The organism is Micromonospora sp. NPDC047738, assembly GCF_040642675.1.
In the GTDB taxonomy this organism is placed as follows: Bacteria; Actinomycetota; Actinomycetes; order Mycobacteriales; family Micromonosporaceae; genus Micromonospora.
This window is the reverse complement of sequence record NZ_JBEYSO010000034.1, coordinates 1-56,011: the sequence shown is the minus strand read 5'-3', so window position 1 is coordinate 56,011 and position 56,011 is coordinate 1. Positions and strand designations below refer to the sequence as shown.

The window sequence follows — 56,011 nt, the reverse complement described above, 5'->3', positions numbered from 1 at the left end:
CCGAGCTGCAGCTGATCGATCTGGACGGGTCGCCGGGCGCGGACCGGGACCGGCGCGCTGAGCAGCTCATGATCGAGGCGGAGACCCGGCCGTTCCCGATCGACGAGGTCCCGCTGCTGCGGGCCGTGCTGGGCCGCTTCGACGAGCAGGACTCCGTGCTGGTGCTCTGCACCCACCACAGCGCCGCGGACGTCTGGTCGCTCCAGGTGATCCTGCGGGACTTGGCGGAATGCTACGCGGCTCGTGCGGCCGGGGACGAGCCCCAGTTGCCCGAGGTGACCCAGTACCGCGACTACATCGCCGCACAGCAGGAGGAGGCCGCTGGGCCGACGGTGGCTGCCGCACGGGCCTACTGGCGTGAAACGCTGCGCGGCGCCCGGATCCTGGTCGCGCCTGCGCGCCGCGACGAGCAGGTGGCCCCGGCGACGAGCTATCACCGCTTCGCCACCGACGCGCGCCTAAGCACAGAAGTGTCTCGGCTGGCCAGGGAGACGCGCAGTTCCCCGTTCATGGTGCTGCTCGCCGCGTTCGCCGTCTTTGTGAACCGGCGCACCCAGGCGACCGACATCGTGGTGCCCACGTTCGCGCCGGGCCGCCAGCACCGCTTCCAGTCCACGGTCGGGTCGTTCTTCAACTTCCTCCCGCTCCGGGTGGATCTGCGCGACTGCCGGACCTTCCGCGATGCCGTCGCCCGCACCAGGACGGCCTGCGTCGGCGCCTTCAAGCATGAGCTGCCGCTGCTGCACGTGCTCGCCGAGGCGCCCGAGCTGATGGCATCGGTCGGCCCCGACGCGGTGCCGTGCCTGTTCCAGGCCGTCCAGCCGCCCTACCTGATGCAGGGCAAGCGGATCGGCGACCTCGAGTACACGGCGATCTGGCGGCGGGTCATCCCGCAGCCAGTCGGCTCCGAGACCCCGGACGGCATGATCTGGTCGATGCACCTGAGCAACACCGAAGTGGTTGGCGGGCTCAGCTTCAGCCGCCACCTGTTCGATCGCGCCGAGATCGAAGAGCAGGTGGCCGGGTATCTCAGCGTGATCGGCGAGATGGTGGCCGACCCGGATTCGACGATCTGAGAGGTTGACACCATGACCGTCACCGCGAACGACGTGCAGGGCATGGCCCTGCCATCCGAGCCCGACGTCACCCCGGCCGTGCTGATCGAGCGGGCCAGGGCCATGGCGCCCGCCCTGGTGGCCCGTCAGCGTGAGACGGAGGAGCGAACCTACTACGCCGAGGACACCCACCGGGCGTTCCGGGACGCCGGCTTCTACCGCATCACGGTGCCCAAGCGCTACGGCGGCTACGAGTTCGGCTTCGACACCTTCCTGCAGATCGTGATGATCCTGACCCGGGCCTGCGCGTCGACCGGTTGGATGTACTGCCTGGGCGCGGCGCATTCGCTGTTCGCCGGCAGCATGTTCGGGGAGAAGGCGCAGGCCGAGATCTTCAAGGGCGGCGACTTCATCGCACCGCTCGTCAACGCCCCGCACGGGACAGCCAGGCGCGCCGCGGATGGCGGCTGGATCCTGAACGGCGTCTGGAAGTACTGCTCCGGCGCGCCGTACGCGACCCACCTGATCGGCAACACGATGATCGTCGAGGATGACGGGAAACCGCCACGCCCGCTGTTGTTCATCGTGCCCCGTGATCAGTGGGAGATGCTCGACGACTGGGGCTGGCAGCTGGGCCTCAAGGGCAGCGGGTCGCACAGCATCCGGATCTCCGACGGGCACATCCCCAGCCACTTCGGCCTGGAGGTGGACTTCACCGAGATCTCGGTGACCGGCGGCACCCCCGGGCGGGACCTGCACGAGCACCCGCAGTACGGCGGTGCGCCGGCCAGCTCGATGGCCTTGGAGGGCGCACACATCGCGGTCGGCATGTGCCAGGGCGCGCTTGACGCCTACACGGAGTTGATGTTCTCCCGCACCACGATCCTCCCGCCGTTCCCGCCCAGAGTGGACGACCCCGACTTCCAGCTCTGGTACGGGCAGGCCAGCAGCATGATCGACGCCGCCGAGACACTCGTGCTCGCCACGGCGCGGCGGTGGCACGAGCTGTCCGAGCAACCGCTCGGAGCGTTCACCGCCGAGGAGGACCTGCGGATCGCGTTGACCTGCCGAGAGGCGACTTCGCTGGCCTGGCGGGCCGTCGACGAGATCATCCAGCCGACGGCCGGCAGCACAGCCGTGCGTGAGGGGGAACGCCTCGAACGGGTCTGGCGGGACCTCTCCACCGGACGCACGCACGTCAGTTCCGCCGTGCTGCTCACCACCGTGGCCAACCGCGGGTTCGCCCAGCTACGGCTGCAGAGCGAGCGCCGGTGACGCCCCGTCACCGGCAAGGGGTATATCGAGAGCCGCCGCGATGATCGGGAGATCTTCCCCTCCGAGGCATGGGCGCGGATGAGCTACGGCTGGATGGGGCGCAGCCCCGATTACAACGCCTCGTTCCTTGGCACACTCGGGGCCAACGCGGACCTCTACGCGCCGTACAGCGCCAACGCCGAGCGTTGGTATCGCGAGTCGCAGGAAAAGGTCGTCAAGCAGGCGGACGGCCGGACCGCCGCCTACACCAACGACGAGATCGACAACCTCGAACCGCTGTAGCCCGCCCACAGCACCCGAGAGCCCCGGACCCCACGCCAGGTGGTCCGGGGCTCTTTCGTGCGCCTACCTGCCCAGAGACGGCCCGGACGTCCGGGCTGCGGCCCGGACGCTCGCGGCGCTGTTCGAGCTGGCGCATCGCGGGGCCTTGCCCGACGGCAGCCTGCGCGCGGATGCTGGGTCAGCCGTCCACGCGATAACGCGCGAAGATCGTGCCCTTCGAGAAGGTGTGCTGGTCGAGCAGGGTCAGGTTGCGGCGGACGCCGTCGGGGAGGGCGCGCGTGCCACCGCCGACGAGCACCGGGCAGATGACCAGGCAGATTTCGTCGACCAGGCCGGCCCGGTGGGCCTGGGCGGCCAGGTTGGCGCCGCCGATCGCCAGGTCGCGCGTGGCCGACTCCTTGAGCGCGCGAACCGCCTCCGGGTCGAACGTGCGCTCGATGCGGGTGCGGGCGCTGCGCGGCTCCTCCAGCGTGGACGAATACACGATCTTGTCGGCGGAGCGCCAGATCTCGCTGTAGTCGAGGATGAAGTCGGGGTGGCCGGGCTCCTCGTGCGCCGTCTCCCAGTAGGACATCACGTCGTAGAGCCGGCGGCCGTACAGGTGGGTGCCGATGCCCCGGTCCAGGTCGTTGAGGAAGCGGTGCACCTCTTCGACCGGCTCGCTCCAGCCGAACTTGACGTTCTCGTCGTTCACGAACCCGTCGAGGGACACGATGTCCGTGTTGATCAGCTTGGCCATCTCTCCGCCCAAGTATCTGGTTGCATTTTGCAACCGCTATCAGCGTCCCTGATCAGCTTAGCGATCCTGAGTCGGATGGGGTTTCCGGGATCGTTTCCCACCGCGGTGGAGATGCATGGACGTGGAGATGGAATCCCGCGCCCAGTGCGGCTCCTCGTGGCCGGTGGCCAGCGGTGGGTGTGCTGATCGTGTTCACGCCCTGGTGTCGGTGGGCTGCGCGGGGCAGCTTCCGGTCCGTTGGTGCGTGTCCCTCCGGACGCTTGCCCGCCTGACCGTGAGGTCTGGTGGGGGAGGTTGCCCCGCGTCGCCTGGGCGCGGGGCGTGTTGGCTTGCGCCGGGTGGGGCCGGTCTTCGACCGGTCCCTCCGACTGGTCTTGGAGGTGCTGGGGGTGACAACGGCTGCGGCTTCGAGCCCGTCGACGACCGAGCGGATCACCATCGCGCCGCTGGTCTTCTCGGTGACGGTCTTGCCCTGGTGGGTGAGGCCGCGGGCGGCGATACGCCGCCAGGCGCCGTGGTCGCGGTCGCCCTGCCAGCGGCAGGACTGGTTGGGGCAGATGGCCCACTTCCATCCCGGTGTGGTGGGCCGGTCGGGGGCTTTACGGTGCTGTAGCGGGGTCAAACATTGCGGGCAGTGCTTGGAGGTGTTCCGGGCGGGGACGGTGACCACGGCGATACCGTGCTCGGCGGCGAGGTGCCGCATCCGGTCGCTGATCTTTCCGCGGACCTGCTGGGACAGGCGCGTGTTCAGGCTGTGCCCCATGCCCCGCGCTTCCATCGACCGCAGGTCTTCCAGATAGATCACCGTCGCCCGGGCGGCGATCGCCTGGTCGACGGTCCAGCGGGCGGCAGCCCACGCAAGCGCATCGTTCAAGTTCGAACGGCGGGCGGACACGTGGCGGATCTCGTCCCGGATCACCGCATGCTTGCCGACAAGGTGATGCCGCTCGTCACCGCCGATGAGCCGCTGGTACTGGTCGGCCTTGGCATGCAGCCCCTCACTGTGACGGCGCAGCCGGTGCTGCTTGGCCAGGACCCCAGCGGCCCGGAACTGTCCACCCGCCCCCAACGCCGTGATCCGCCCGTCCTTTCCCAGTCGTAGGGCACCGGCGCTGAGGAGGGTGTTGAGGCCCCAATCCACACCGACCGCCACCGTGTGGCCGGTGCGCGCGGCTTTCGGCACGGCATGGGTGTATGCCATGTCGGCACGCACCTTGCCGTCGGTGAGGCGGAGGGTGGGCAGGTGCAGCACCGCCAAGGCGGGAACCGTGGACGGCAACCGGATCGGACACGCCACCCACGTCCAGTCCCGATACGTCCGCGGATCCGGACGTGACGGCAGTTGCAAGCGCAGCAGCGCCCTGCCCGGGTCGGTGTCGCTACGCTCGATGATGGCCTGCTGCCGATCACACGCGGCCAACAGCAACATCCGCGGAATCCTCGGAACCCCTTCGAGTTCGAACACATCCACCGGCAGCCGACCGTTGACCTTGACGAACGTGACGACCTGCCGGATACGGCCCTTGATAACGCTGGACGGCAGATACTCGCCGCCGGGGATCGAGGCCCGCACCTGATCCCACTCGCCGGGAGTGCGCTTGCGCGGATCAGCCGGCCACGCCGCCAGGACCCCGCCGGTCACCTCGGCACGCCACGCCGCCGAACGCAGAACACGCCCCGCCTGCTCCTGCACCATCCGCACGACCCGATCATTGACCCTCACACCCCCAAGCGGAGCGACCATCCACCCCAGACGCCGCAACGCCATCCACGCCTGCGACGGCAACCTCCGCCCACCCGCATCCACCCCGCCAGCCAACACCCCCACATCCACGCTATTCCAACGCTCACCGACCAGCGCGGCCACCATGCCCGCCACCAGATCAGCACACCAACCGACCCGCTGCGCCAACACCGCCCGAGACAGCACCTCACCGGTTGCCTCATCCACACCGGTACGCAGCACAGCACGGGCACACGCAGTCCGGGCCATCTCGCCTTCGCCCAGCCGCAGCTTCCCGCTCACCGGCTCAACGACCCACCATCGATCGCGCAGAACCGACCCTCACGGCCGACCCACGCCACCGGAATCCTCCCCGAACCAGCCCAACCACCAAACGTCACGGGTGAACACCGACAGACGCGCCGTAGTCTGTGAGAGTCGAAGAAGGTCCACACGACCAATCTATGATCACTGACGATTCATAATCAAATTGGTCAGCCTAGTGGCTCAGCATGAAACGTTGGCCTGGTAGTCGGAACGGCAGCCAGCAGGGCGAAGGCGGCCGCGGTCAGCGTGTACGCCCGGGGTGTCATGTCAGGCGACGTCCTGGATGCCGTAGCGCAGGTAGACCACGCCGTTCTTGAAGACGCGGTGGTCGAGCAGGTCGAGATCGGCCGGCACGTCGCCGGGGAAGAAGCGGTGCCCGCCGCCGGCGACCGCCGGGCCGACGATCAGCTGGTACTCGTCGACCAGCCCGGCCCGGATCGCGTGCGCCGCCAGGGTGGGGCCGTCCACGGTCAGGTCGCGGTCGGACTCCGCCTTGAGCCGGCGCACCGCCTCCGGGTCGAACGTGCGCTCCAGCCGCGTCCGTCCAGTGGTGACACCGTCCAGCGTGGTGGAGTAGACGACCTTGTCGGCGGCCTGCCACACCCGCGCGTAATCGAGGATGTACGGCGGCTGGTCCGGCAACGTGTGCGCGGTCTCCCAGTAGACCATCGTCTCGTACATCCGCCGCCCGTACAGGTAGGTCCCGACGCCCTCGGAGATCGAGTTGATGAACTCGTGCGACTCCGCCTCGGGCGCGCCCCAGCCGAAGTTGCCGTCGCGGTCGCTCACGTACCCGTCCACCGACGTGATCATCGAGTAGATCAGCTTGCCCATCGCGCACCTCCGCCGCGAGACCCACCCGGTTGCGAAATGCAACCGGTCGGGTCACTGTAGAGCAGCGCTCAGCCGGTCGCGCAGGACATGCCGCCCAGCGTGAGTCGGCCGGCGCGGTGTTGGCGCCGCCGCAGGTGGCCTGAAAAGCCGAACTCAGAGACACTGCTGGCCGGCACCCGTCTTGGGGTGCCGGCCAGCGGCGTGTTCACGTTCTTTCGGTTGTCAGCTGTGGTGCTCGGCTGTGGTGCTCGGCTGTGGTGTCAGCTGTTCCAGTGCTGGGCGACGAGGTCGGCGGCCTGCTGTTCCCACTGGGCGTAGGCGTCCGGGTAGGCCGACACCTGCACGGTCTGGGCGGCCTTGGTCAGCGGCATGTCCTGCCAGCCGTCGATCTGCTTCAGACCCTTCTCGAACGCCAGGGTGGCGTACTCGGGGTTGGTGATCTGCTCCGGCGTGCCCCAACCACTGGAGGGGCGCTGCTGGAACAGGCCCAGCGAGTCATGGTCATTGGCGTCGCCGAGGTGGCCCAGGTTCTCCAGCTTCGACTCCTGCAGACTCGTGGCGATCGAGATCACCGCAGCCCGTTCCGGCAGGCCGGCCTTCTTCGTCGCGGCGATGATCGCCTTCGCGTTCGCGGTCTGCTCGTCGTTCAGGGTGATCTTCGACTGGGCGCCCTGCACACCATGCGGGATCAGCTTGCCCATGTCCGGCTTGTCGGCCTGCACCGCCGCCACCGGCTTCCCAACAGCGGTGGCCGGGGCATCGGCGTGAGCAGCGATCGGACCGGCGAACACACCACCGGTGAAAGCCAGACCAGCAACACCAAGAACACTCTTACGCAGCATCGAGTTCATGACCAAAGCTCCATTCGGGGGATTGGCGCACACACCGATGGGGGTCGGCTACATGTGCGCAAGCACCGTCAGGCGCTCAAACAAGAGGGGGAAAAGTCTGTCGACCAGCGGCTCGCGGGGCGAGGGGGGTTCGCCTCCTGCGCGGCGCCGGGACCATGCACAACGACCGGCGGCCCGCCAACATTCCGGGCCCGACCACCCCACCACACGCGGGGGCGGCTTCCTCGATCGCGAGTCATCTGCAACGACCGGCGGACCACCAACATTCCGACCCGGGCCCACCCGAGCGACCCCGGCTCGCGGGGCGCCTTCCTCGGCCGTGCACCCGTGTTCAACGACCCCCGGCCGCCAGAGATTCCAGGCAGACGATGCCGGCCGTCACCCGCAAACCGGACATCGCCGAGCACAACGCCCGGGCGGGCGGCCGGCAACCCCCGTAGATCCATTCCAGGTGCCGCACCAGGCGGTATCCAGCACCCGCCACACCACCACATACCGCACGCGGAGTCGATCACCGCTTCGGCGCAGCAAACGAGGCAGCACTTTCGGGGAAAGTGGGCCGCTCAGAGCGCCGCAAGGCCCCCACTTTCCGCGACAGCGCGCCCTGAGGCGGCAAAGGGGCGGACCGAGGACACGCCAGCCAGGACCAGCCAAAGGGGAGCTTGCCCGGACAATCCGGGCGACGAGCGGGCACGACGTACACCGGACGCGAACCACGCAGGCCACAAATCCGGACGGCGCCGGACCACGACGCGAGGTTCGCGCAGTGATCAACCCTGACCGCCCGGAGCCGGGCACGGCGGGCCGCACCCGAACCGCGACCAAGGACAGCGCAGACGAAACCGGCCGGCCCAGAAGGGCCGACCGGTTCGCGAGGTGCGGGAGGTCACCAGACCTGCTGGACGATGTCCGCCGCCTGCTCCTCCCACTGCGCGTACGCGTACGGGAAGGCGGACACCTGCACGGTCTGCGCGGCGGCGGTCAGCGGCAGGTCCTGCCAGTCGCCGACGTTCTTCAGCGCACCGAAGAATGCCTTGGACGCGTAGTCGGGGTCGGTGATCTGTTCGGGCGTACCCCAACCGGACGACGGGCGCTGCTGGAACAGGCCCTCCGAGTCGTGGTCGTTGTACGTGCCGAGGTGGCCGAGGTTGTACAGCTTCGACTCCTGGAGGGAGGTCGCGACGCCGATTACGGCGCCCCGCTCCCCCACGCCGGTCTCCTTGGCCGCCTTGACGATGGCCTTGGCGTTGGAGACCTGCTCGTCGTTGAGCGGGATGCGCGACTGGGCGCCCTCGACGCCGTGCGGGATGAGTTCATCCCGGCTGGGCCGGTCGGCCTTGGTGGGAACCTTGTCGCTGGCGGTGGTGAGACCGGACTCGACCGTGGCGGTCTTGTTGCCGGTGGCCAGGTCGATGGCGGCGACGGCGCCGGCGTGCGGGCCGGTGGTGACCGGCGCGGCGAAGGCGCTGGGGCCGATGGCCAGCCCGCCCAGGACGGCCACACCGGCGATGCTCAGCGCGGCCTTGCGGCGCGGGTTCTTGGCGATGTCGGGAAGCGATCGGGCGACGAGCTCGGCCTTGTCCTGCGCGGTCTTCGCGAGGGCGGGCAGCCGGCGGGCAACGAGCTCGTCCTGCGCGGTCTTCGCGAGGCCGGGGAGGCGGCGGGCGACGAGTTCGGCCTTGTCTTGCGCGGTTTTGGCGATGGCGGGGAGCCATCGAGTGAAGTGCTGCTTCACGATGGTTGCCCTTTCGATCGTTACGACGCGCTCCGGGGTGAGCGAGCCTCGGGGGAAGTACTGACCGGTACGGGTTTACGTTCCGGCCGTACGGGGGACACAACCAGGTTGACGTGTCCGTCATTCCGGATATGCCGGAGTGGTCCCTGGCTGCGGTCCAGGTCACATGGGGTGCGGGACGGGCCGACCGAGTCGTACCGGAACGGGACGAAGACCCCAAGGGCCGACAGCGCTCAGGCTGCCGTCGGGTTACCGAACCGGACGAGGACGTGCCAGAGCTGCTTGAGGTGCTGGAGGGTGACCTCGATCGGCCCCCGGTCGCCCCAACGGTCCGGTTCCCGCAGCACCGAGGCGGCGGCCCGGCCGATCAGGGCGGCGTCAACAGGCTCCCCCGGGCGGGCGAACTCGGCGTGCACCCGCGCGGCCAGCGGCGGGATCGCCGGACCCCGGAATTCGGCGTCGATGCCGTCAACTGGCAGCTCGAAGCCGGCGTGCCAGCGCAGCGGAAAGCCGTGCCGCCGAGCGATGCCGGCGAGGATCCGCTCCACCTCGGTGCCCCGGAACGACGGGTCGACCACCAGGGCCTCGACGTCGCGGGCCAGACTCAGCTCCCCGTGGATCTGGGCCTCGATGTAGTCGTCCAGGGCACGCCCGGCCACGCCGGACTGCCGCGCCCGGCGGCGCAGCAGCGCACGCAGCAGGGTGCTGGTGTCCATGCCGGCCACGCCGAGGCAGACGCCGGTACCGGCAGTGGCCGACAGCAGCGCGGCGAGCACCGGCTCGAAGATGTCGAGCGTGCCGAAGTCCGTTGGCTGCGTGTGGCTGTCACCGAAGCTGAAGGTGGCTCTGGCCAGGGCCTCCGGGCGCAGCCGCAGGTGGCAGGAGCCGAACCGGGGGCAGGCGCCGTCGGCGTGGTCCAGCAGGTTCAGGCCGCCGTACTTCGGGCGTTCCGCGGGGAGCACACCGGGCCGCTGGTACGCCCCGCCGAAGAGCGTCTCCTCCCAGCGGTCCCGGTCCCCGCCGGGGAACGCGGTGAGACCGCCGTTGGAGATGCCGGTTTCGAACTGGCTGCGGTAAACGCCCTCCTGGTCGAGCGCCTCGGCCACCGCGCGGCCGTCGGGCAGCAGCCGGTCCGGGTGGAAGTTCAGCGTCAACCGCCCGCGTGCGGCCACCGCCGCGATGACGTCCTCGGTCCGGTACGGCGGGTCCGCGCTGGCGAGTTGTCGGGCGATGGCGCCCAGCGCCGCAGGTCGGTCCCGCAGCGCCACCTCGCGGACGTACCGCAGGGCGGCGGTCTGCGCCGGGGTGAGCACGGGTGTGGTGGCGGGATCGGGCACGGCCGCGATTATGGCGACTGGAAACGCCGACCGCAGGCGGATTTGGTCCGTCAGGCGTCGGTGCCGAACCCGTCCCGGGTGCTGCGTTCCTCCGAGTCGAGCAGTTCCTGGAAGACGGTGAGGTGCAGGCCGGCGGGTCCGTCGAGGCGGGCGTTGAGCGACTGCCACGGGGTGACCGTCGGCGGGGCGACCTCCGTGGCGCCGGCGGCGACCAGGCGCTCGGTCACCGCGCGGCTGTCGTCCACTTCGAACGCCACCCGTAGCCGGGGCGCGACCTGCCTACCGACCTCCACCTCGTCGATCATCCGCTTCTGCGCGGGGTTGGCCAGTTCCAGGGTGGCCCGGCCGGCTTCCAGGATCACCACCCGGGCACCGTCACCGCCCGAGTACGCCGCCTGCTCGGGCAGGCCCAAGGCGTCCCGGAAGAACGCGACCGCGGCGTCGTAGTCGTCGGCCTCGACGACGAGGCGCAACTGGCGGACGGTCGGTGGTCGGTCGTTTCCCGCTGCGGTCACGGCAGCCGATCATAGTCGTCACGTCCGGACGCGCTCCGCCCAGCGCCGACAGGGCCAACCGCTAGACCATGCCGTCGAATTCGGCGTCGACCCGCGGCCTCGGTCGACCGGTGGCGGGTCCGACGGGGTCCGGACGAGGCCCTCCGTTGGCGGGGCTTCTTCAAAGTTGCTCAAACGCGCCGGACTCGCTACAGGCCGTAACCTTTGGTCGCCATTGGCGTTAGCACGCTCGGCGAGATGCCGGTGTCGAACAGCGTGCCGACGTCGCCGCATCTCACACCCACCGAGCCCCCCGCGGCTCGACCCGCCGCCGTCTCCCCCGTTCGGCCATCGCCAGCCCCGCACCGACAGCGCCACCTCGCTGGGCTCCGGCGGCAGCTCGGTGACCTGGCTGGCGGGGACGCCGGCGCGCCGCTGGTCGGCGGCCTCCGGCCGAGGTGGACGCCGACGCCCAGCACTCGGTTTCGTTCGGCAACCGACGTGGTTGACCGGACCCGGGGACGACGACAGTCCGCGTCGGGGGCCGCCGCTTCGACCGCGGCGAACCCCTCTCCCGCCGGACGCCCGCCGCAACCGGACCATCACGGCGCGGGCGCCGAAATGGCTCGCGATGCGACAACCGGCCTCGCCGCATGGCGCCTGATTACGCGCAGTGCAGCCGCCCGACGCTTGATGGTTGCTATCGACAACTCACCGCAGTTGCCGGGTTTTCAGGAAGGACATCGAAGTCGGACTATTCGATATAGCAAAGGTTGTGACAAGTTTGCGACAGCGCTCAGCCTCGCACTCCAAGCATCTTCAGCAACCATTAAGGACACTTCAACGACCTGTTGCCGGATGAAGAATAGGAACCGTGAATCATCATTTTCACGGCCAGGCGGCCATGTCGTTGCGCTGCGTCACCCTTGCAGTCCACCTCGATCGTCACTCACTGTAGTCGCGTCATCGCCGTAGATGTTGCACGCCCCAGCAGGCCCCCGCTAGCATCATCTCGGCACGGACAGTGGTGAACGCCAATTGCTCACGCCCATCTGATACGAGCGGACAGGGCGGCCTGCGATGGGGACGAGTCAGCCGTCTCCGCCATTCAGAATGGGAGCGCATTGCACCGAGAGCCACTGTCTAGCCGTTTTGGCAAGGGGGAGGCTTTGAAGGATCCGAGCGTGAGGGCTGCCGAACGAGTCATTGAATACATGCAAGAGAATCTTGCAGATCAATTGACTGTTGACGACATGGCGAAGACGGCCCTGTTCAGCAAGTTCCACTTTACCCGTATCTTCCAACGAGCCACCGGAGTCTCACCGGGGCGGTTCCTCTCCGCCCTGCGACTGCAGCAGGCCAAACGCCTGTTGAGGTCCACCTCGCTCAGCGTCGCGGACGTCAGCCTGCGAGTCGGCTACTCCAGCGTCGGGACGTTCAGCTCGCGGTTCACCCGCAGCGTCGGATTGTCACCCACCACATTCCGGCGCCTGGGGGGATTCACCACCCACGTCCCCATCGCCGACGGGCACGCGGTCGCCGACCGGCCGGGAGGGACGGTACGCGGGCGAATCACCGGAGCTCCGGGGATGCCCGCGAACCGGGTCTTCGTGGGGATGTTCCCGCAGCGAATTCCCGAGGGCCGGCCCGTGCAGTGCCGCATTCTCGACACCCCGGGACAGTTCACTCTCGACCCGGTACCCGCCGGGGCGTGGCACCTGCTGGCCCACTCGGTCGGACCGGATGAGGAGAAGGTGCCGGCGGCGGACGCCACCTGGGTCGGCAGCATCGGGCCCCTGCTGATCACCCGGCACAGATCCCTGGAGGTGGACCTCTCGCTCCAGCCCATGCGGATCGTCGACCCGCCCGTACTGCTCGCGTTGCTGGACGCCCGGCAATCGGCGCTGCGGCGGGAGCGGGCGCGACGGCGGACGATCGGCGCGCGCCACGGCTAACTGCGGCCGTGACACGGCCCCCGCACCGATGTCGGTGCGGGGGCGTCGGTCGCCGCCTCAGCGGACCGGATGGACGTGCATTGGCAGGCCACCCCGGACCCGCAATGACAGCATCGGCTCGGGTACGGCCCGGTAACCGGGCACCTTGGTCAGCCGCAGTTCGCGGGAGATCAGGGCCAGCACGAAGACCGCCTCGAGCATGCCCAGGTGGTTGCCCACGCAGAACCGGGGGCCGGCGCCGAACGGGAGGTAGGCATAGCGCGGTCGGTCGGGCCGGTGCGCCGGGTCGAACCGGCCCGGGTCGAACCGCTCGGGTTGCGCCCAGAAGGCCGGGTGCCGGTGCAACGTGTAGGGGCAGATCAGCACGTCCGCACCGGCCCGTACGTCGTAGCCGGCCACCGTGTCCGGGCCCTGCGCCTTGCGGGACAGCATCCACACCGGCGGGAAGAGGCGCATCACCTCCTCCACCACCATGGTGGTGTAGCGCAACCGGTGCAGGTCCTCGTATGTCGGCAGGCGGTCGCCCAGGACCTCGACCGCCTCGGCGTGCAGCCCCTCCCGCACCTCGGGGTGCTCGTCGACCAGGTGCAGCGACCAGCCCAGTGTGCTGGCCGTCGTCTCGTGCCCGGCCAGCAGCAACGTGATCAGTTCGTCCCGCATCCGCTGCCGGCCGACCCGGGGGTCGCGCTCCTCCCGGGTGGACTGGATGAGCCGGGACAGGGCGTCGTCGCCGGCGACGCTCTCCCCGTCCCGGGCGATCCGGTCGGCCACCAGCCGGTCCACCACCCGTTGCAGGTTGCGCCGCGCCCGCCGGAACCGCACCTGCTTGGGCAGCGGCACCCACATCGGTACGGCGCTCATCGTGGCCAACTCGAACATCGCCTGGTCCTGCATCGCCTCGAACGACCGGCCGACCGAGTGGTAGGCGCTCAGGTCGGTGTCGAGCAGGGTACGACCGAGCACGCCGAGCGTCAGGTCGGTCAGTCCTTCGATCACGTCCACCGGCTGTGCGGGCGCGGTGGCCCGTAGCCGGTCCACGAACCGGGCCCCCTCCTCGGCGACCACCCCGGCCTGCTGCGCGATCCGCTTGGCCTGGAAGACCGGCTGGATCGCCCGCCGCTGCTTGCGCCACAGCTCGCCCTCGCTGGTCAGCAGCCCGTCGCCGAGCGCCCGTCGGGCGTGCACCAGGCCGATGCCCTTGTGGTAGTTCCGGCTGTTGTCGGCCAGCACGTGCTTGGCGTGGTCCGGATGGTTGAAGAAGTAGAACGGCTTCGGCTCGGGGGCGAGTCGCACGGCGTCGCCGAACGTACGGGCCGCCGAGGTCATCAGCCCCAGCCGGTCGAAGCCGAACTTCCACAGTGTCGGCAGCAGGGCGACGCCGGAGGGGCCCGGCGGCACGGCCCGGCTCCTGGTGACGGTCACCGCCCCACCTCGCTGTGTTCCGCGCCGACCTGACGGAACCGGCCGCGGAGGAAGAGCACCGGTTCCTCCTCCCGCTGCCGTTCCACCGACAGCAGCCGACCGATGAAGATGGTGTGGTCGCCGCCGTCGTACGCCTGCCACAGCGTGCACTCGAAACGGGCCAGGGCGCCCTCGATCAGCGGCGCCCCGGTCGCCCGGCCGGGCACCCAGTCGACAGCGTCGAACTGGGCCCGGCCGAGCGGCCGCCACTTGTCGGCGAAGTGGCGGGCGACCTTCTCCTGGTCGGCGGCCAGCACCGACACCCCGAACGTGCCGGCGGCCTGCAGGGCCTCGTGCATGACCGCCCGCCGCTCCACGCAGACCAGCACCAGGGGCGGGTCCAGGGAGACCGACGTGAACGAGTTGGCGGTCATGCCGTGCGGAGCCGGGCCGCCCACGGTCACCACGGTGACCCCGGTGGCGAAGGTGCCGAAGGCTCCCCGTAGCTGTTTGGTATCGGTGACCTGCCCGGACGGTTGGTGGTCGACGCTCACGTTGGTCCCCTCCTCGCGGTCCCTGTCGGGTCAGGCCCGGGCCAGGGCCCGGTACGGTTCCAGCGCCCGGATCAGCGGCTCGGGCACCCGGGTGGGCACGGTGCGGGTGTTCGGCCCGCGCATGCACGCCACCCGTTGCCGTCCCCGGGCGATCAGGGTCTCGCCGCCGCCCGGGTCCAGGCGTACGTAGTCGAAGCTGAACTCGACCTGCGTCTGCGCCAGGTCCACCAGCCGCATCCGAATCGACAGTTCGTCGAACGCGGTGATCTCGGCGAAGAACTCGCAGTCGACCTTCAGGGTGAACAGCTTGAGGTCGCCCTGCAGATCGGCCAGCACCTCGGGGGCGTTGCGCTTGAGGAACATCTCCCGGCACCGTCCCTGCCAGCGCAGGTAGTTCACGTAGTAGACGTTGCCGACGATGTTGGTCTCCTCGAATCCCACGACGTGCGGGTACTCGAAGTAGTCGCTCACCGCTGCTCCCCCTTGCCGGTCAGGATCGCGAAGACCACCGGCTCGGCGCGGTCGCGCAGCCGGGTCAACAGGGTCGCCACCGCCACGGTGCCGGCGGTGAGCACCACCCAGCCGTCCCGCTTCGGCGGGGTCAGGGTCAACGGGGCGCCCGGCAGGCCCGCCTTCTGCAGGCACTCGACGGCGGTCCAGACCCGGCTCGCGGCGGCGTCGACGCTCTCGCCGGCCTCCCGGGCGATCAGCTCCACCAGGTCGTCGTACGAGCCGAGCAGATCCCGCCAGTCCTGCCGGTCCCGCGGCTGGACCTCCTCCACGTCGCAGGCCAGCGGCCCGGCTCCGGCCACCGCGAGCGTCACGCCGGCGCCGTGCGCGGCGGAGACGGCCCGGTCACCGTCGATCTCGGGTGCCCCGTCCGGCCGGTACCGCACCTGGACCGGGGCGCCGACTGCCCGGCCGACGGCCACTGCGGTGCGGGCCCGCCGCCCGGCCACCCCGTCGGCCTCCGTCGGACCGTCCGGCTCCACCGCGACCGCCACCGCGGCGCCGACCAGGTCGCCGAGGGTGCGTTCCAGGTAGGAGCCGAGCAGCGGCGCCACCCAGGGACCAGCCCCGCCCTTCTTGCGTACGGCGTGCAGGCGCAGGCCGGCCCAGCGTTCGACCACCTCGCCGCTGTCGTCGCGGACGGCGATGTCGTAGACGTAGGTGTCGCCGTCCCGGCTGCGCTCGGTGGCGCAGTAGCGCAGTTCCCGGTTCGCGGCGAGCTTGGGACCGCCGGGGTGGATCCGTTCGATGCCCGCCGGGAGCAGCGTCCCGTCGGGCACGCAGACCTGGTTGCCGTGCATCAGCGCGTCCCGCATGCCGGGGTCGCCGAGCAGCAGGTCGCCGGGGAGGAACCCGGCGAACCAGTCGGTGCCGCCGACCACGGCCACGTCCACGTCGACGTGCCGGGCCGCCGCCCGGTGGTAGCGGCGCAGCCGCTGGAACCGGCCGCCCTGGAACAGTGTGTCGCCGTAGAGGTCACGCTGGGGGTCGAGCGGCACCTCCGGCAGCCCCGCACCGACCTGGTCGGGCGGCCCGTCGGGCGTCGGGTCGGTGGAGAAGACCAGCCGGGCTCGGAAGTGCTCGGCGGCGAAGCCGGTCTCCGCGCTGCGGATGGCCACCTCCACGGTGTCGTCGTCGGTGGCCACCGCGGCGATCCGGATCGTGGTGGCACCGTCCGGCGGCACGACGATCGGCCGGCTGAACTCGGCCTGCTCGATGCGGGGCACGGTGCGGCGGCCGGTGAGGGCGGTGGCCACCTGGGCCATCGCCTCCATCCCGAACACCGCCGGGAAGAGCAGGTTGCCGTCCAGCAGGTGGTCGGCGAGGTAGAGGTCGGATCCGGCGCTGAGCGTGGTCTCGCAGACCAGCTCCACCCCGTGGTAGTTGACCAGGGGCTTGTCGACGAACCGGAGCAGCGGCAGCTCGGGCCGGTCGTACCGGACCGTGTCGATGCCCTGGGTCCGCCCGCTGACCACCACCACCGGCGGCACGTCCGGGTCGGCGACCAGGCGCCGCATCAGCGCCACGCCCTGCTCGGGTGAGATCGGGGTGACGCCCTCGCGGGCCAGGCTCTCCACCACGGACAGCCGCTCCCCCATGCCCACGCCCGACCAGACCGACCACTCCAGGCAGAGGGCGCGGCACCGCGGGTGCCGGCGGCCGAAGTCGGTGGTCAGGCCGGCCAGCCACTCGTTGGCGGTGGCGTAGTGCGCCTCGCCGCGCAGGCCGGCGCGGCCGATGATGCTGCCGAAGGTGACCAGCAGGCGCAGCCGGTGCGGGTCGACCGCGTCGAGCACGGCCCGCAGCCCGCCGACCTTCGGCGCGAAGGTACGCCGTACCGCCGCCATGTCGACGCCGGTCAGCGCGGCCGGCTCGTTGCGGCCGGCGCCGTGCAGCACCGCGGTGACCGGTCCGAGCGCCCCGGTCACCTCGGCCACGGCCCGGCGGACCTGCTCGGCGTCGGTGACGTCGGCGCGGGCGTAGTGGACGGTGACCCCGCTGTCGGCCATCCGGCGCAGGTTGGTCGCCAACTCGTCGTCCTCGGCCGGGTCCGACCGGCCCAGCACGGCCAGCCGCGCCCCGGCGTCGGCGGCCAGCGCGAGCGCGCACTCCGCCGTGATGCCCTTGCCTCCGCCGGTGACCAGCAGCACGTCGTCGGCGCCCAGCGGCTGTTCGGTCCGCCCGGCCCGCACCGGCAGGGCACGCAGGACGGGCACCCGGCGTACGCCGGTCTCGTCGTAGAGGACCTCGGCGTAGTCCGCCGTCGCGGCGACCTCGTCGAGCACCCGGTCGACCATCTCGCCGGCCTGCGGAGCGTCCACGACCGTCACCCGCAGCTGGGGCGCCTCCAGCCGCAGCGTCCGGGCCAACCCGGCCGCTCCGGCCCCGTGCTGCAGCAGGACGAACCGGGTGTCCGGGCCGGCCGCCAGCGCGGCGCGGGCGCCGAGCAGCGCCAGCTCCAGCTGCTCCTCGGCACAGTCGGGCGGCAGGCAGACCAGTACGCCCGAGCCGACCCCACGCTGCTGCAACGCCTGGCGCAGCCGCGCCGCGAGCGGGTGGTCGTCGGGGGCGAACACCTGCCAGCGCCCGTCGCTCTCCTCGGCGCGCACCGCCGGCAGCGCCGCCACGTCCAGGTCGACGCGGAACGCCCTCGCCCAGGGCGCCGCGCCGGTCACCACCGGCGCGGCTCCGGTCTCGCCGGGCCGGGCGGTCGCCGCCAGCTCCTCCAGCGCCTCGGCCAGCTCGCGGACCGTGGCGGTGGCGAAGTTGGTCGGCGTGGCCGAGGCGGCGATCCCGCGCTGCTGGGCCGCCTGGTTGACCACCTGCCCCACGGTGATGGAGCTGAGGTGCAGGTCGTCGAGGAGCCGGCTGTCGTCGTGCACCATCTCGACCGGCAGCTCGGCCCGCTCGGCGGCGAGCCGGCGGAGCAGGTCCAGGCTGGACTCGCCCTCGCGGGCCGGCTCGACCACCCCGGTCGGCCGCGCCTCGGCGGGCCGGGCGGCCTGCCGGACGGTCACCTCGGGGGCCTGTTCGCAGGGGCTGCCGAAGAAGGTGAACGTCTGCCCCACCGCCAGCGGCCGCACCAGCCGGCCGTGGAACAGCCCGCTGTGCACGTCCGGCGCGCCCACGACGTACGCGGCCGCGACCACCCGCAGCAGCCCGCCGAGGGACTCGTCGTCGGTGTCCAGGGCCACCGCGGGAATCTCGGTCGTCGCGGCCGCCAGACCGGTGAGCACGTGCCCGGGCCCGACCTCCACGAACAGGTCGATGTCCTTGGCCGCCACCGTCACCGCCTGCTGGAACAGCACGGCGTCGGTGATCTGGCGGTGCAGCAGCGCCGGGATGTCGGTGTCGGGGCCGAGCACCTCACCGGTCACGGTGGAGACCACCGGGCGGCCGACCGGACCGAAGTCCTCGGCGGCGAGCCGCTCGGCGAAGGCCGCGGCGGCGGGGGCCACCAGCGGCGAGTGGAAGGCGTGCGACACGTTGAGCCGGGTCGCGCCGAGGCCCGCCTGGCGGGCCTCGGCGCAGAACTCCTCCACCGCCTGGACCGGGCCGGCCACCACCGTCTGCTCCGGGCCGTTGTAGCCGGCGACGACCAGTTCGGTGCCGTCGATCATCCGGGTCACCGTCTCGGCCGAGGCGGCGATGCCGGCCATGGTGCCGGAGGCGCTGTGCTCGGCCATGGTGCCGCCGCGTACGCCGGCGACCCGCAGCAGGGTCTCCGCGTCCATGGCACCGGCCCAGTGCAGGGCGGAGAGCTCACCGAGGCTGTGCCCGACCGCCACGGCGGCCTCCAGCCCGAGGTCGGTGAGGGCGGTGAGACCGGCCATCGAGCCGGTGACGATCCGCGGCTGGGCGACTGCGGTGGCCACCATGTCACCCGAGGTGGGCAGGGCCGCCCGCCGGTACACCTCGTCGACCTCCGGGAACCGCCGGCGCAGGGCGCCGCCGCTGGTGCCCCGGCCGGAGCCCTGACCGGGGAAGAGGTAGCCGATCCGGGCGGTGCCGGTGGCGTGGTTGAGGAAGCAGCGCCCGTCCGGGGAGAAGAGCCGCGCCTCCCCGGCGTCCAGCGCGTCGGCGATCCGCTGGAGCTGCCGCTCGGCCTCCTCGGGCGAGGAGACGACCACGGCGGCCCGGTACGGCAGGTCGCGCAGCTCGCCGTGCAGGGTGGCGGCCAAATCGGCGAGCTGCGCGTACGACACGTGCGGCACGAACTCGAGCAGCTTGGCCACCCGCTCGCGCAGGTCCGCCACGGACAGCGCGTCCAGCAGCAGCAGCTCCGCGTCCTGGCGGGACGAGGCGAGGCTGCGGGTCCGGCTGTCCAGGCTGGAACGGCGGCGCGCCTGACGCTTCTCCAGCACCACGTGGGTGTTGATGCCGCCGAAGCCCATCGCCGTGATGCCGGCGCGGACCGGCACGTCGGTGGGCCAGCGCTCCGCCTTCGGCAGCACCCGCAGCGCCGCGTCGTCGCTGGTGAGCAGCTCGTGCGGGTCCGCGCAGCCGATCGCCGGCGGCAGCACCTCGTGGTGCACGGCCATGGCGGCCTTGATCAGCCCGGCGACGCCGGCCGCCGCCTTGGTGTGGCCGATCATGCCCTTGATGGAGCTGATCGCGGCCGGAGCGGCGGCGGAGTCGGCGGCCCGCCGGGCGGTGGACAGCGCCCGCAGCTCGGTGGCGTCGCCGACCGCGGTGCCGGTGCCGTGCCCCTCGAAGAGGCCGACCGTCTCGATGCCGAAGCCGGCCCGCTCGTACGCCCGGCGCAGCGCCAACTGGTAGCCGTTGACCTCCGGGCGGGTGATGCCGCCCTTGCCGTCGGAGGAGATGCCCCAACCGGCGATCGTGGCATAGATCCGGTGCCCGGCCTCCAGCGCCTCCCGCTCGCGCATCAGGACGACCATGCCGCACCCCTCGCCGGGCCAGAACCCGTTGGAGTTGCGGTCGTACACCCGCATCTCGTTGCGGGCGAGCGCGCCGGTCTTGGCGAACCCGACGATCTCGAACGGGTCGATGGACAGGTCCACCCCACCGGCCACGGCGACGTCGACCTCGCCGTCGAGCAGCGTCTTGCAGGCGGTCGCCACGGACAGCAGGGAGGACGAGCAGGCGCCGTCCACGGTGTAGCCGCCGCCCTTGAGGTCGAAGTGGTTGCAGATCCGACCGGCGATGGTGTTGGAGAGGCCGCCGGCGAGGGTGTCCTCGTCGATCTCCGGGAACGGCGACTTGTAGCGGGTCTCGAAGTCGGCGAGGAACTCGGCGAGCTGGTCGTCGTTCCAGTCCTGCTCCTTGAGCGCGGCGGCGACCATCCGCCGGACGTACGGCCAGCGCAGCCGCAGCTGGTTGGCCCGGGAGAACTCACCGGTGAGGCTGTTGCCGACGATGACGCAGGTCCGGTCCCGGGGCAGGCCCTCGGCCATCGGGAAGCCCGCGTCGGCGAGGGCCGTGGCCGCGACGTCCAGCGCCAGCCAGTGGGTCAGGTCGGTCGAACGGAACGTGCTGCCGGCCACCTTGTAGGCGACCCGGTCGAACTCGTAACCCTCGATCACCGCGGCGTTGCGGGCGTAGAACCGGTCCGGGGTGGCCGGGTCGGCGTCCCAGTAGTCGTCCAGCCGCATCCGCACGTCGGGCAGGCGGCGGAACGCCCGACGCCCGGCGATCGCGTTCTCCCACAGTTCCCTCGGTGAGGTGGCGTCCGGGTAGCGACACGCCATACCCACCATGGCGATCCTGCTCATGCCAGCACCTCGCTGCTGCACTGATGATTCGCTCGCTGACGCTCGCTCATGCCAGCACCTCGCTTCGAGTCCCGTTGACGTTCGCCGCGGGCGCGGGCGAGACCGGCGCGTCCCGCAGGGCGGCCGGCGGCGTGTCGGCCCGCTCGCGGGCCTTGTTCACGAAGTGCAGCGACCAGTGGAAGATGCCCCGGCCGAGGCACACCAGCGCGGTGGCGAAGAAGATGCCGTACGCGATCCCCGCGCCGGTGAGGAAGGCGTACACGATCGCCACGCTGGCGCCGAAGAGGAACTGGGGCCAGGGCTTCGACGGGCTGGTGCCCGGGTCGGTGACCATGTAGTTGGTGAAGAGGACGAACGCGGTGCCGGTCATCATCGCCAGCGCGCCGGGGATGGAGGTGTCCAGGATCAGGCCCCGGACGACGGCCTGGAGCGCGAAGACGAGCACCCAGCCGAGGATCAGCCACATCCGCCCGGTGAGCTTTCCGTTGATCATGGTGCCGCCGACGATGATCAGGGCGGGCAGCGCCCAGTCCAGCGGCCCCGAGATGTGCTCGGTGAAGTGGTACGGCGGGGCGATGCTGGCCCACGGGAAGACCAGCAGGATCACGGTGATGCCGAAGTTCGACGGGTTCATGTAGTGCCGCATCCGCCCGCGTACCGGTGCCTGGAGCACCCACTTGGCGCCGATGGCGACGCAGACCCCGAAGATCAGCGCGATGATCTGGTCGTTGACGTAGATCAGCATGTTCATCGCGAGGCTGGTGATGTGGGCCGGGTAGAGGAACTCGACGAGCCCGCGGAAGCCATTGCCGGTGAACCGGGGGCGGCGTCCCTCGGCGCGGGCGCCGATCACCTCAAGCACGATCTCCAGGGAGTAGCCGGTGGCCAGGGCCACGAACGGCCAGACGAAGGGCTGCTCGAATCCCAGCAGGGTGTAGCCGACGATGTTGAACACCGTGATCGAGATGGCGAAGTTGCGCAGAGCCTTGATGACCTTCGGGTCATGACGAGGCGCGCCGATCGTGGTCGCGGCCATCAACGTCACCTTTCCTGAGCCTGGGAGCCGAGCTGGATGTCGTGCCAGCCCGGGGACAACTGAAGCTTCTGTTCGTGGGTCCGGCCGTCCCGGTCGCGCCAGTTCAGCTGCACGCTGACCGGGCCGGAGGCGTCCTTGCCGAGGCCGATGTGGGCCTCGTTGCTGCGCTTGCCGGAGTGCCCGCTGCCGCCGTCCACCCGGGTGATGAAGGTGCGGCCGTCGGAGGTGGTGACGGTCACCTGGGCGCCCACGGCGGGAGATCCGGAGACCGGCCGGCCGGCGCTGGTCTGGCCGGCGTCCGCCGCCGGCTCGTGGGTCAGGCGCAGCCCGAGGAACGCCCCGACGGACGGGCTGTCGTTGTGGTAGAACACCGGCTCGTCCCACTGTCGGGCGACGGCGAAGTCCAACCGGCCGTCGCCGTCGGCGTCGCCGGTGGCGATGCCCCGGGTCGGCACGGGGATCGCCAGGCCGAGCTCCCCGGCCAGGTCGACGTACCGGCCGTCGCGTCCCTTGGCGAAAAAGTGCAGCCGCTGGCTGCCGCCGATGTCGTCACCCGACTTGACGTGCGGCCACCACAGCGGGTTGTCCAGCAGGTCGTCGTTGGCCGTGGCCAGCTCCTGCAGCTGCGGCCAGCGGTTGACGTCGCCCTTGACGAAGCCGGTCGCCTGCGCCACCACGAGCTGTCCGCTGTTGTTGAAGTCGGCCATCTTGACGTCCCAGCCCCAGCCGGACCAGGCCAGCCCGAGCGGCGCGCTGCGGTCGTCGAACGGGGCTCGACCGGCGGTCAACTGCCGGCGCAGGTCCTCCCGGTCCTTGGCCGAGCCGATGAACGCGAAGTGGCTCTCCTCGATGCCGAACGAGGTGGTGATGTTGCTGACGAACAGGTCGTACAGTCCGTCGCCGTCGAGGTCGCCGTAGTCGATGCCCATGCCCTTGAACGAGTCGAGCCCGACCCGCTTGGACTTGGGCACCACCGCGCTGCTGCGGGCGCTCTGGACCAGCTCGAAGGCGATCTTGCCGGGGACCGAGCGGTTGTGCAGGAGCCGGTCCGGGCCGAAGTCGTGCGCGAGGTACAGCTCCGGCAGCAGGTCGCCGTCGAGGTCGTTGGCCCCGGCGGCCAGCGCCCAGCCCTTCGACACGTCCCGGGGCAGGACGTTGTCGACCTTCTGGAAGGTGGCGGTCGGCCGCGGCCCGGCGGTCGCGCCGGTCCAGCGGAAGAAGTAGTCCTCGCCGCCGTTGAGGCCGTTGGACATGGAGTGATTCATCTCGACGCCGCCGAAGACGGTGTCGTCGAGCACCGGGCCGTGCGGGAAGTAGTTGGCGACGAAGATGTCCACGTGGCCGTCACCGTCGAAGTCGTCGACGGCGACCGCGTTGGTGTTCCACTGCGGCTCGGTGTATTCGGTGGTCGACCCGGGCACCAGCTCGGTCGGCTGGTAGGCGTCCATCGACAGCGCCCGGGCGTCGGAGCGGGCGAGGTAGAGGATCGGCGTCCGGCCCCAGAAGTAGACGAGGAGGTCCATCCGGCCGTCCTCGTTGAAGTCGCCCGGGACGCAGCCCATCGGCGCCATCGCCTTCTTCATCGGCAGCGGCTCCGGCCGCAACGCGAACGGGGCGTAGCGGTCGCTGCGGGCGCCCGGCGTCGGGGTGACCGTCACCTGATCGGTACGCGGGTCGGTCACGCACAGGTCGTTGGCCAGCCCGTCGCCGTCCAGGTCGTTCATGGCGATGGCCGAGCCGACCGAGGAGATCCAGGCGTCGATGTTGCGGTACCGTTGGTTGACCTTCCGGATGCTCTGCTGGGGGAACCCGCCCGGCAGTGCGATGGCCGTGGGGGTGAAGGCGAAGCCGTCCGCCAGCTGCTCCCGCTCCGCCGCGGAGGCGCTGGGCAGGCGGGACGCGAAGAACAGGCTCACCACGAGGATGAGGGCGACGACCCCGGCGAGGTGCCGACGAAGCCAGCCGACTGTCATGGACATGTGTCAGTTCCTCCCGATGGCCACGAGGTCGTTGGCGACACGCTGTCGCCAGAGTTCGTACGCCGGTAGCTGGTCGCCGTCCGGTTCCTCCGGGCGGCGCTGGTCGGTCAGCGCGGACGCTTCCGCGGGCGTCATGCCGCACAGGACGGCGGTGCCGGTGGTCACGTGGGGCACGACCAGGCCGGCCCGGACCCGCGCGGCGGCCGCGAAGGCGCTGCCCTGGGCCACCTGCGGGCGGTAGCGGCCGGCGCGGCGCAGGAAGGACCGCAGCTCGTCCTCGTCGGCCCCGCCGGCGTAGGTGGCAGCCAGGCCGGCACCGCTCCACAGATCCGCCCGCCGGTGCTCGGGGAAGCCGTCGATGGTGTCGGCCACCCGGTCCGCCGCGGTGCCGCAGACGAACCACAGGGCCCGGCCGATGCCCTGGTCGACGGCCCGGTTCACGTAGGACCGGGGCCCGCCGGCGGGCCACGGGAACGCGGGTTCCTGGTAGTGAGCCCGGACGTACCGGTCGGTCTTGAAGTACGCCTGGTGGAATCCGTAGCCGTCGAGAGCCAGCCAGCGCAGTAGCGGGTCCGGCATCGCCAGCCGGCCGAACCGGAAGCGCGGGACCCGTGCCATGGCCCAGCCGATCCCGACGTAGGCCATGTAGACGTGTTTGTCGGCGGCGCCGGCGAGGAAGCGCGACACGTTTGTCGACCCGCCGAAGGGCAGGGCGTCGAGAACGGCGAAGCCCATCGTCGCGCCCTCGTAGGCGAACCCCCGAAAACGATTGGGAATACCTTCCAGCCGACGGACGGCGTCGTCGTGCCTTGCCGCCTCGACAGCGAATGCGTAACCGGCGAGAAAGGTTTGACCGATGGTTTCCAGCAATTCCCGGGAAGCCGGGTTCTTCACGTGGAATCCACGCACGTCAAGCCTGGTCTCGGAGACGTTCGGCGTGAGAATTCGGCGCCGGAGCGCGCGCGTGTGACTGGTCAAAGCGCCCCCAGGGGATATCACCAACGGTCATTCCGACAGGTCTGAATGGATTTTGCCAGCCACCCGACGGGACTTCTTCTTCTAAGATGCGAAGGGCCGCCAGCAGCACGAATCAACAATTTTGCGGGTAGCTTGATCGCAATTTCACGACCAATCGACGCGACGTCTGAGTCAGCGCACCGGCCCGGCCGACCGCAGGTCCCGGCAGCGCTGCCGGATCCGCTGCCGCCACGTCTCGTACGGTGGCACGTCGCCGCTGCCGCGCAGGTCGTCCGCCACGTCGTCGGCGAGGACCGCCGCGTCCCGTACCGACATGCCGGCCAGCACTTCGGTGGCGGCCTCCGAGTGCCCGGGGACGGTGCCGCTGAACGCCCGGGCCTTCGCGGCGAAGACCGCGCCCAGGGCGAGCTCGGGCCACTCTTCCCCGGCCGCCTCGCGGAGCCGGACCAGCTCCTCCCGACCGCAGCCGCCGGCGAAGACGGCGGCGAGCCCCACCCCGCTCCACAGATCCGGGCGGCGGTCGACGGCGAAGCGACGCACCGCGGCGTCCACGTCCGCCGGCCGGGCGGAGTGGACGAACCAGAGCGCCCGGCCGATGCCCTGGTCGACCGCACGCGGGAAGTAGCCGGCGAACCCCTGCCAGGGATAGGACTTCGGGCGCTCCTGTGTGTCCACGATCCGCCCGGTGTCGAAGTACGCCCGGTCGAAGCCGTACCCGTCCACCGCCAGCCAGCTCATCGTCGGGTGGTACGGCATGCCGGGCAGGTCCGGCAGGACGGTCCGCCACAGCGGGCGCGGCAGCCGGGCCATCGCGAAGCCGATGCCGATGTAGGCGAGGAAGATGTGCGGCCGCCCCGGGCCGAGCAGCAGTTCCCGGGTACGCGTGCCGCGCCCACCGCGCATCGCGTCCAGGACGGTGTAGGCCATCGTGGCCCCCTCGTAGGCGAAGCCCCGCATGGCCGGCTCGACCAGCTCCAACCGGCGCTCCAGCTCCCACTGGTCACGCGCGTCGATCCCCCACTCGAAGCCGCAGACGACGGACTGTGGCACGGCCTCCAGCCAGTGGGTGGCGGCGAGGTGCGGGCCGGGGAAGCCCCGGCGGGCGAAGCCCACCTCCGCCAGCGACGGCGCCAGCACGAGGCGGCGCAGGGCACCCAGAACGGTCGACATGGTTCCTCCAGCGGGTGTGGGTCGTCTGGGGCGGGTGCCTCAGAAGCTCGGGGCGGCAGGGCGCGGCGGAGGGTTCGGTGGTGGCCTGCCGGGAGCGGTCGCACCGGGCCGTTCAGCCCCCGGCGGGCCCCGACTGGGCCGGCACGTAGCGGGCACCGATCCGGCGGGCGACGGCGTAGCTGGCCCAGGCCGCCGCCTCGACCAGGCGCCGGTCATCGGGGTCGTGGCGCCGGAAGTCCTCCACCACGCTCTCGTCCACCTGATGGGAGGCGAGAGCGGTGAGCAGGGCCAGCCGCGCGGCGGCCCGCTCCGCCGCGGGCAGCCGGGCGACCAGGTCCTCGCACCACTGCCGGCTCAGCCCGGTCTCCTCGCCCCGCCAGTCCGCCAGCCGGGTGTGCACCAGCGCCCGGACCTCGGGCGACAGCGCCCGCTCACCGGCCGCCTCCAGCGCCGCGTACGCCCGGGAAACCGCCTCGGCCACCACGTGGTTCCCGGCGGCCCAGCCGGCGTCCACCGGCAGCGCGGCGGCCGGCAGCAGCGACAGCGACCGGCCCGGCGGGAACGCGCCGCGCAGGGTGGGGCTGAGCAGGTGACTGATGCCCTGCTTGGCCCGCCGGCGGGCGGCCGGCGACAGTCGCGGCGGCAGCAGGAAGCTGGCGAGGAAGACGTTGACCATCCGGGTCAGGTAGTGGAAGGCGACCATCACCCCCACCAGCTCGGGACGCTCGGCCTCGGTGAACACGGCTCCCGACGGCATCGGCGCATCCAGCAGGTGCGCCTCGCGAGCCCAGCCGGCCAGCCGCCGGAGGCGCTCGTCGCGCACGTCGTCGAGCCGGTCGGTGGCGATCGCCTCCGCGTCGTCGGGGCCGGCCAGGCCGTACATGTTGGTGCTGTGCATGTCCAGGCAGTACGGGCAGATGTTCGCCACCGACACGGCGGAGGCCACGGCCTCCTTCGCCGACCGGTCCACCGCGCCGCCGGTGGTCAGCGGCTCCCGCATCAGCATCCAGTACGCCGCGGTGGCCGGGGGCGACGGCGAGTGCAGCAGCACCGGTGGGACCACCAGGCGCATCTCCCCCGCCACCTGGTCGTACACCTCGGCGACGATGCCCTTGGCGGACTCCCGCGGGACCGGCTTGACGTACTTGACCTGACGCTGGACGACCGATGAAACGACCCGGCTGGCGAGCACTCCGCCTCCATGGTTGTGCTGACGTGGGCCGGGACCGGAGTCCGACTCGTCCCGGCCCTGGCGGGACGGTGTCCCGGCCGGGTCGGAGCGGAGGTCCGGTCCCCTCCGGCAGGCCGGTCGTGGTCGGCTCCCTCGAGCCCCCGACCGGCGGCCACCGCCCCGGAACGGCGGGACTGGTGCCAGAATGACCGACCGCACGGAGGTGGCAGAACTCCGAGAGTGCGAACCTGAGCCGCCGCGGCGGGCCGGCGTCGCGACCCGTGCCGACCCGGCACGCCGGCTCACCGCTCGGCGGGCTGGCCCGGGGTCCCACTCCCGGTGGCCGGGCCGGTGCCGGCCCACATCCAGGCGCCGATCCGGCGGGCCGCGGTGAGGCTGGCCCAGGAGGTCGCCGCGATCAGCCCCCGGTCGTCCAGGCCGGCCCCTCGCGCGTCGTCGATCACCGACGCGTCCACCTGATAGGAGGCGAGGGCCGCGAGCAGAGCCAACCGCGCGACCGGCCGCTGCGCCGCCGGCAGGTCGGCGACGGCCGCCCGGGTCCAGGACCGGCTCGGGCCGAGCGGCCGACCGTCCCACCGGCTCACCTCGGCCACCACCCGGTCCCGCACCTGCGGGGCGAGCGCCCGGGCACCGGCGGCCTCGATGGCCGCCCCGGCACGGGCGAAGGCGTCCGCCACGGGCGCGGAACCCCGCGCCCAGCCGAGATCCGGCGGGAGGGCGGCCGCCGGCAGCTGGCCCCGCGCGGCACCGGCGGCGCGGGCCGTCCGGCCGGTGTGCCGCATCACCGTACGCAGCAGCCGGCGCAACGCCGACCGCACGGCGACCGGCGCCGCCGTCGGCAGCGGTGAGTCGTCCAGGAAGATGTTCACCATGCGGTTGATGTAGTGGAAGGTCACCGCGACGCCGATCACCTCCGGCGCCTGCGCCGGCCCGAACGGGGGCGCGGGGCGGTCGGACGACTCACGGGCCCCGCTGTGCCGGGCCCAGGTCGCCATCCGGCGCATTTCGGGGTCGGTGACGAGGTCGACCCGGTCCCGCGCGACTGCCGTGGCGTCCGGGCCGCCGGCCAGGGCGTCCAGGGTCGTGCCGTGCACCTCCACGCAGTACGGACACCGGTTGGCGACGGAGACGGCTGCCGCCACCGCCTCCTTGACCCCCCGGTCCACCCGTCCGGTGGCGACCAGGGTCTCGCGCAGCATCGCCCAGCAGGCCGCGAGCGCGTCCGGCTCGGGCGAGTGCAGCACCACCGGCGGTGCGAGTACGCCGAAGTCCCGCTCGACCTGGTCGTAGAGCGCGGCCACCGGTGGCGGGGCCGCCGCCGGTGCCACCGGTGTCACGTACCGGATCTCCACTATCGACCGGCGCACGGCCGTCCTGAGCAGCCAGCCTCGCACAGTCCACTCCCTCGTCCCGGACGGCGCCGCCCGGCGGTCCGTCATCATCGGTCGATGTCGACGCGGTCACTAAGATGACCGGATGTACAACCGGATCTACGCCGACCAGACCTGTTCGATCGCCCGTTCTCTCGACGTGGTCGGCGAGCGGTGGAGCCTGCTGATCGTCCGCGAGGCGCTGGTCGGCGCGACCCGCTTCGACGTGTTCCTGCGCAACCTCGGAATCGCCCGCAACGTGCTGGCCGACCGGCTCGGCACCCTGGTGGACGGGGGCGTGCTGCAGCGGGTGCCCTACCAGGAACGCCCGCTGCGGCACGAGTACCACCTCACCGACCGTGGCCGGGAGCTGGTGCCCGTGATCCTGGCCCTGATGCAGTGGGGGGACCGGCATTTCGCCGGCCCGGCCGGCGCGCCCCGGATCGCCGAACACGACGGCTGCGGGGGCGCGGCCCAGGCCGTGATGCACTGCGTCGAGTGCGACCGGCCGCTCACCCCCGCGGAGGTGACCACCCGTCCCAACCCGGATCATGTCCCGCCCCGGTGACGCCGGTCCGCCGCGGCGGCCCGGGCGACGGCGCGCCACCCGCTCAGTTCGCGGTGTGGCCGGCCACCAGGGGCAGGACCCCGCGCCGACCCGCCGTGCCGCCGTCCGGCGACGGAGCGCCGTAGCGGACCTGCACACCCCGCTCCTGGGCCGCCCGCACGATGGCCGGCACCGCGCGTTCGGCGAGCGCCGCGATGGTCATGGCCGGATTGACGGTGAGGGCGCCCGGTACGGCGGATCCGTCGGTCACGAAGATGCCGGGGTGGTCGCGCAGCTCGTGCCGGTCGTCCAGGGCGGAGGTGGCCGGGTCGTCCCCGATCCGGCAGGAGGCCAGCGGGTGCACGGTGTAGGCGCCCACCACCTCGTTGGTCCACGGCATCACCCGGGACAGCCCGTCGCGTTCGAGGATGTCCCGCACCGCCGCGTCCGACTCGGCCCAGCCGCGCAGCGTGTTGGGCGTCGGCCGGTAGCGCAGCGCCCCCCGGCCGAGCATCTGCTGGGACAGCCGCTGCGAGTTGCCGGACTCCGGGGGCGGCCCGAACACCCCCTCGTTGTCGTCCTCGCTCATCGTGAAGATGGTCAGCCAGGACCGCCAGCGGCGGAGCAGTTCCTTCTTCTCCGCGCCGAACCAGGTGGGGCCAACGGCGTCCGGCACCTGGGCGAGGATGGTGCCGAAGCCCGGCGGGAAGTACAGCTGCTCCAGCGAGAAGCGGGTGTACTCGGCCAGTGACCCGTCCAACTTGTCCCAGCTGGCCACGCACGGCCCCTTGCCGATCTGGTAGCCCTCGTACGGCACGCCGTCGGCCCGGGACAGGCCGAGCACGTCGCGCACCCGGTCCTCGTCGAAGACGGCCGTGTTGAGCCGTTCCCCGTTGCCGGAGAAGTACCGACCGACGGCCGACGGCATCGGCCCGAGGTGCGGCTCGGAACGTTGCAGGATCACCGGCGTGGCGCCCGCACCGGCGGCGAGCACGACGACCCGGGCGTCGATCGCCCCGGCGCCCACCTCGACCCGGTAGTCGACCTCGTCCAGGACGCGGTAGTGCACCCGGTAGCCGCCGTCGTCGGTGCGGGCCAGGTACTGCACCTCGTGCATCGGCCTGATCTGCGCGCCGTGGGCCAGGGCGGCCGGGAGGTAGTTCAGCAGCAGGGACCGCTTCGCGTCGAAGCGGCACCCGGACATCATCCAGTTGCAGTTGGTGCAGCGCTCCCGGTCGATGGCGACCGGGACCGGGTTGGCGGTCCGACCGGCATGGGCGCAGGCCGCGCCGAACAGCCCGCCGGAGTACGGCACGTCCGTCCAGGTCTGCTGGCTGACCGGCAACGCCTCGGCGACCCGGTCGTACCAGGGGTCAAGGGTGTCCCGGGAGATGGCGGCGGGCCACATGCGACGGCCGATGCTGCCCTGCCGGTCGAAGACGAAGCGGGGCGCGCGGGGCATGGCGGCGAAGTAGACGACGCTGCCGCCGCCGACGCAGTTGCCGCTGAGCACGCTCATCCCGTCGCCGATGACGAAGTCGAACACCCGGGTCGAGGACGAGCCGAACTTGAAGTCCTGGTCGAACTCCTCGCCCTGCAGCCACGGGCCCCGTTCCAGCACGACCACCCGGGCGCCGCCGGCGGCCAGGTGGTACGCGGTGATCGCGCCGCCGAAGCCGCTGCCGATCACGAGGACGTCGGTCTTCTCGGTAACCGTCATGCCGGGCTCCCTGAGGGGGTCGTGTCGGGGTGCGGACGGGCGAGCACCCGGCCGTAGGAGTACTCCGGGAACCGCCAGATCCCGTCCCGGTCGGGTGGGTAGTAGCCGAGGGTGGCCAGACCGGGGTGGCCGGCGGCGAGCGCGTCGGTGGTGTGCAGGTGCGCGGCGGCGTCGAAGGCGATCGTGCTGAACATGGCCAGGCTCACCCAGGCCTCCCGCTCGGGGTGGTCCGCGCCGGTCAGCTCCTGCACCAACGCCACCCGGTCGGGGTAGGCGAGCGCCACGAACGGCGGTACGTCCGCTTCGGGCGTCAGCCGGTGCTCCTCGGCGTACCGGCGGGCGTGGCCATTGAGCGCCTCGGCGAGGCCGTCCAGGGCCGGGGCCATCCCGCCTTCCGGAGTGCGCAGCACGTCCACCGCGCCCGACGCGACCGCGCCGCCGCCGGCGGAAACCCCGGCGACGCTGCGATCGTCGGGCGAGCGCTTCTCGCCGGGCAGGATCGTGTCGGCGAACGCCTCCAACGTCATCGTCACTGCCGGGTCGGCATCAGGGGTAGTCGGTTGCACTGGCGTGTCTCCTGTCGTCGGTGAGGAGCACTGGTCGGGAGCCGGCACCGGGTCCGGCGGCAGCGGACGCCGCCCGGCTGCGAGACCCGTCCCGTGGGAGTGCCGGCGGCACGCCGGCCCGGTCCGCCGCGCGCCGGGACGGACCGACAACGGCCGCCCGGTCCCGGCCAGCCGGGGCTCCGCATCGGCCGGGTGGCGCTGGCCCGGTACGGGCGGTCCTATCGTCCGAATCGCCGTCCAGACGCCGCATCTTCCCAGTTGCTAACCAGAACCGAGCAGTTCAAAGCGGTGTGAGGCAGCTCAGCCGGCGCTCCGCCGAACTGCGCAACATCGAAGAGCATGGCGGTCCCGGACGCCGTTAGCGTGGCTGGTGCAGCCCAGTCACACGGATGGAGACAGTCATGCGCGTCCATGAGGCAGAGCGCGGCCGAGGCCTCGTCGCCCGGATCAACGGCCGGTACCACCAGACGGCGCTCCGGCTCTACCTGCTCGTCGTCGTGGCGCACTGGGCCGAGCACCTGGTGCAGGCCTACCAGATCTGGGTGCTGGGCAAACCCCGGCCGGCGGCCCGCGGTGTGCTCGGCCAGTTCTACCCCTGGCTGGTCACCTCGGAGTGGCTCCACTACGGCTACGCCCTGCTCATGCTCGTGGGCCTGTTCCTGCTGCGACCGGGCTTCGTGGGGCGGGCCCGCACCTGGTGGACGGTCTCGCTCGCCCTGCAGTTCTGGCACCACATCGAGCACGCCCTGCTGTTCATCCAGGCACAGACCGGCGCCTACCTCTTCGGCGCGAAGGTGCCGACCAGCATCCTGCAGCTGGTCCTGCCGAGGGTGGAGCTGCACCTGTTCTACAACTCGGTGGTCTTCGTCCCGATGGTGGTCGCGATGTACCTGCACCTGCGGCCCAGCCCGGCCGAGAGCGCGGCCATGTCCTGCGCGTGCGCGGCGAGCCACCGCCCGTACCGCGAGCCGATGCCGTCCTCGCCGATGCCCGCCTGAGATGGCCGGCCGTCACCTGATCCGGGCAGTGGTTCCGGCCGTGCTCACCGTCGCGCTCGCCGTGCCGGCCGCGCCTGCGGCGGCGTCGGGCGGGGACGACGCCACGGCCAGCGTACCGGCCGACGGGGCCGCCCTGCCCGCCGCGCCGACGCAGGTGGAGCTGACCTTCTCCCGGCCCCCCGTCGCGGCCCGCTCGCACCTGGCCGTCGTCACCGAGGACGGCCGGCGGGTGAACCCGTCCGACACGCCGACCGTCGCCGGGCGCCGGCTCGTCCAGGCCGTCTCGATCCAGCGGCCCGGTGTCTTCACCATCGCGTACCACGTGGAGTTCGCCGACGGCGGCGAGGCGCAGGGCAGCCGGCGCTTCAGCGTCGGCACCGGAGCACCACCCCCGGCCGCACCGGTGCCGGCGGAGGCGGCGGCGGCGGTGTCGGAACACCAGCACGGCGTCGACCCGGTCAGCGCGGTGCTGCTGGTGGTCGACGGCCTGGTGGTCCTGGGCGCAGTGACGATGCTGCTGCGGACCCGCCGGCCACGGCACGCCGGACCGGACCCGTCCGCCCTGCCCGGGCCGTCCGCCACCCATCCCGGACCCGGCATCCGGCCGGTTCCCTGACCAGCGCCCGACCGATCGAGAGGAAGACCCGTGACCGCACAACCCGATGTGTACGCCCAGCTGACGGCCGAGGGCCAGGACGTGGACAGGTTGGTGGCCGACCTGGACGCCGCCGGGTGGGAGCGCCCGACGCCGGCGCCCGGCTGGACCATCGCCCACCAGATCGCCCACCTGGCGGCCACCTTCCGGATGGCCGAGCTGGCGGTCAGCGACCCGGACGCCTTCACCCGGCTCACCTCCGGGCTCAGCGCCGACTTCAACGCGAACGTCCAGCACGCCCTGGCCGGCTACCTGGCCGAGCCGCCGGAGGTGCTGCTCAAGCGCTGGCGGGCCGAGCGGGCGGCGGTGGACGACGCGCTGACCGCGACGCCGCCCGGGCAGCTGGTGCCGTGGCTGGTCCGCCCGCTGCCGGCGGCGGTCCTCGCCGCGGCCGGCATGATGGAACTCTTCGCCCATGGTCAGGACATCGCCGACGGGCTGGGCGTGCGCCGGCAGTACGGCGACCGGATCCGGTATCTGGTCGAGTTCGTGGTCCGGACCTGGGACTTCGGCTACCAGTCCCGCGGCGTGGCCGTACCCGACGTGCAGCTGCGGTTCGAGGTGACCGGGCCCTCGGGGGCATCCTGGACGTTCGGTCCGGCCGAGTCCGGCGAGCGGATCAGCGGGCCGGCCGTCGACCTCTGCCTCCTGGCGACCCGTCGTCGCCACCGGGATGACCTGGCGCTCACCGCGACCGGCGCCGAGGCGGACCGCTGGCTCGACATCGCCCAGGCCTATCGTGGCCCCGCCGGCGCCGGGCGGCAGCCGGGACAGTTCGCCGGCGCGACGGCCTAGGCAGGGCCGGTCACCAGCCGGCGAACCGACCGCGCGGCCGTCGTCGACGGCGGCCGCGCCCGAGCGGAGGTACCCAGATGCGGCCGGGACAGCGGATCCGACACCGGGCCGGGCCGCCCGCAGTCGTCCGGGCGGTGCGCGGTGCGGTCCAGGTGGAGCGGGACGACCCCGAGGTCGTCGACACGCAGACGCAGTTGCTCCTCACCGAGGTGATGCGCCGCAACGGCCTGACCGCCGCCGATGTCATCAGCATCCTGTTCACCGCGACACCCGACCTGGTGAGCTGCTTCCCCGCGGTGGCCGCCCGCCGGCTCGGACTCACCGACGTGCCGCTGCTGTGCGCCACCGAGATCGCCGTGCCCGGCGCCCTGCCGCGGGTGGTTCGGTTGCTGGCACACGTCGTCACCGCCCGGCCGGCGTCGACCCTGTCGCACGTCTATCTGAACGGCGCCGCCCGGCTGCGCCCCGACCTGTCCCCCGCCGAGGAGGTCCGCTCCGACCCGAACCGGCCCGGCGGCCCCGTCGCCGGCGGGTAGGGGTGACCCGGCGGCGCGCCTCGTCATCGGGCCCACCCTGTGCGACGTTGTACGGATGCAGACTCATCCGTCCGGCCCGGAGGCCGCGTCGTACGCGCTGCGGCCCGTCGGCCGGGTCGAGTCCCCGCTGACCGATCCGGCGCTGGCGCCGAAGCAGGGCGACGAGGGAGCGCCGGAGGCGTGGCTGGTCTTCGACGAGACGTACGCCCCGGCGCTGCGCGGCCTGGGGCCCGGTGCGGACCTGCTGGTGCTGACCTGGCTGGACCGGGCGCAGCGGGACGTGCTCGTGGTGCACCCACGGGACGACCGGTCCCGGCCGGAGACCGGGGTGTTCGGCACCCGCTCGCCGCACCGCCCGAACCCGATCGGACTGCACCGGGTACGGGTGCGCGAGGTGGCCGGCCTGCGGGTGCGGGTGGCCGACCTCGAAGCGGTGGACGGCACCCCGGTACTCGACCTCAAGCCGGTGCTGGACGGCGAGCGCTGAGCCCGACCGGGTCGGCGACCCGGCCGGGCGGTGGTTCAGTGACCCCGAGCGATCCACTCGGCGACGTGCGGTGCCTCGGCGCCGATGGTGGTGTCGTCGCCGTGTCCGGTGTGGACCACGGTTTCCGGCGGCAGTGTGAGCAGCCGGGTCCGGATCGAATCGATGATGGTGCCGAAGTCGCTGTAGGAGCGGCCGGTGGCGCCGGGCCCGCCCGCGAAGAGGGTGTCGCCGGTGAAGACGGCGCCGAGGTCGGGGGCGTGCAGGCTGCACGCGCCCGGGCTGTGCCCGGGGGTGTGCAGCACCCGCAGCGTGCTGCCGCCGACCGCCACCGTCTGGCCGTCGGTCAGCTCCCCGTCGGGTGGCGTGTCCGGGTGGACCTGGTCCCAGAGCACCCGGTCGGCGGGGTGCAGCAGCACCGGAGCGCCGGTGACCCGGGCCAGTTCGGGCGCGACCCGGACATGGTCGTCGTGGGCGTGGGTGGCCAGGATGGCGACCACCCGGCGGTCGCCGACGACCTTGCGGATGGCGGCCACGTCGTGCGGGGCGTCGACGACGACGCACTCGGCGTCGTCGCCGATCACCCAGACGTTGTTGTCGACGTCGAAGGTCTGCCCATCGAGGGAGAACGTGCCGGAGGTGACGGTGTGGTCGACGCGGGCGGTCACGGGAACACCACCACCGAGCGGAGCACGTCGCCGTGGTGCATCCGGGTGAACGCCTCCTCGACCTGGTCGAGGGCGATCTCCTCGGTGACGAACGCGTCCAGGTCGAGGCGGCCTTGCCGGTACAGCTCGGTGAGCATCGGGAAGTCCCGGCTGGGCAGGCAGTCGCCGTACCAGCTGGACTTGAGTGCCCCGCCGCGGCCGAAGACATCCAGCAGCGGCAGCTCGATCTTCATCTCCGGGGTGGGTACGCCCACCAGCACGACCGTGCCGGCCAGGTCCCGGGCGTAGAAGGCCTGCTTCCAGGTCTCCGGGCGGCCCACCGCGTCGATGACCACGTCGGCGCCGAACCCGCCGGTGGCGGCGCGGATCGCCTCGACCGGGTCGTCCTCCGAGGCGTTGACCGTGTGGGTGGCGCCGAACCTGCGGGCCCAGTCGAGCTTGCGGGAGTCGGTGTCCACCGCGATGATCGTGGTCGCCCCGGCCAGGGCCGCCCCGGCGACCGCCGCATCGCCGACGCCGCCGCAGCCGATCACCGCGACCGAGTCGCCGCGGGTCACCTGACCGGTGTTCATCGCCGCGCCGAGGCCGGCCATCACGCCGCAGCCGAGCAGACCGACGGCGGCGGGTCGGGCGGCCGGGTCGACCTTGGTGCACTGCCCGGCGTGGACCAGGGTCTTCTCGGCGAACGCGCCGATGCCGAGGGCGGGGGCGAGCTCGGTGCCGTCGGTGAGAGTCATCTTCTGGGCGGCGTTGTGGGTGTTGAAGCAGTACCAGGGACGGCCCCGGCGGCAGGCCCGGCACACCCCGCAGACCGCCCGCCAGTTGAGCACCACGAAGTCGCCGGGGGCCACCCCGGTGACCCCCGCCCCCACCTGCTCGACCACACCGGCGGCCTCGTGCCCGAGCAGGAACGGGTATTCGTCGGTGATGCCGCCCTCGCGGTAGTGCAGGTCGGTGTGGCACACCCCGCACGACTGGACGCGGACCACCGCCTCGCCCGGCCCCGGGTCGGGCACCACGATGGTGGTGACCTCCACCGGCGCGCCCTTGCGCCGCGACACGACTCCCCGGACTTCCTGGCTCACGGGCCCCTCCTGCGGTCGGTTTGCGATCACGTCCCTGGAGCGAACCTACCGCCCGATCACATCACCGGCTTGCCGCTGTGGGGCGGGTTATCCCGCGCGTCGCGGGGTACGCGGGGGCCCGGGCTTCTCCGGCACTGACGGGAGTGATCATGAAGCTGACGCATGCGCCGCTGCGGGTCGCCATCGGCGCGTTCATCCTGAATTCCGGGCTCAGCAAGCGGAGCCTGGAGGGCGAGGCCGCTGCGGGCTTGCACGGCATGGCGGTCGGCGCGATCCCGCAGCTGCAGCAGTTCGCGCCGGACCAGTTCGCCAAGCTGCTGTCCCGGGCCGAGCTGGCCCTGGGCGCCGCGCTGCTCGTCCCGTTCGTGCCGTCGTTGCTGGCGGGTGCGGGGCTGACCGCGTTCGGCGCCGGCCTGGTGCAGCTCTATCTGAAGACGCCGGGCATGCGGGAGCAGAACAGCCTGCGACCGACCCAGGCGGGGATCGGCCTGGCCAAGGACGTCTGGCTGGTCGGCGCCGGGCTGACCCTGGTGCTGGACGCGCTGACCCACCGCCGCAAGCACCTCTGAGGCACTCCGCGCGCTCGACGGTACTCGCGGGGCGGGACCCGCGCCGAGGGCGTATCCGGCTCGGCCGGCGGTCAGGCGCCGGCCGGCGCGGGCACCGGGGCGGCGGTGCGCTCGGCCGCCTGCCGACGGCGGGTGGCGTTGCGGTAGCGCAGCACCTGCACCGCGCCGAGGCCCCACAGCAGGTACTGCACCGCGAACGCCCAACGGAACGCGTCCAGCGGCGGGGTGTCGCGGCCGGCCGGGTTGGCCAGGTCCAGCACCACGCCAACGGCCAGGATCAGCAGGATCGAGGCGACGAACCCGCCGACGTTGACGATCCCGGTGGCGCTGCCGATCCGGTGCATCGGGTTGAAGGTGCGCGCGTAGTCGAAGCCGATCATCGAGCCGGGACCGTTCACCGCCAGGACGACGACGAGGGCCACCAGCAGCCAGTGCGGCGCGCGTCCCGGCCAGGCCAGCACGACCGCCCACACGGCGGCGGTGGCCGCGGTGATGGCGAAGACCACCACCGACCGGTGGAACGGGTGCCGGGCGCACAGGTGCGCGATCACCGGCCCGCAGATCAGGGTCACCACGGTCATCAGGGTGAGCAGGGACGCCGCCGCGGTGGGCGTGAAGCCCTGGCCCTGGACCAGGAACGGGTAGCCCCAGAGCAGCGCGAAGACCGAGCCGGAGAACTGGGTGACGAAGTGGGCCCACAGGCCGAGGCGGGTGCCCGGCTGGGCCCACGAGTCAACGAGCTGCCTGCGGATTGTGGCCAGGTCGGCGGCGACGGCGGCGGGGTGCGCGGCGTGCGGGGTGTCCCGGACCGCGACGAGGACCAGCAGCAGCACGGTCGCGCCGAGCGCCGCCGAGGTGAGGAACGCGGGCGTCCAGCCGACGTGGTGCAGCAGCGCCACCAGGGGTACGGCGCCGAGCACCGCGCCGAGCTGCCCGACGGTGCCGGTGAGCTGCACCAGCAGCGGGTTGCGCCGCCCGGGGAACCAGAACGCCACGATCCGCAGCACGCTGATAAAGGTCATCGCGTCGCCGAGCCCGACCAGCACCCGGGCGGCGACGGCGAGCCGGACGTCGGTGGCGAGGGCGAAGCAGAGCTGGCCGGCGGCCATGAGCGCGCCGCCGGCCAGCAGCAGCCGGCGGGAGCCGAACCGGTCGAGGAGCACCCCGACCGGGACCTGCATGGCCGCGTACACGGCGAGCTGGGCGACGGAGAAGGTCGCCAGGGCGGCGGCGTTGATGTGGAAGCGGTCCGCCGCGTCCACCCCGGTGACGCCGAGCGAGCTGCGGTGGAAGACGGCGGTCACGTACGCGGTGACGGCGACCGCGTAGACCAGGGTGGCGGAGCGGCGTGGGGCGACCGTAGGGGCGGCGGCGCTCACCGCAGTGTCCGCAGCACGGTCGCGGCGTTGTCGACGTGCGCGCCGACGGCGTCGAGCCAGGCCTGGATGTCGTCGCCGTCGAGCGCGGCGAGCTGGCCGGCGTGCTCGGCGAGCACCACCTCGGCCCAGCCCGGCGAGAGGCGGAAGCTGGCCTCGCCCATCCGGAGCTGCCGGTCGCGCAGCCGCTGGTACAGCTCGGCGAGGATCTCGTTGCCGGCCGCCTCCACCACGGTGGCGTGGAAGGCCCGGTCGGCGGCCATCAGGGCGGTGACGTCGCCGGCGGCGTGCGCCTGCCGCATCTCGTCGAGCCAGCGGGCCAGGTCGGCCCTGATCTCGGCGCGGCGGGGCCAGACCCGCTCGGCGGCGTGCAGCTCGACCAGGCGTCGGGCCTCGATCACGTCGGTGATCTCCCGCGTGGAGACCGGCCGGATCAGCGCGCCGCGCTTCGGGTAGAGGGCGACCAGGCCCTCGGCCTCCAGGCGCAGCAGCGCCTCCCGGACAGGGGTGCGGGAGACCCCGGCCGCCTCGGCGATCTCGCCCTCGCTGATGAGCTGCCCGCCCGGATAGACCTGTTCCAGGATGGCCCGCTTGAGGTGCCGGTACGCCCGCTCGGCGGCCGAGGGCCCGGCGGTACGCGCCGAGGCGGTGGGATGCGTCATGTATCTATGATGCGTGCCGAGCGGGTGGCAGCCCCCTGCCGCCCCCGCGAAGGTGACCCGTCCCACGCAGTTCAGTCGGGGCGCAGGGTGATCAGGCCGTCGTCGCCGAGGTTGAACCGGGTCCGGTACGCGGTGCCGAGCCCGTCGAGCAGGTCCGCCAGCCAGCGGGCCTCCTCCGGGGCGGCCCGCTGCAGCCGCATCCGCCGCATCCGCACCGGCACCAGCCGCAGCCGGCGCAGCTCGCCGGTCTCCGCGTCGAGCGTGGGCAGGTGCAGCAGGCGCAGCTCGGGCCGGTACGACTCCTGCCCGCCGATCCCCTCGTAGTCGTCGATCAGGTCGCCGCAGCCGTAGAGGACGAGCCGCCCCCGGTACCGCTCGATCGGGCGGGGGTGGTGCGACGAGTGGCCGTGGACCACGTGCACCCCGGCGTCGACCAGGGTGTGCGCGAAGCGGACGTGCTCGTCCGGCACCTCGTGGCCCCAGTTCGACCCCCAGTGCACCGAGACTAGGAGCAGGTCCCCGGGCCGGGCCTCCCGGGTGATCCGCTCGGTGAGCGCCTCGGCCGACCTCGCCGAGGCGTCCGGCAGGTACGCCACCCCGGGCCGCCCGTCGGCCGCCGCCCACTGGGGGTACACGCCGCTGGACGGGGTGCCCACCGACCAGACCAGCAGCCGGTGGCCCCCGGTGAGCCGTACCACGGCGGGCCGCCACGCCTCGTCGGCGTCCCGGCCGGCGCCGGCGGTCCGGATGCCCGCCGTGTGCAGGGTGTCGAGGGTGTCGGTGAGCCCGGTGGGGCCGAAGTCGAGGACGTGGTTGTTGGCCAGCGCGCAGACGTCCAGCCGGGCGGCGGTGAGACAGGCCAGGTTCGCCGGGTGCATCCGGTAGTGGATGCCCTTGCCGGGGGCGTACTCGCCGCGGCCGGTCACCGACGTCTCCAGGTTGACGATCCGGGCGTCCGGGCGCAGCGCGTTCAGCAGTTCCAGCGCCTCGCCCCACGGCCAGTCCGGCGGCACCGGGCGCGGCACGGGGCCGGTGACGGACTCGGCCAGCTCGACGTAGCGGCGGGCGTCGGTGACGGCCGGCTCGCGCAGCGCGGGCGGCCCCGGGTGGGGCAGGATCTGGTCCACCCCCCGGCCGGTCATCGCGTCGCCGGCGAGGAAGAGGGTCACCTCGGGCATGGCGGTTGTCTTCCCACCCCGGGCGCTCCCGCACCTGCCGGACGCACCCGTTCTATGCTCCAGCCATGATGATCATGGATCGGGACGTGGCGATCGCCGCCGCGGAGGCGGGGGCCGCCGTCGTGCGGTCCCGATACGGGGCCGCGCTGGCGCGAGTGGAGAAGTCGGGGGGCGACTTCGCCACCGCCGCCGACCTGGAGGCGGAGCAGGCCATCCTCGACGTGCTGCGGGCCGCCCGGCCCGACGACGCGGTGATCGGCGAGGAGAGCGGACGCACCGGGGCGGAGCGCGCCGACCGCACCTGGCTGGTCGACCCGCTCTGCGGCACCCTGAACTACGCGGCGCGGATGCCGCTGGTCGCGGTGAACGTGGCGCTGCGGACCGGCGCGGGCGTCGCGGTGGCCGCCTCGGCCGACCCGTTCGCCGGGGAGCTGTTCTGGACCGACGGCGGCCCCGCCCAGGTACGCCGGGACGGGGTGGACGAGCCGCTCACCCCGTCGGCCGAGTCCCGGCTGGTCGACGTCAACCTCGACCCGCCGTTTCCGAACGGTCCCGCGTTCCAGGCCGCCCGGCTGCTCGCGCACCCGGAGTTCGGGGCGCGGTTCCGGCCGCGGGTGGTCTCCACGACCCTGGCGGTGGCCTGGGTGGCCGCCGGCCGGCGGGCGGCGTACGTGACCGACGGCCACCTGGCGGACAGCGTGCACTTCGCCAGCGGGATCGCCCTGTGCCGGGCCGCGGGCTGCGTGGTCACCGGGCTGCGGGGACAGCCGCTGCACACCGGCGCGGGCGGGTTGCTGGTGGCGGCGGGCCAGGACACCCACCGCGCCCTGCTGGCCCTCGTCGAGGAGCAGTTCGCGGGCTGAGGCACCGTACGCGTCAGCTGGCGGCGGGGCGCGACCAGAAGTCGGTGACCAGGGCGTGGAACGCCTGCGCCCGCTCGATCTGCGGCATGTGCCCGGTGTCGGGGAACAGGTGGGTCCGCGCCCGCGGCAGTCGGGCCCGGGCCGCCGCCAGGTGGTGGGCGGGCAGGATCAGGTCCCGGTCGCCCCAGAGCACCAGCACGGGCAGGTCCAGCGCGGCCACCGCGGCGAGCAGTTCGGCGCGCCACTGTGGCCGTACGCCCCGCCAGGTGCCGAGGTTGCGGACCAGTTCCAGCATCACCTGCGCGGCGTGCGGTTGGCGGGCCACCGCCAGCGCGAGCGCGATCCGCTCCTCGGTGGCGTACGCCGGGTCGTGGAAGATGGTCTGCTCGGTGCGTCGGGCGATCGCCGGGTGCGGGCGCAGCAGCAGCCGGGCCAGCGGGCGCAGGGCGAGCAGCCGCAGCGCGACGGTGACCTCCGGGCCGAAGCCGGCGCTGTTGACCAGCACCAGGCTCGCCGCCCGGGCCGGCTGGTCGGCGGCGAGCCGCATGGCCACCGCCCCGCCGAGGGAGTTGCCCACCAGGTGCGCCGGACCGGTGACCCCGGCGGCGTCCAGGAACTCGGCGACCGCCCGGGCGAGGGCGGGCAGGGTGTGCGGCGCGTCCAGCGGCGCGCTGCCACCGTGGCCGGGCAGGTCGACGCTGATCACCCGGTGGTCGCCCGCCAGCAGTTCGTGCTGGGCGGTGAAGTCCTCCAGGGTGCGCCCGATGCCGTGCAGCAGCACCACGGGCGGGCCGGCACCGGCGATGCGGCAGCGGACCGGGCGGCCGGCCACGGTCACGCTGTCGGCGGGCGGCAGGGCGACGGTCACGATGAGCGCTCCGTCTCCGACGCGACCGGCTCGGGGTCGGGCCGCGGCGCCGGCACCCGGGCGGCCCGGCGGTTCATCCCCAGCGCCAGGACCTTCCCGTACGAGGCAGGGGCGAGCCGGGCCAGCAGGTCGGGCAGCTTCGCCGACCAGCCGATCAGCACCCGGCCCCGGCGGCGCTCGACGCCGCGCAGGATCACCTCCGCGGCCTTCGCCGGGTCGATGGAGAGCAGCTTCTCGAACTCCTTCCGGCCGGCCTCGTGCTCCTCGCGGGCGACGCCACTGCCCACCCGGGCGCTGGCCGCGATCCGGGTGCGGATGCCGCCCGGGTGCACGGAGGTGACGCCCACCCCATCCTCGACCAGCTCGTGCCGCAGCGCCTCGGTGAAGCCGCGGACGGCGAACTTGCTGGCCGAGTACGCCGCCTGCCCGGCGGGCGCGATCAGCCCGAACAGGCTGGAGATGTTGACCAGGTGGGCGGCCGGCTCCGCCTTGAGCGCGGGCAGCAGCGCGTGGGTCAGCCGGACCACGGCCCGGAAGTTGATCTCGATCACCCAGAGGAACTCCGCCAGGGTGACCTGGTCGAAGCGACCGCCCAGCGCGACGCCCGCGTTGTTGATCAGCAGCCGGATCCGGGGATGCCGCCGGCGGAGCTCGGCGGCCACCCGGTCGGTGGCGTCGGCGTCGGCGAGGTCGACGAGGTGGGTGTCGATCCGCCGTTCGGGGTGGGCGGCGCGGATCGCGGCGACCACGGCGTCGAGCCGCTCGGCGTCCCGGTCGAGCAGGACCAGGTCGGCGCCGCGCCGGGCCAGCCCGTGCGCCAGAGCCTCGCCGATGCCGCTGGCCGCGCCGGTGACCACCGCGGTGCCGCCGGGAAAGACGAAGTGACGCATCGTGCTCCTCTCGGTCAGGCGACGGGTGCGGCCGGCTCGGCGGGGGCGGGCGCACCGGCACGGGAGAAGCGGACCCCCTCGTCGGTGAGCCGGCCGTGCCGCATCAGCAGCACGTCCCGGGGATAGTTCTGGTGCAGCCGCCACGGCGCCGTCGGGCCCTGCTTGGGCAGCCGGTCGACGGCGCGCAGCACGTACCCGGACTTCAGGTCGATGAGCGGCACCAGCTCGCCGGCGGCGGGGGCGACCGGGGTGACGACCTGCTGGCCGGTGCCGTCCAGGTGACGCAGCAGCCGGCAGACGTACGTGGCGACCAGGTCCGCCTTGAGGGTCCAGGAGGCGTTGGTGTAGCCGATGGTCAGGGCGAAGTTCGGCACGCCGGAGAGCATCATGCCCTTGTAGGCGACGGTCTGCGCCAGGTCGACCTCGGTCCCGTCCACGGCGAGGGTCATGCCGCCCAGGGCGAGCAGGTTGAGGCCGGTGGCGGTGACCACGATGTCGGCGGGCAGTTCGATGCCGGAGGTCAGCCGGATGCCGTGCTCGGTGAAGGTCTCGATGGTGTCGGTGACCACTGCGGCCCGCCCGTCGCTGACCGCGGCGAAGAGGTCCCCGTCGGGCACCACGCAGAGCCGCTGGTCCCAGGGGTTGTAGCGGGGCGCGAAGTGCCGGTCGATGTCGTACCCGACCGGCAGCCGACCCTGGGCGGCCCGGCGCAGGAACCTCTTGACCAGGCCGGGGGCGCGCCGGCTGAGCTGGAAGTTGACCACCCCGAGCAGCACGTTCTTCCAGCGCACCACGGCGTACGCGGCCTTTGCCGGGAGGCGGCGCCGCAGCGCGTCGGCGAGCGGGTCGCGCGACGGCAGCGCGATGACGTACGTGGGTGAGCGCTGGAGCATGGTGACGTGACCGGCCCGCTCCGCCATGGCCGGGACCAGGGTGACCGCGGTGGCGCCGCTGCCGATCACCACGACCCGCTTGCCGGTGTGGTCGAGGTCCTCGGGCCAGTGCTGCGGGTGCACCAGCCGGCCGGCGTACCGCTCGATCCCGGGGAACTCGGGGGTGTAGCCCTCGTCATAGCGGTAGTAGCCGGCGCAGGTGAACAGGAACGCGCAGGTGAGGACGACGTCCTCGCCGGTGTCGTCACGATGGGCGTGCACGGTCCAGCGGGCGGTGCCGCTGTCCCACTCGGCGCGCACCACCCGGTGGTGGAAGCGGATGTGCTCCGGCACGCCGTACTCCCGGGCGGTCTCGCGGACGTATTCCCGGATGGCGTCGCCGTCGGCGATCGCCTTCGGATTCGTCCACGGCTTGAACGAGTAGCCGAGCGTGTACATGTCGGAGTCGGACCGGATGCCGGGGTAGCGGAACAGGTCCCAGGTGCCGCCGATGGCGCCGCGGGACTCGAGGACCGCGTAGGTCTTCCCCGGGCAGTTGCGGCGCAGGTGGACGGCGGCGCCGACGCCGGAGAGCCCGGCACCGACGATGAGGACGTCGACGTGGTCGGAAGCCATGGTGTCTCCGGTTCGGGGCGGCAGTGGTCCGGACACTACCCACCAATGGCCGATCGAAGACTGTGAGGGGTTTTACGAGTCGGGGTGGCGCCCAGGTCCGCAGCACCAATGCCGAGGTGCGCCGGCTCTGGGCCGAGGTCCTGGAGCGCTGGGTACACGCGGTCGACGCGGCCATCGACGGGCGAGCGCCGGCGCGGCCCCGGACGGGCTGCCCGCCCGGGACCTCGCCATCGCACTGAACTCCATGAACGAGCGGGTGTGGTACGCCACCTTCGCCGGCGACGGGCCGGCGGCGGCCGAGCGGGACGTGGTCGACGTGCTGCTGGACGTCTGGCTGACCGCGATTTACCGCACCATTACGCCGCCGCCGGCCTGAGCGGCGGCGTGCGCCTCGCGCAGCCGCGCCATCATCAGGTCGAAGTCCGCGGCGGACAGCACCGGCCCAGTGTTCTTCCGCGAGCCCACCAGCCTCGAACGCTGCTGCACCGGCGTCTCCCACGCGCCGTCCCGAGTGAGCACCCAGGCAGCGTTCCGGACGGTCGCCGATCCGAGGAACCGCGCCGCCCGGACGTCGAACCCCGTCACCTGCGACCAGGGCAGCAGTCGGGAGCGATGCACGTACCGGAGCAACAGGCCACGCTCGTTGCGGTAGACGCCGGCCAGGTAGAGCCGGACCGCGAAGGTCAGCCAGACCGCCAGAAAGGCGACCGCACCGAACATCTGCAGTGCGGTCGTCGGGTCGGTCCCGCCGGCAACCTCACGAAGGATGCTCGCCGTCACCACCGACGCCGCCGCAACGCCACAGCGAACGAAAAGCCCGACGACCGCCTGCCGCAGCCCCCAGGGGTCGACCCGCCGCCATCGCCGCACGGCGTCACGCTAGCGGGCACGCGCAAACTCCATGATCCAGTTCGTCTCCCAGGTGCGCTCGCCGTCGGTGGAGAACGCCTGCTCCCAGCGGCAGGACGTGGGGGTGATGCCGGACCAGATGAACCGGCAGCGGACCGGCCGCCCCTCGTCGGTGTCGTCGGCGTAGAAGGTGCCGACGCCGTCGACGAACCGGCCCACCACGGGCGGCAGTTCGAGGACGCCTCGGCGGCTGTTCATCCAGTAGATCGACCAGAGCCCGGTCGACGGGTCGAGGATCCGCACCGTGGATCCGGAGAACCCGCGGGTCGGGAAGCGGATCTCGTCGAAGCTGCCCGCGCCGTCGAAGAACCGGTGCGCGACCGTCGTGCCGGGGAACTCGTCCCAGTCGTCGCTGCCCACGTGCCGCTTGTGCAGCCGCCGGCTGGCCACGTCCCAGCTGCCCACGAGGAAGTCGAAGTCGCCCATCAGCGTCCCACCGGCCCCTCGGCCCGGAAGTCGGCCAGGTATCCGGCCAGGTCGGGCCGGTCCGGCGCGAGCAGGTGGCGGACCCAGGCGGCCCGCTCGTGCTCCAGCACGCCCAGTTCCCAGACGCAGCCCACCCCGGGCCGGTCCAGTGGGATGAAGTGCGTGGGGTCGTCGTCCGGGCAGTCCAACGCGGGCTGCCCGGCGATCGCGATCCGGCACTCCACCACGTTGTCGAAGAACCAGCTGTACGCCAGCAGGTAGGCCCCGGTGTCCGCGCCCCGGTGCAGCACCACCCAGCTCGCCGGCGGGGTGCCGCCGTCCGACCCGGGCAGCAGCTTCGGCAGGTACGCGTACGCGGCCTCGATCACGGCCGGTTCGAGCCGGCGGTCCGGCTGGTCGATGTGGTAGCGCTTGACGTGCCGGCCGGCGACCTCGACGGTCCCCGGCACGGTCAGCTCCTTGTCTCGGAATGCCATGCCGGGACGGTAGGGCCACTCCGCTGACAGCTACTGTCAGTGGATGCGAGCCAGTCGCCTCCTGTCGATCCTGCTGCTGCTCCAGGCCCACGACCGGCTCACCGCCGCCGAGCTGGCGCGCCGCCTGGAGGTCTCGGTGCGCACCATCTACCGGGACGTCGAGTCGCTGCACGCCGCCGGCATCCCGCTGTACGGCGAGGCCGGCCACGCCGGCGGCTACCGCCTGGTCGACGGCTGGCGGACCCGGCTGACCGGGCTCACCGCGGAGGAGGCCGACCGGCTGCTCTTCGCCGGGCTGCCCGGGCCGGCCGCCGAACTGGGCTACCAGTCGGTGGTGGCCACCCTGCAACTCAAGCTGCGGGCCGCGTTGCCGCCCCCGCTGGCCGACCGGGCAACCCGGCTGCAACAGCGTTTCCACCTGGACACCCCCGGCTGGTATTCCGACGGCGACCCGTCGCCGTACCTCGCGCCGGCGGCCGAGGCGGTGTGGCGGCAGCACCGGATCGAGGTCCGCTACCGCAGCTGGACCGGCGAGGTGACCCGGGTGCTGGAGCCCTACGGCCTGGTGCTCAAGGGCGGTCGCTGGTACGTGGTGGCCGCCCGGCCGGACCGGACCGAGCCGGCGACCTACCGGGTCAACCAGATCCTCGACCTCACCCCGCTCGACGAGCCGTTCGAGCGGCCCGAGTTCGACCTGCCCGGCTGGTGGCGGACGCACGTGGCGGACTTCCGGGCCCGGCTGCACCGGGACGAGGCCACCATCCGGCTCTCCCCGCGCGGCCGGAAACGGCTGCGGGAGATCGCCAGTGACCCAGTGATCGCCGCGGTGGACGCCAGCGCCGGCCCACCCGACGCGGCGGGCTGGGTCCGGGCGGTCATCCCGATCGAGTCACTCACCCACGCCCACGGCGAACTGCTGCGGCTCGGCGCCGAAGTAGAGGTCCTCTCCCCCACCGCCCTGCGCGACCACCTCGCCACCACCGCCACCGCCCTGACCACCCTCTACCACCCGCCATCGCCCGCCCCACCCAGTTGATCAAGGAGGTTGCGTCGATGTTGATCACTACGGAGACGCAGAGCTCTTGATCAACGGGAGCGTCCCGGCGGGGCGTTGGCGGGAGCGGGGTGGTCGCGGGAGCGGGGTGGTCGCGGGAGCGGGGTGGTCGGCGGTCAGGGGAGGTCGCGGAGGGCGGAAGCGACGGTGGCGAGGCCGCGGTCGATGTCGCTGGCGACGTTCGCGGCGTAGCCGAGCACCAGGCCGGGCGGCTGCGGCCGCTGCCCGTGCCAGGACAGCGGCTGCACCTTGACACCCCGGCGCAGCGCCGCCGCGGCCAGCTCGACGTCGTCGACGTCGCCGTCGAGGGTGACCAGCAGGTGCAGGCCGGCCGCGGCGCCGTGCACGACCGCGCCGGGCAGGTGCGCACGGACCGCCCGGATCATCGCGTCCCGGCGGCGCACGTGCCGGCGGCGCAGCAGCCGCAGGTGCCGCTCCAGCGCGCCGGAGTCCATCAGCTCCGCGAGCACCAGTTGGGGCAGCGCGGCGTTGCCCAGGTCGGCCATCCGCTTGGCCGCCACCAGCGCCGGGTGGTACCGCTGCGGCACCAGCACCCAGCCGATCCGCAGCGCGGGTGCGAGCAGCTTGGAGACGCTGCCGGCGTAGCAGACCTGCTCGGGCAGCATGCCCCGCAGCGCCGGCACCGGCGGGCGGTCGTAGCGGTGCTCGGCGTCGTAGTCGTCCTCGATGACCAGGCCGCCCCGCTGCGCCCAGCGCAGCAGCCGCCGGCGCCGGTCACCGTCGAGCACCACCCCGGTCGGGAACTGGTGCGCCGGGGTGAGCATCACCGCCGGGGCGCCGCTGGCCGCCAGCAGGTCCACCCGCAGCCCGTGCGCGTCGACCGGCACCGGCGGGGTGTCCAGCCGCCAGTTGCGCAGGTGCTGGCGTACGCCGAGGGAACCGGGATCCTCCACGGCGACGGTGTGCACGCCGTCGCCGTGCAGCACCTGGGCGAGCAGGCCGAGCGCCTGGGACACCCCGGCGACGATCACCACCTCGGCCGGGTCGACCCGGATGCCCCGGTTGCGGGCCAGCCAGGTGGCGACCGCGAGCCGCAGCGCGGGGGTTCCGGTCGGGTCGCCGTACCCGAAGGCGGCGGGCGCCAGGCGGTGCAGCACCGCCCGTTCCGCGCGCAGCCAGGCCGCCCGGGGAAAGGCCGCCAGATCCGGTACGCCGGGCGTCAGGTCCAGTTCCGCCGGGGCGGTACGCAGGGCGTCGAAGACGTCGGTGTCGGGCTGGTCGGCGAACACCCCGACCCGGGCAGGTGCCTCCGGCGCGCGGGTGACCACTGCGGCGGGGGTGGCCACCACGACGGTGCCGGCCCGGCCCCGTCCCACCACGTGACCGTCCTCGGTCAATCGTTGGTACGCCTCGGTCACCACGCCCCGGGACACACCCAGCTCGGCGGCGAGCACCCGGCTGGCCGGCAGGCGAGCCCCCACCGGCACCCGGCCGTCGGCGATGGCCGCCCGCAGCCGCCCGGCCAGCCAGTCGGCGCGCCCGCCCGGCGGGGCCTCGCCGACGTCGAGCTGCAGGAAATCGGCGCCGGCCGCTATGGACCCCTCGACCTCCGCAGCTTTGGCCCTGTCCATCGGACCATTATGGCCGCAGGGTGGACCGCATGAGCATCGCCTTCCTGCTGACCACGCTGGTCGTGGTCGCCACCCCGGGCACCGGAGTGGTCTACACGCTCTCCGCCGGGCTCGCCGCGGGCCGCCGCGCCGGACTCGTCGCCGCGGCCGGCTGCACCGTCAGCCTCGTCCCGCACCTGGCCGCCGCGGTCACCGGCCTGGCCGCTGTGCTCCGCGCCGGCACCCCGGCGTTCCGGGTGGTGACCTGGCTGGGCGTGGCCTACCTGCTCTGGATGGCCTGGTCCGCGCTGCGCGATCGGGGACCACTGCCGCTCGACGACGGCGCCCCGCCCCGCCCGACCGCCCGGCTGATCCTCGACGGGGTGCTGGTGAACCTGCTCAACCCGAAGGTGACCGTGTTCTTCGTGGCATTCCTGCCGCAGTTCGTACCCCCGGACGCGCCCGCGGCGGCGGCCCGGATGCTGGCCTGCGGCACGGTCTTCATGCTGACCACCTTCGTGGTCTTCGCCGGGTACGGCGTGCTGGCCGGCACGCTCCGGCACCGGGTGCTGGCCCGGCCCCGGCTGACCGCGCTGCTGCGGCGCGGCTTCGCCGGCAGCTTCCTCGCCCTGGGCCTCGGCCTGGCCCTCACCGCCCGATAGGAGTCTCCCGTGCGTTTCCGGCACGATCCGCAGGTCTGGTCGACCTTTCCCGAGCTGGCCTGCGGCGTCCTGCACGTCACCGGCATCACCCCCACCGCCGACGTCGGCCCGTGGCTCACCCGGTACGCCGACGCCGCCCGGGCCCGCCTCGCCGTCGGTCCGGAGAGCGGATTCCCGGAGATCCAGGCGTGGCGGCGGGCCTTCGCCCGGATGGGGCTGGCACCGACCCGCTACCGGTGCGCCGCCGAGTCGCTGCTGCGCCGCTTCCGCCGCGACGGCCGCCTGCCCCGGCTGCACCCGCTGGTCGACCTGGGCAACGCCCTCTCCCTCGGGTACGCCGTGCCGGTGGCCGTCCTCGACGTCGACCGGATCGACGGGGACCTGGCGGTACGGCCGGCCACCGGCGCGGAGACGTACCTGACCCTCGGCGGGGACGACGAACGCCCCGAGCCGGGCGAGACGGTCTTCGCGGACTCGGCCGGCCGGGCGCACTCCCGCCGCTGGACGCACCGGCAGAGCGGCTGGTCGGCGGTCCGCGAGGACACCACGGAGGTGCTCGTGGTGATCGAGGCGCTGCACGACAGCGGGGCCGAGACGGTGCCCCGGATGCTCGCCGAGCTGGCCTCGGCCGTGGCGGACCGGTGGCGGGCACCGGTCCGGTCGGCGGTGCTGACCGCCGACGCGCCGGTCTTCGCGGTGGCGCCGGCGGCCAGCTGAGGGGGCTCCCGGGCGACCGGAGTCGCCGGGGAGCCCCCCACCGGTCACAGCGTGGGCGGGTCCAGCCAGCGCCACGTGACGCCGTCGGCGGAGAGCCAGGCACCCATGCTGTCCGGCCAGCCGGTCTGGACGTACCCGCCGGACACCGGCAGCGGGTCGGCGCCTGGCCCGAGGGGCGCGGGACGCAACGTCGCGCCGCCGTCGGAACTGTTGAACATCAGGGGGTCCTCGCGGGCGGTGACACCGGCCTGGACCATCAGCACCCCGTCCGGCCGCACCGCCGCTCGGATCGTGCGCTCCCCGACCTTGGCCGTTCCCGTGGTACGCGCCCAGGTGCGGCCGCCGTCCGCGCTGCGCCAGATCACCAGGCCGCCCCGGACCCGGCCGACGGCGTAGACCGTGCGACCGTCCTGGGTGGCCACCGCCGGTCCGCCGACATCGTCGGAGGCGGTGAGCCCGTCGGGGAACTCGTGCCGCCGCCAGGTTCGGCCGCCGTCCCGGCTGACCTCGACGGCGCTGCCGGACCAGGTCACGCGACCGCCGTCGCCGACCTTCTCCCCGGTGCGGCCGCTGACCCAGAGGCCGGCGCCGATCGGCGCGCTCGCCACGGTCGCCGCGTTGTGCAGCGTGGACCGGTTGGCGAGCTGCGCGACGTCCCCGGTGGCCGGGTCCACGGCGACCAGCGCCTCGCGGTCCGGGCCTGGTTGACGGGCCAGCACCGGCCACCCGGCCGGCAGCGCGTCCACCCGCCGCGCCTCGACCTGTCGCCAGGTGGCCCCGCCGTCGCGGCTGGCGGCCCACCGGGCGTGCGAACTGTCCGGGCTGGACCGGGGCAGATACCAGGCGACCAGGGTGCGGGGCCCCACCACCCGCAGGTCCACCAGAGCGTCGTCCGGCACCGGCAGCGCGCCGGTACGCCAGTGCCGGCCCCCGTCGTCGGTGCCCGCCCAACGGGGCGGGCACCCGTCGCGGCACTCGTGGTATCGCAGATACACATGGTTGAGATCACCGGCTCCCGGGCGTCCGGTGACGACCTGCTGGCCCGGGCCGGGCGTGCGCGTGGGGCCCGGGGTGGGGATGAAGTCCGGGGTGCGGTCCGGGCCGAAGCCGGGAGCCGGCACTGGCGGACGCTCGGGCGCGGGGCGGCCTGCGACCGCGATCCCCGAACCGGTCGCCAACAGGGCCACCACGGCGACGGTGACGATCCGGTGTCGCTGACGTCGCCGCCGGGCACGCGCCGCCACCTGCTCGAAGTGCGGCTTGAAGCCGGCCTGGGCGGCGACGTTCAGCCCGGCGAAGTCCAGCTCAGGCATGACGGACCTCCCGCTCGGCACAGGTCGGGGAGGTCGTCTGATCGGCGCGGACGTGCTCCGCCGAGTCGTCGGGGCCGGTGTCGCCGAGGTGGTCGGCCAGGGCCCGGCGGGCCCGCACCAGGCGGGTCTTCACGGCCTCCACGGAGCAGCCCAGGGCGTTCGCCACCTCGCTCACCGGTAGGTCGGCGAGGTGGTGCAGCACCACGGTCTCCCGGGCCTGCCGAGGCAGCCGCTGCAACGCCGCCACCAGAGCGACGTGGTCCGGCGACAGGGCCGGCGCGGTGTGCTGCGCCGGATCGAGCCGCCCGGAGCGGACGATCCGCCCCAGGACCACCCGACGCCGGTGCCGGGACCGGGCGACGTTCAACGCCACCGTCCGCAGCCACGCCTCCGGGTTCTCCACCAGCCGGAAGCGCCCGGGCCGCGCCAGGGCCCGGACGAACGCCTCCTGCACGACGTCCTGCGCCTCCGCGTAGTCGCCGGTCATCGCGTACATCTGGGCCACCAGGCGGGCCGCCGAGGCGGCGTACACCTCGCTGATCTGTTGCTGTGGGTCCACATCGTCCCCTCCCGTGTCGGTCGTCGCACCCGGTACGACCGACGAGTGGACGGCGAGGTGACATCCGGTCGACCGAGGGCGTCAGTCCTCGTCGGGCCAGCGGGGGTCGGGCTCCTCGATCCAGCGGACCCGCCCGGCCTCCGGGCCGAGGATCTCCTCGAACTCGGCCCGGGTGATCTCCCCGCGGCGCAGCCGCCGGACGTTGGCGACGAACCGGGCCATCCCGGCGCCCCGGAGATCCGGCTCCGGCGCCAGGCCGCTCGCCGTGGCCAGCGACCGGGCCTCGTCGACGACCTGGCGCGGGTCGTCGGGGTCGACCGGCTCGCCGTGCAGCTCGCGCAGCGCCACGGCGAGGCGGGCGTCGGCGGCGGGGCTGGTGCCCCAGGACCGGGCGAGGTCGACCGTCCGGCCGAGGGTGTCCTCACCCACCTTCTCGGCGCGCAGCTCGGCGCGCATCATCCGATGAAAGAGGACGGTCACGGCGTCGGAATCGTCGGCGATCATGTCCGGCACGGTAGCCGGCCGGTGCGACAGTCTCCGGCGGTCCGCTCACTCCGCGCGGGGCCGCTCACGCCGAGGTCGAGCCGGGAGAGGTCATGCGGCCACCCCGAGGATCCGTCGGGCGTTTCCGCCGGCCACCGCCGCCACCGTCAGCGGGTCCAGATCGGAGTGGCGCAGGCGCAGCCGGGGCACCACGGCGTCGTGGAACGGGGTGCGTGAGCCGTAGAGCAGGCGCTCGACGCCGACCTGCGCGGCCACCGTCTCCAAGGCGTCCGGGGAGTTGAGCAGCCGGGTCGAGGTGTGGAAGCCGGGCTCGTCGCGGGCGGCCACGACGAAGTCGCCCAGGTGGTAGAAGTGCGTGTCGAGGAAGACCACGGTCGTGCCGCGCAGGGGCCGCCAGAACCGGCGTACGTCGCCGCCGGCCAGCAGCACCAGTCCGGCTTCGGTGGCGCGTCGGGCGACGTACCGCACGGACGGGAAGTCCGACTCCACCCGCTGCTCGTCGGGGAAGAGTCGAACGGCCCGGACGCCCCGCTCGGCGAGCCGGACCACCTCCCGCTCGGCACCCAGCGGGTCCCGCAGGTCCACCGCGCCCACGGGCAGCACGGCCGGCCCGGCGAGGGCGGCCACCTCGTCATTGCCGCTGGGCACGTCGAACAGGGCCGCCCGCAGGCTGGCCACGGCCGCCGCGGCGATGCCGTTGGCGGCGAGCGCCGCACGTACCTGGGCCGGGTCGCCGTCCGGCCCGGGTCGATCGGCGTACCGGCCGACCAGGACGTCGACGTCGAACGTGACCGGTGGCAGGTCGTCCGCCGCGAACGGCCTCCTGGTGCCCTCCCGCTCGTGGCCGGTCACTGCAGCACCCGGGCCCGGTCCGCACCGGACAGGTCGGGACCGTACGGGTCGACGGCGTACCGGGAGGCCGCGCGCCCCTCGTGGGCCGCGATCCGGAGCATGCGCTGCACGTTACCTTCCATCGGTTCGGTGAAGGCGGCGCCGGCGAGGCGTCGAGCCGCGCCGAGGCGGCGGCTCGGTCACGGTCATGGCCGCAACCAGGCTACGGTTGGCGATCCACGGGCGTCAACGCCGTGCCGGCTCGCCCGAGACGGTCCGTTGCCGCGGGTCGGTGGAAGCGCCCGCGCCGGGCGGCCGCCGTCACGTACGGTGGCAGCGGCACCACCGCGCCCGCCGCGACGGCGTACGGTTCGGTGGCCGCGGGCGTCCGGTATGGGAGCGGAGATGGGCAGACGACCGGCGCGGGGGCACCGGAACGTGCCGCACACCGCCGACGTACGGATCGAGGCGTGGGCGCCCGACCGGGAGGACTGCGTGGCCGAGGCGGTGAGCGCCCTGGTCGACACCTTCGTCGACACCGCCGGCGCGGACGGCACTGCCGAGACCGAGTTCTCCGTGCCGCCGGGCAACGACGAGAACATGCTGGTCACCGTCCTCGACGAGGTGATCTTCCGGATGGAGACCGCGGGCGTGTTGCCGCTGGCCACCGACGTACGCCCGGCGGACGACGGCGGGCTGCTGGTGCGGTGGTGGACGGTGGACACCGACGCGGTGGAGCTGGTCGGTGCGGTGCCCAAGGCGGTAGCGCTGCACGAGCTGCGCTTCGGCCCGGACCAGGACGGCTGGTCCTGCGCGGTCACGCTGGACGTGTGACCGGCGAGCCCTCGGGGTGCGGTCAGCCCTTCGCCACGCCGAGCGGGACGAGCCGGGCGACCCGCCGGCAGAGCCCGGCCCCCTCGGTGGCCTCGATGACGGCGGTGATGTCCTTGTACGCGGTGGGCATCTCCTCGGCCAGCCCCTTCCGGGACTTGCCCCGGACCGCGATGTCCTGCGCCTCCAGCTCGCGGCGCGGATCGTGCCCCCGGACCGCCTTGGTGGCCTGCTTGCGGCTCTGCGTCCGGCCGGCGCCGTGACAGGTGGAGGCGAACGCGGGTGCCCCCGGTGTCCCGACCAGCACGTACGAGTCGGTGCCCATCGACCCGGGGATCAGCACCGGCTGCCCGACCGGGCGTAGGTCCTCCGGCAGGTCCGGGTGCCCCGGCGGCAACGCCCGGGTGGCGCCCTTGCGGTGTACGCAGAGCCGCCGCTGGTCGCCGTCGACACCGTGGGTCTCGATCTTCGCGAGGTTGTGTGAGACGTCGTACACCAGGTCCAGGTCGCCGCCGGTGATCTGCTGGAACACCTGTCGGGCCGAGTGGTGCAGCAGTTGCCGGTTGGCCCGGGCGTAGTTCGCCGCGGCGGCCATCGCACCGAGATAGGCGCGCCCCTCGTGGGACGACACCGGCGCGCAGGCGAGCTGCCGGTCGGGCACGTGGATGCCGTACCGGGGCATCGCCTTCTCCATGGTGTGGATGTGGTCGGTGGCGATCTGGTGCCCCAGCCCCCGCGACCCGCAGTGGATCATCACGCAGACCTGGCCCGTGCGCAGCCCGAATGCGCCGGCCACCGCCTCGTCGTACACCTCCTCCACGGCCTGCACCTCGAGGAAGTGGTTGCCGGAGCCGAGGCTGCCGACCTGGCCGGCGCCCCGCTCCACCGCCCGGTCGCTGACCTGGGCCGGGTTCGCGTCGCCGACCGCGCCGTAGTCCTCGCACCGGTCCAGGTCCCGCTGGACGCCGTAGCCGCGTTCGACGGCGTAGCGGGAGCCGCCGCGCAGCACCGAGTCGAGCTCGCCCCGGTCGTTCAGGTGCCACACCGCGCCCTTGCCCATGCCGCGCGGGGTGGCCTCCCCCAGGCCGTCCATCAGCGCGTCCAGTCGGGGCCGGAGCTCGTCGCGGTTGAGGTGCGCGGCGAGCAGCCGGACGCCGCAGGAGATGTCGAAGCCCACGCCGCCGGGCGAGACGACCCCGCCCGCCTCGACGTCGGTGGCGGCAACCCCGCCGATCGGGAAGCCGTAGCCCCAGTGGATGTCCGGCATGGCGTACGAGGCGCCGACGATGCCGGGCAGGGTGGCCACGTTCGCCACCTGGTCCAGCGACTTGTCCGCCCGGGCGTCCGGCAGCAGCGACCGGGACGCGAAGATCACCCCCGGGACCCGCATCGGGTCATGCCGGTCGATCCGGAACCGGTACGGCGACTCCTCGACCAGCTCCATGCGGCACGGGCTACCCCGCTGCGGGGCGGTTACACCCGATTCGGTCGATCAACCCACTGCAGCGTCCTTGGCTTGGGTCAGTGCTCCGCGTTCGGGGTAGTGGCAGGCGGTGAGTTGGGTACCGCCGTCGCGGGTGATCAGGGCGGGTTCTTCGGTGGCGCAGTGGTCCTGGGCTTTCCAGCAGCGGGTGCGGAAGCGGCAGCCCGATGGTGGG

At 72.9% G+C, this 56,011-nt stretch carries 51 protein-coding genes and 3 pseudogenes (1 of these 54 cut by a window edge); 17 read left to right on the top strand and 37 right to left on the bottom strand.

Annotated features, from left to right (window positions below; genetic code table 11):
• From ABZ783_RS32225 to ABZ783_RS32215, 3 genes and pseudogenes are all read left to right on the top strand, one after another.
• A protein-coding gene (locus tag ABZ783_RS32225; RefSeq protein ID WP_357445105.1) for a condensation domain-containing protein crosses the window boundary here: on the top strand, positions 1–1,076 show its 3' portion. 265 nt of this gene lie to the left of the window's left edge; the window shows 1,076 of its 1,341 coding nt (coding positions 266–1,341); its start codon lies off the left edge, out of view; it ends in the stop codon at positions 1,074–1,076.
• Between the two features lie 12 nt (positions 1,077–1,088).
• Positions 1,089–2,330: an acyl-CoA dehydrogenase family protein gene (locus ABZ783_RS32220; protein ID WP_357445102.1), complete on the top strand. Its 1,242-nt coding sequence runs from the start codon at positions 1,089–1,091 to the stop codon at positions 2,328–2,330.
• Between the two features lie 24 nt (positions 2,331–2,354).
• Positions 2,355–2,546 (top strand): annotated as a pseudogene (locus tag ABZ783_RS32215) (4-hydroxyphenylacetate 3-hydroxylase N-terminal domain-containing protein); the annotation flags it as partial.
• A 244-nt stretch (positions 2,547–2,790) separates the two neighbouring features.
• Here ABZ783_RS32215 and ABZ783_RS32210 read toward each other — a convergent pair.
• The 7 genes from ABZ783_RS32210 to ABZ783_RS32180 all read right to left on the bottom strand — a co-directional run bounded on the left by ABZ783_RS32210 (position 2,791) and on the right by ABZ783_RS32180 (position 10,673).
• Positions 2,791–3,351 carry a dihydrofolate reductase family protein gene (locus tag ABZ783_RS32210; protein WP_357445099.1) on the bottom strand — a complete coding sequence of 187 codons (561 nt, stop codon included), beginning with the start codon at positions 3,349–3,351 and terminating at the stop codon, positions 2,791–2,793.
• A 52-nt stretch (positions 3,352–3,403) separates the two neighbouring features.
• The gene (locus tag ABZ783_RS32205; protein ID WP_357445124.1) at positions 3,404–5,047 is read right to left on the bottom strand and encodes a zinc ribbon domain-containing protein; all 1,644 of its coding nucleotides are present in this window, start codon (positions 5,045–5,047) and stop codon (positions 3,404–3,406) included.
• A 621-nt stretch (positions 5,048–5,668) separates the two neighbouring features.
• On the bottom strand, positions 5,669–6,235 hold the full coding sequence (locus ABZ783_RS32200; RefSeq protein ID WP_357445096.1) for a dihydrofolate reductase family protein: 567 nt from the start codon (positions 6,233–6,235) through the stop codon (positions 5,669–5,671).
• A 260-nt stretch (positions 6,236–6,495) separates the two neighbouring features.
• Complete coding sequence (locus ABZ783_RS32195; RefSeq protein ID WP_357445094.1) at positions 6,496–7,086, bottom strand: hypothetical protein; 591 nt, start codon at positions 7,084–7,086, stop codon at positions 6,496–6,498.
• A gap of 886 nt (positions 7,087–7,972) precedes the next feature.
• On the bottom strand, positions 7,973–8,632 hold the full coding sequence (locus ABZ783_RS32190; RefSeq protein WP_357445121.1) for a hypothetical protein: 660 nt from the start codon (positions 8,630–8,632) through the stop codon (positions 7,973–7,975).
• Positions 8,633–9,054: 422 nt separating this feature from the next.
• Positions 9,055–10,158, bottom strand: a complete 1,104-nt coding sequence (locus ABZ783_RS32185; RefSeq protein WP_357445091.1) for a DUF3626 domain-containing protein — start codon at positions 10,156–10,158, stop codon at positions 9,055–9,057.
• Positions 10,159–10,208: 50 nt separating this feature from the next.
• Positions 10,209–10,673 (bottom strand): VOC family protein, encoded by a 465-nt coding sequence (locus ABZ783_RS32180; RefSeq protein WP_357445088.1) that lies wholly within the window; start codon positions 10,671–10,673, stop codon positions 10,209–10,211.
• A 1,193-nt stretch (positions 10,674–11,866) separates the two neighbouring features.
• On the opposite strand from ABZ783_RS32180, the gene ABZ783_RS32175 reads away from it, so the two are divergent.
• Complete coding sequence (locus ABZ783_RS32175) at positions 11,867–12,607, top strand: helix-turn-helix transcriptional regulator (protein ID WP_357445085.1); 741 nt, start codon at positions 11,867–11,869, stop codon at positions 12,605–12,607.
• A 57-nt stretch (positions 12,608–12,664) separates the two neighbouring features.
• On the opposite strand, the gene ABZ783_RS32170 is transcribed toward ABZ783_RS32175, so the two are convergent.
• The 10 genes from ABZ783_RS32170 to ABZ783_RS32125 form a co-directional block, all read right to left on the bottom strand.
• A complete protein-coding gene (locus ABZ783_RS32170; RefSeq protein ID WP_357445082.1) occupies positions 12,665–14,029 on the bottom strand; it encodes a cytochrome P450 in 1,365 nt (454 codons plus the stop codon).
• On the bottom strand, positions 14,026–14,562 hold the full coding sequence (locus tag ABZ783_RS32165; protein WP_357445079.1) for a flavin reductase family protein: 537 nt from the start codon (positions 14,560–14,562) through the stop codon (positions 14,026–14,028). The genes ABZ783_RS32170 and ABZ783_RS32165 overlap by 4 nt, the downstream gene beginning before the upstream one ends.
• Positions 14,563–14,592: 30 nt before the next feature.
• Complete coding sequence (locus ABZ783_RS32160; protein ID WP_357445075.1) at positions 14,593–15,033, bottom strand: acyl-CoA thioesterase; 441 nt, start codon at positions 15,031–15,033, stop codon at positions 14,593–14,595.
• A complete protein-coding gene (locus ABZ783_RS32155) occupies positions 15,030–20,807 on the bottom strand; it encodes a type I polyketide synthase (protein WP_357445072.1) in 5,778 nt (1,925 codons plus the stop codon). Before ABZ783_RS32155 ends, ABZ783_RS32160 begins: the two co-directional genes overlap by 4 nt.
• Before the next feature lie 46 nt (positions 20,808–20,853).
• The gene (locus ABZ783_RS32150) at positions 20,854–21,843 is read right to left on the bottom strand and encodes an enediyne biosynthesis protein (RefSeq protein ID WP_357445068.1); all 990 of its coding nucleotides are present in this window, start codon (positions 21,841–21,843) and stop codon (positions 20,854–20,856) included.
• Positions 21,844–21,848: 5 nt separating this feature from the next.
• The gene (locus tag ABZ783_RS32145) at positions 21,849–23,822 is read right to left on the bottom strand and encodes a CRTAC1 family protein (protein WP_357445065.1); all 1,974 of its coding nucleotides are present in this window, start codon (positions 23,820–23,822) and stop codon (positions 21,849–21,851) included.
• A 3-nt stretch (positions 23,823–23,825) separates the two neighbouring features.
• The gene (locus ABZ783_RS32140; RefSeq protein WP_357445062.1) at positions 23,826–24,800 is read right to left on the bottom strand and encodes a DUF1702 family protein; all 975 of its coding nucleotides are present in this window, start codon (positions 24,798–24,800) and stop codon (positions 23,826–23,828) included.
• A gap of 171 nt (positions 24,801–24,971) precedes the next feature.
• A complete protein-coding gene (locus ABZ783_RS32135) occupies positions 24,972–25,970 on the bottom strand; it encodes a DUF1702 family protein (protein ID WP_357445059.1) in 999 nt (332 codons plus the stop codon).
• A gap of 112 nt (positions 25,971–26,082) precedes the next feature.
• A complete protein-coding gene (locus ABZ783_RS32130) occupies positions 26,083–27,162 on the bottom strand; it encodes a carboxymuconolactone decarboxylase family protein (protein ID WP_357445056.1) in 1,080 nt (359 codons plus the stop codon).
• Positions 27,163–27,443: 281 nt separating this feature from the next.
• Complete coding sequence (locus tag ABZ783_RS32125) at positions 27,444–28,556, bottom strand: carboxymuconolactone decarboxylase family protein (protein ID WP_357445053.1); 1,113 nt, start codon at positions 28,554–28,556, stop codon at positions 27,444–27,446.
• 82 nt (positions 28,557–28,638) lie between these two features.
• Between ABZ783_RS32125 and ABZ783_RS32120 the strand changes: the two genes are divergently transcribed.
• The gene (locus tag ABZ783_RS32120) at positions 28,639–29,100 is read left to right on the top strand and encodes a helix-turn-helix domain-containing protein (RefSeq protein ID WP_357445050.1); all 462 of its coding nucleotides are present in this window, start codon (positions 28,639–28,641) and stop codon (positions 29,098–29,100) included.
• A 43-nt stretch (positions 29,101–29,143) separates the two neighbouring features.
• Here ABZ783_RS32120 and ABZ783_RS32115 read toward each other — a convergent pair whose 3' ends face one another.
• Positions 29,144–30,799: a GMC family oxidoreductase gene (locus ABZ783_RS32115; protein WP_357445047.1), complete on the bottom strand. Its 1,656-nt coding sequence runs from the start codon at positions 30,797–30,799 to the stop codon at positions 29,144–29,146.
• Positions 30,796–31,326 carry a DUF5987 family protein gene (locus ABZ783_RS32110; RefSeq protein WP_357445118.1) on the bottom strand — a complete coding sequence of 177 codons (531 nt, stop codon included), beginning with the start codon at positions 31,324–31,326 and terminating at the stop codon, positions 30,796–30,798. Before ABZ783_RS32110 ends, ABZ783_RS32115 begins: the two co-directional genes overlap by 4 nt.
• 440 nt (positions 31,327–31,766) lie before the next feature.
• Between ABZ783_RS32110 and ABZ783_RS32105 the strand changes: the two genes are divergently transcribed.
• The 5 genes from ABZ783_RS32105 (at position 31,767) to tsaA (ending at position 34,836) form a co-directional block, all read left to right on the top strand.
• On the top strand, positions 31,767–32,363 hold the full coding sequence (locus ABZ783_RS32105; protein ID WP_357445044.1) for a hypothetical protein: 597 nt from the start codon (positions 31,767–31,769) through the stop codon (positions 32,361–32,363).
• A 40-nt stretch (positions 32,364–32,403) separates the two neighbouring features.
• Complete coding sequence (locus ABZ783_RS32100; RefSeq protein ID WP_357445042.1) at positions 32,404–32,979, top strand: copper resistance CopC family protein; 576 nt, start codon at positions 32,404–32,406, stop codon at positions 32,977–32,979.
• 30 nt (positions 32,980–33,009) lie between these two features.
• A complete protein-coding gene (locus tag ABZ783_RS32095; RefSeq protein ID WP_357445039.1) occupies positions 33,010–33,813 on the top strand; it encodes a TIGR03084 family metal-binding protein in 804 nt (267 codons plus the stop codon).
• Positions 33,814–33,890: 77 nt separating this feature from the next.
• Entirely contained in the window at positions 33,891–34,349 is a 459-nt protein-coding gene (gene aroH, locus ABZ783_RS32090; protein ID WP_357445036.1) for a chorismate mutase, read from the top strand.
• A gap of 55 nt (positions 34,350–34,404) precedes the next feature.
• Complete coding sequence (gene tsaA / locus ABZ783_RS32085) at positions 34,405–34,836, top strand: tRNA (N6-threonylcarbamoyladenosine(37)-N6)-methyltransferase TrmO (RefSeq protein ID WP_357445033.1); 432 nt, start codon at positions 34,405–34,407, stop codon at positions 34,834–34,836.
• A gap of 35 nt (positions 34,837–34,871) precedes the next feature.
• Here tsaA and ABZ783_RS32080 read toward each other — a convergent pair whose 3' ends face one another.
• Both ABZ783_RS32080 and ABZ783_RS32075 read right to left on the bottom strand, forming a co-directional pair.
• Positions 34,872–35,501 (bottom strand): MBL fold metallo-hydrolase, encoded by a 630-nt coding sequence (locus tag ABZ783_RS32080; RefSeq protein WP_357445030.1) that lies wholly within the window; start codon positions 35,499–35,501, stop codon positions 34,872–34,874.
• Positions 35,498–36,586, bottom strand: coding sequence for an S-(hydroxymethyl)mycothiol dehydrogenase (locus ABZ783_RS32075; protein WP_357445027.1), 1,089 nt, complete (start codon positions 36,584–36,586; stop codon positions 35,498–35,500). The genes ABZ783_RS32080 and ABZ783_RS32075 overlap by 4 nt, the downstream gene beginning before the upstream one ends.
• 149 nt (positions 36,587–36,735) lie before the next feature.
• Between ABZ783_RS32075 and ABZ783_RS32070 the strand changes: the two genes are divergently transcribed.
• Positions 36,736–37,155: a hypothetical protein gene (locus tag ABZ783_RS32070; protein ID WP_357445024.1), complete on the top strand. Its 420-nt coding sequence runs from the start codon at positions 36,736–36,738 to the stop codon at positions 37,153–37,155.
• Between the two features lie 71 nt (positions 37,156–37,226).
• Here ABZ783_RS32070 and ABZ783_RS32065 read toward each other — a convergent pair whose 3' ends face one another.
• From ABZ783_RS32065 to ABZ783_RS32055, 3 genes are all read right to left on the bottom strand, one after another.
• Positions 37,227–38,534, bottom strand: a complete 1,308-nt coding sequence (locus ABZ783_RS32065) for an MFS transporter (protein WP_357445021.1) — start codon at positions 38,532–38,534, stop codon at positions 37,227–37,229.
• Positions 38,531–39,193 carry a GntR family transcriptional regulator gene (locus ABZ783_RS32060; RefSeq protein WP_357445018.1) on the bottom strand — a complete coding sequence of 221 codons (663 nt, stop codon included), beginning with the start codon at positions 39,191–39,193 and terminating at the stop codon, positions 38,531–38,533. Before ABZ783_RS32060 ends, ABZ783_RS32065 begins: the two co-directional genes overlap by 4 nt.
• A 71-nt stretch (positions 39,194–39,264) precedes the next feature.
• Positions 39,265–40,371, bottom strand: a complete 1,107-nt coding sequence (locus tag ABZ783_RS32055) for a CapA family protein (protein ID WP_357445015.1) — start codon at positions 40,369–40,371, stop codon at positions 39,265–39,267.
• A 65-nt stretch (positions 40,372–40,436) separates the two neighbouring features.
• Between ABZ783_RS32055 and ABZ783_RS32050 the strand changes: the two genes are divergently transcribed.
• Complete coding sequence (locus ABZ783_RS32050) at positions 40,437–41,234, top strand: inositol monophosphatase family protein (RefSeq protein WP_357445012.1); 798 nt, start codon at positions 40,437–40,439, stop codon at positions 41,232–41,234.
• A gap of 13 nt (positions 41,235–41,247) precedes the next feature.
• On the opposite strand, the gene ABZ783_RS32045 is transcribed toward ABZ783_RS32050, so the two are convergent.
• From ABZ783_RS32045 to ABZ783_RS32035, 3 genes are read right to left on the bottom strand one after another with little or no spacing between them, the layout of a single operon-like run.
• Positions 41,248–42,102 carry an alpha/beta fold hydrolase gene (locus tag ABZ783_RS32045; protein ID WP_357445009.1) on the bottom strand — a complete coding sequence of 285 codons (855 nt, stop codon included), beginning with the start codon at positions 42,100–42,102 and terminating at the stop codon, positions 41,248–41,250.
• Positions 42,099–42,992, bottom strand: coding sequence for an SDR family NAD(P)-dependent oxidoreductase (locus ABZ783_RS32040; RefSeq protein WP_357445006.1), 894 nt, complete (start codon positions 42,990–42,992; stop codon positions 42,099–42,101). The genes ABZ783_RS32045 and ABZ783_RS32040 overlap by 4 nt, the downstream gene beginning before the upstream one ends.
• A gap of 14 nt (positions 42,993–43,006) precedes the next feature.
• Complete coding sequence (locus tag ABZ783_RS32035) at positions 43,007–44,500, bottom strand: NAD(P)/FAD-dependent oxidoreductase (RefSeq protein WP_357445003.1); 1,494 nt, start codon at positions 44,498–44,500, stop codon at positions 43,007–43,009.
• An 89-nt stretch (positions 44,501–44,589) separates the two neighbouring features.
• Between ABZ783_RS32035 and ABZ783_RS32030 the strand changes: the two are divergent.
• A pseudogene (locus ABZ783_RS32030) lies at positions 44,590–44,876 on the top strand (TetR/AcrR family transcriptional regulator); the annotation flags it as partial.
• Here the strand turns inward: ABZ783_RS32030 and ABZ783_RS32025 are convergent.
• From ABZ783_RS32025 to ABZ783_RS32015, 3 genes are read right to left on the bottom strand one after another with little or no spacing between them, the layout of a single operon-like run.
• Positions 44,846–45,370 (bottom strand): hypothetical protein, encoded by a 525-nt coding sequence (locus ABZ783_RS32025; protein ID WP_357445000.1) that lies wholly within the window; start codon positions 45,368–45,370, stop codon positions 44,846–44,848. The pseudogene ABZ783_RS32030 and the gene ABZ783_RS32025 sit on opposite strands and share 31 nt — an antisense overlap.
• A gap of 9 nt (positions 45,371–45,379) precedes the next feature.
• Entirely contained in the window at positions 45,380–45,835 is a 456-nt protein-coding gene (locus ABZ783_RS32020; protein WP_357444997.1) for a hypothetical protein, read from the bottom strand.
• Positions 45,835–46,311: a hypothetical protein gene (locus ABZ783_RS32015; RefSeq protein ID WP_357444994.1), complete on the bottom strand. Its 477-nt coding sequence runs from the start codon at positions 46,309–46,311 to the stop codon at positions 45,835–45,837. Before ABZ783_RS32015 ends, ABZ783_RS32020 begins: the two co-directional genes overlap by 1 nt.
• A 43-nt stretch (positions 46,312–46,354) precedes the next feature.
• Between ABZ783_RS32015 and ABZ783_RS32010 the strand changes: the two genes are divergently transcribed.
• Entirely contained in the window at positions 46,355–47,347 is a 993-nt protein-coding gene (locus tag ABZ783_RS32010) for a WYL domain-containing protein (protein WP_357444991.1), read from the top strand.
• A 134-nt stretch (positions 47,348–47,481) separates the two neighbouring features.
• On the opposite strand, the gene ABZ783_RS32005 is transcribed toward ABZ783_RS32010, so the two are convergent.
• Positions 47,482–48,957 (bottom strand): PLP-dependent aminotransferase family protein, encoded by a 1,476-nt coding sequence (locus ABZ783_RS32005; RefSeq protein WP_357444988.1) that lies wholly within the window; start codon positions 48,955–48,957, stop codon positions 47,482–47,484.
• A gap of 29 nt (positions 48,958–48,986) precedes the next feature.
• On the opposite strand from ABZ783_RS32005, the gene ABZ783_RS32000 reads away from it, so the two are divergent.
• Positions 48,987–49,598, top strand: coding sequence for a LysE family translocator (locus tag ABZ783_RS32000; RefSeq protein WP_357444985.1), 612 nt, complete (start codon positions 48,987–48,989; stop codon positions 49,596–49,598).
• A 9-nt stretch (positions 49,599–49,607) separates the two neighbouring features.
• On the top strand, positions 49,608–50,315 hold the full coding sequence (locus ABZ783_RS31995; RefSeq protein ID WP_357444982.1) for a phenylalanine--tRNA ligase beta subunit-related protein: 708 nt from the start codon (positions 49,608–49,610) through the stop codon (positions 50,313–50,315).
• A 44-nt stretch (positions 50,316–50,359) separates the two neighbouring features.
• Here ABZ783_RS31995 and ABZ783_RS31990 read toward each other — a convergent pair whose 3' ends face one another.
• The 4 genes from ABZ783_RS31990 to ABZ783_RS31975 all read right to left on the bottom strand — a co-directional run bounded on the left by ABZ783_RS31990 (position 50,360) and on the right by ABZ783_RS31975 (position 53,543).
• Positions 50,360–51,628: a sialidase family protein gene (locus ABZ783_RS31990; protein WP_357444979.1), complete on the bottom strand. Its 1,269-nt coding sequence runs from the start codon at positions 51,626–51,628 to the stop codon at positions 50,360–50,362.
• Entirely contained in the window at positions 51,621–52,187 is a 567-nt protein-coding gene (locus ABZ783_RS31985; RefSeq protein WP_357444976.1) for a SigE family RNA polymerase sigma factor, read from the bottom strand. The genes ABZ783_RS31990 and ABZ783_RS31985 overlap by 8 nt, the downstream gene beginning before the upstream one ends.
• A gap of 81 nt (positions 52,188–52,268) precedes the next feature.
• Complete coding sequence (locus ABZ783_RS31980) at positions 52,269–52,691, bottom strand: hypothetical protein (RefSeq protein ID WP_357444973.1); 423 nt, start codon at positions 52,689–52,691, stop codon at positions 52,269–52,271.
• Between the two features lie 90 nt (positions 52,692–52,781).
• Complete coding sequence (locus ABZ783_RS31975; protein ID WP_357444971.1) at positions 52,782–53,543, bottom strand: hypothetical protein; 762 nt, start codon at positions 53,541–53,543, stop codon at positions 52,782–52,784.
• A 384-nt stretch (positions 53,544–53,927) separates the two neighbouring features.
• On the opposite strand from ABZ783_RS31975, the gene ABZ783_RS31970 reads away from it, so the two are divergent.
• Positions 53,928–54,356 (top strand): archease, encoded by a 429-nt coding sequence (locus ABZ783_RS31970; protein WP_357444968.1) that lies wholly within the window; start codon positions 53,928–53,930, stop codon positions 54,354–54,356.
• 22 nt (positions 54,357–54,378) lie between these two features.
• Here ABZ783_RS31970 and ABZ783_RS31965 read toward each other — a convergent pair whose 3' ends face one another.
• A complete protein-coding gene (locus tag ABZ783_RS31965; protein WP_357444965.1) occupies positions 54,379–55,797 on the bottom strand; it encodes an RtcB family protein in 1,419 nt (472 codons plus the stop codon).
• Positions 55,798–55,845: 48 nt separating this feature from the next.
• A pseudogene (locus ABZ783_RS31960) lies at positions 55,846–56,011 on the bottom strand (dipeptide/oligopeptide/nickel ABC transporter ATP-binding protein); the annotation flags it as partial.

Coding starts and splice junctions, on each gene's coding strand:
- ABZ783_RS32220 (WP_357445102.1), top strand. CDS start 1,089: ATGACCGTCACCGCGAACGACGTGCAGGGCATGGCCCTGCCATCCGAG.
- ABZ783_RS32210 (WP_357445099.1), bottom strand. CDS start 3,351: ATGGCCAAGCTGATCAACACGGACATCGTGTCCCTCGACGGGTTCGTG.
- ABZ783_RS32205 (WP_357445124.1), bottom strand. CDS start 5,047: ATGGTGCAGGAGCAGGCGGGGCGTGTTCTGCGTTCGGCGGCGTGGCGT.
- ABZ783_RS32200 (WP_357445096.1), bottom strand. CDS start 6,235: ATGGGCAAGCTGATCTACTCGATGATCACGTCGGTGGACGGGTACGTG.
- ABZ783_RS32195 (WP_357445094.1), bottom strand. CDS start 7,086: ATGAACTCGATGCTGCGTAAGAGTGTTCTTGGTGTTGCTGGTCTGGCT.
- ABZ783_RS32175 (WP_357445085.1), top strand. CDS start 11,867: ATGCAAGAGAATCTTGCAGATCAATTGACTGTTGACGACATGGCGAAG.
- ABZ783_RS32155 (WP_357445072.1), bottom strand. CDS start 20,807: ATGAGCAGGATCGCCATGGTGGGTATGGCGTGTCGCTACCCGGACGCC.
- ABZ783_RS32150 (WP_357445068.1), bottom strand. CDS start 21,843: ATGGCCGCGACCACGATCGGCGCGCCTCGTCATGACCCGAAGGTCATC.
- ABZ783_RS32145 (WP_357445065.1), bottom strand. CDS start 23,822: ATGTCCATGACAGTCGGCTGGCTTCGTCGGCACCTCGCCGGGGTCGTC.
- ABZ783_RS32135 (WP_357445059.1), bottom strand. CDS start 25,970: ATGTCGACCGTTCTGGGTGCCCTGCGCCGCCTCGTGCTGGCGCCGTCG.
- ABZ783_RS32120 (WP_357445050.1), top strand. CDS start 28,639: ATGTACAACCGGATCTACGCCGACCAGACCTGTTCGATCGCCCGTTCT.
- ABZ783_RS32115 (WP_357445047.1), bottom strand. CDS start 30,799: ATGACGGTTACCGAGAAGACCGACGTCCTCGTGATCGGCAGCGGCTTC.
- ABZ783_RS32110 (WP_357445118.1), bottom strand. CDS start 31,326: ATGACGTTGGAGGCGTTCGCCGACACGATCCTGCCCGGCGAGAAGCGC.
- ABZ783_RS32105 (WP_357445044.1), top strand. CDS start 31,767: ATGCGCGTCCATGAGGCAGAGCGCGGCCGAGGCCTCGTCGCCCGGATC.
- aroH (WP_357445036.1), top strand. CDS start 33,891: ATGCGGCCGGGACAGCGGATCCGACACCGGGCCGGGCCGCCCGCAGTC.
- tsaA (WP_357445033.1), top strand. CDS start 34,405: ATGCAGACTCATCCGTCCGGCCCGGAGGCCGCGTCGTACGCGCTGCGG.
- ABZ783_RS32070 (WP_357445024.1), top strand. CDS start 36,736: ATGAAGCTGACGCATGCGCCGCTGCGGGTCGCCATCGGCGCGTTCATC.
- ABZ783_RS32060 (WP_357445018.1), bottom strand. CDS start 39,193: ATGACGCATCCCACCGCCTCGGCGCGTACCGCCGGGCCCTCGGCCGCC.
- ABZ783_RS32055 (WP_357445015.1), bottom strand. CDS start 40,371: ATGCCCGAGGTGACCCTCTTCCTCGCCGGCGACGCGATGACCGGCCGG.
- ABZ783_RS32050 (WP_357445012.1), top strand. CDS start 40,437: ATGATGATCATGGATCGGGACGTGGCGATCGCCGCCGCGGAGGCGGGG.
- ABZ783_RS32040 (WP_357445006.1), bottom strand. CDS start 42,992: ATGCGTCACTTCGTCTTTCCCGGCGGCACCGCGGTGGTCACCGGCGCG.
- ABZ783_RS32035 (WP_357445003.1), bottom strand. CDS start 44,500: ATGGCTTCCGACCACGTCGACGTCCTCATCGTCGGTGCCGGGCTCTCC.
- ABZ783_RS32020 (WP_357444997.1), bottom strand. CDS start 45,835: ATGGGCGACTTCGACTTCCTCGTGGGCAGCTGGGACGTGGCCAGCCGG.
- ABZ783_RS32015 (WP_357444994.1), bottom strand. CDS start 46,311: ATGGCATTCCGAGACAAGGAGCTGACCGTGCCGGGGACCGTCGAGGTC.
- ABZ783_RS32010 (WP_357444991.1), top strand. CDS start 46,355: ATGCGAGCCAGTCGCCTCCTGTCGATCCTGCTGCTGCTCCAGGCCCAC.
- ABZ783_RS32005 (WP_357444988.1), bottom strand. CDS start 48,957: ATGGACAGGGCCAAAGCTGCGGAGGTCGAGGGGTCCATAGCGGCCGGC.
- ABZ783_RS32000 (WP_357444985.1), top strand. CDS start 48,987: ATGAGCATCGCCTTCCTGCTGACCACGCTGGTCGTGGTCGCCACCCCG.
- ABZ783_RS31990 (WP_357444979.1), bottom strand. CDS start 51,628: ATGCCTGAGCTGGACTTCGCCGGGCTGAACGTCGCCGCCCAGGCCGGC.
- ABZ783_RS31980 (WP_357444973.1), bottom strand. CDS start 52,691: ATGATCGCCGACGATTCCGACGCCGTGACCGTCCTCTTTCATCGGATG.
- ABZ783_RS31970 (WP_357444968.1), top strand. CDS start 53,928: ATGGGCAGACGACCGGCGCGGGGGCACCGGAACGTGCCGCACACCGCC.
- ABZ783_RS31965 (WP_357444965.1), bottom strand. CDS start 55,797: ATGGAGCTGGTCGAGGAGTCGCCGTACCGGTTCCGGATCGACCGGCAT.